Below are 41,814 nucleotides of genomic sequence, written 5' to 3' on the forward strand. Positions count from 1 at the left end.
ACCCACCGAGCTCGGACCGGATGACCGGGCCGGCGATCGTGGTGACCAGCGAGTCGAGCAGGTCCATCACCTCGACCGCGAGGATCACGAAGAGGGCGACCCACCGATAGCGGTAGGGCGCCACCTGTTGTTCTTGAACACTGTTCGTTGCCACGAACACTGTTTTATTAGCGAACAGCGTTCATGTCAACTAAATTAGAGCGCGATGAAGACCTCCCCCTGGCAACCGCTTCCGGACCGGCGACCCGGCCGGGTGCAGCTCGACCGCGAGCAGATCATCGACGCCGCCCTGCGGATCAGCGATGCGGAAGGCGTCGACGCGGTCAGCACGCGCCGGGTCGCCGCCGAGTTCGGCACCGGCCCGTCCAGCCTCTACGCCCACGTGTCCAACAAGGACGAACTGCTCCGGCTGATGTTCGACCGGGTCTGTGGCGAGATCGAGCTGCCGCCGCAGGAGCCGGCGCGGTGGGCGGCGCAGGTCAAGCACCTGATGCTGGCGACGCACGTGATCCTTCGGGAGCACAACGACCTGGCCCGGGTCGCGCTCGCCTCGATCCCGAACGGCCCGAACGCGCTGCGGACCTCGGAGTGGATGTTCAGCCTGCTGATCAAGAGTGGGATGCCGCCGCGGTACAGCGCCTGGGCGATCGAGCGGATCTTCCTGTACGTCACCGCGGACGCCTACGAGAACTCGATCTGGCGTGCCCAGATGCGTCACCTGAAGCTGACCGAGGCGCAGGCGGAGCAGCACGTCAAGACGGAGCTGAAGGAGCACTTCGCGGAGCTGCCGGACGACCGGTTCCCGTATCTCCGGGCCCATCCGGACGCGATGACCTCGGGGACCGTCCAGGAGCGCTTCGAGTGGGGTCTCGACCTGCTGATCGCGGGGTTGACCGGGTTTTTGAAACCGCAACCACCCGCGGACGTCGCCCTGTAGGGCCTCGCGTTCTGGGCGCCCCGCGCCCTTGCGGGGCCCGGAAGGGTCCCCGCGGGAGCGACGATCAGTTATTGGCCGCAGCGTAGGCAATGAAGAACTTGAATTTGATCTTCAGTCCAGGGTCGGCAGGCCGGCTTCCCGCCAGGCCTTGAAGCCGCCGGCCAGGTCGGTCGCCCGGTGCAGGCCGAGGTCCTGCAGCGCGGCCGCGGCCAGGCTGCTGGTGTAGCCCTCCTGGCAGGTGATGATCACCGCGAGGTCGTAGCTGTTCGCGAACGGCAGGCGGGCGTCGCTGCGCGGGTCGAGGCGCCACTCCAGCACGTTGCGCTCGATGATCAGCGCGCCCGGGATCTCGCCGTGCTCGGCGCGCTGGGCGGCCGGGCGGATGTCGATCAGGATCGCGCCGTCGCGGATCGCCGCGGCGGTCGCCAGGGGACCGAGCCGGTCGAGCCGGGCGCGGGCCTGGTCGAGGATCTCGCTGATGCTCCGGGCGCCGGGCGGAGCCGCGGTCACCACTGCGAGCCGGCCTTGTCGACGGTGACGACCTCGAGGCCGGCCGGGCTCAGCCGGTACTTGGTCATCACGGTCAGCGCGGGGCCGTAGACGTGCACGCTGATCGCCGGGTCGGTGCCACGGTTCACGATCCGGTGCACGTGGTGCTCGCCGAAGCGGCGGCCGGCGCCCTCGCCGAGATCGCGCGTGACGACGCGGGGCGACGCGGCCGGGCCGCCCACGGTGTCCTCGGTGAGCACGCCGCTGAAGACGTGGAACGCGCCCGCCGAGCCGCCGTGGTCGTGCAGCTCGGTCTGCTGCCCGGGGAGCCAGGTGAGCAGCCACACCTCGTAGTCGTCGGTGGCCGCCAGCCGGTGATACCACCGGTCCACCGGGTCGAACCGGGGCGGAACCACCCACCCTTCCGGCGCATCGGCGAATTGCCGGGCGATGGCGAGGTGGTCGAGTCGGAGGGCGGTGGCTGACATGCGTTCTCCTCGGCGAGGGCATATATAACCTATCGGCAAGATAGGTTTTACCACAGAAGTGGATCGCGCGTGAAGCTTTCCCGGATCCGGCTCGTCCCCCGAAAGAGGCTTTACCGAGTTTGCCTCTTTCGTGGCGGAGTGCGAAAATCGGCTGTCCGCAATGACGTGACCACGCTGGGTTGAACAAAGTGGTCGTTGCGTCACCGGAATGGCCGATGGCCTCATCCGTTCCGGCAGAGTTCCTGGTCAGCTCGTCCCTAGGCAATTGAGAAAGCTATATGGTGAGGCGCGCCGCCGAAGCCTGGTGTGCACTCCCCTCACTCCCCCCGATGAACGAGGACGGACACGTGTTGAAGTCACGCCGCGGTCTGCTCGCCGCCGGCCTCGCCGTCGCGGTGATCGGTGCGATCGGAGTCGTCTCCACCCTCAACGCGGGGGCCGAGCAGATTCCGGGCGCGACCGCCGAAGCCTCCGCCGCGGCCGAGCCGGCCCTGCAGCCGCCGGCCGAGCTTCCGTGGGGCGCCAGGCCGCAGCGGGTCAAGCGCGGCAAGACCGGCACCAGCAGCAAGTCGCTCAAGGCGGCCGGGCTCAGCGTGGCCGGCGACACGAACCAGGCCGACGACGAGTTCGCGCCGAAGGGCCGCAGCAACAAGTCGACCTTCCTGCGGACCGCGAAGACCAACGTGGTCCCGCCGGAGCCGTCGGGCGTGCCGTCCCCGTCGGCGAGCAGCGACTCCGGGACAGTCAACTTCCTCTACAACGTCGGTGCGCAGTCGGCCGTCTCGGACGGCGCCTACGTCAACCTGACGGTCAACAAGCCGAAGCTCGCGAAAGAGGACTACCACACCCTCGCCGAGCTGGCCGTGCAGTCCGCGGACGGCAACCAGATCGTCGAGGTCGGGTGGAACGTCGACCGGGTGGTCAACGGTGACGACGACCCGCACCTGTTCGTCTACCACTGGGTGAACCGGCAGACGTCCTGCTACAACGGCTGCGGCTACGTGCAGTACAGCAAGACCGTGTTCCCCGGCGACACCCTCGCGGTGGACCAGCAGCGGCGGTTCGGGATCCAGTACTTCAACGACGCCTGGTGGATCGCGTTCGACACCGAGTGGGTCGGCTACTTCCCGGCCAAGCTCTGGGGCGACGTGTCGTTCGCCAAGACCGGCCTGGTCCAGGTCTTCGGCGAGGTGGCCGCGTCCTCCGACAAGCCGTGCACGGAGATGGGCAACGGCAAGAAGTCCGACGACACCACGTCGGCCCGGATCGGCAGCGTGGCCTACCTGAACGGGCCGGACCCGAGCGTCACGGTGCGCAGCACCAGCGACTACTACTCGGTGAACCAGCTGAGTGCCCGGACCTTCCGGTACGGCGGGCCCGGCGCGTGCGGCACCACCACGCCGACGCCGACCCCGACGATCACCGCGAGCGCGACCACCGCGGCCAAGTAGTAGATCCACTTCACGCAAACGTCGATGCCCGGTCCCTCGTAAGGGGCCGGGCATCGACGTTTTCCGGTTTCTTGCCCCCACCGTGAACCGGATCGCATGCCACGATGTACATCCGGGTGGCCGGGCGGAACCCGAGGGGAGCTGGCGCCGATGAAGCGACGGGTGAGCCCCGACGAGCAACTGATGACCGCGCTCTACACGGAACACTATGCAGTTCTGATCAACTTCGTCTCGAGATACGTCTCCGATCGGCACAAGGCCGAGGACCTGGTCCAGGAGACGTTGTTACGGGCGTGGAAGCACATCGACCACCTCGACCCGGAACCCGGGCGAACCAGGTCGTACCTGCTCACCATCGCTCGTAACGTGGTGACCAACGCGTGGCGGGCGGAACAGCGCCGGCCCCGGCTGGTCTCCGACGAGACCGCGGTCAACTCCGTGCCGTCGGCGGACAATGTGGATCAAATGGTGGAGGGCTGGCTGGTCGCGGAAGCGCTGGAACGGCTGTCCCCGGAACATCGGGCGGTGATACAGGCGATGTACTACGAGGGGCAGAGCGTGGCTGACGCGGCGCGACGGCTCTCGGTGCCGGAGGGCACGGTGAAATCGCGCGCCTACTACGCGGTTCGCGCGCTCCGCGCCGTATTCGAGGAGATGGGCATGCTCCGGAGCGGGGGTGTGTCATGAGCGATCTCGACGAGCACGACAGCCTGCACCGTCTGTTGGGTGGCTATCTGCTGGGCGGGCTGGACGAGGCGGACACCGACAAGCTCGACGCGCACCTGCACGACTGCGCCGAGTGCCGGGCGGAACTGGACCGGCTCGCACCGGTACCGGAGATGCTGCAGCACCTGCCGGATGCCCGGCACATGGGCGGCGACTTACCACCGCTCACGGTCGCGCCGACCGCGCGGCCGAGTCCGCAGAACATCGAGAGTCTGCTCGGCCGGATGCGGGCGGAGAAGACCAGGGAGACCCGGGTCAGCCGGACGCGCTGGCTGGTCGCGGCGTCGGTGGCGGTGATCGCGGCCGGGGCGATCGGCTACGGCGTGATCATCAACAACAACACCGGCGGCGACGGTACGACGCAGACCCCGCCCGTCGCGGCGCAGAGCGTCGTCGCGAACTTCCGGGCCGAGGCCGGCAGTGCCATGGGCGGTCAGGCGACCCTGGTCAAGAAGGCGTGGGGCGCCCAGGTCTCCCTGAACATGACCGGCATGTCGGGCAAGGCGCCGTTCTACTGCATCGTCAAACGCGCCGACGGCAAACAGGAACAGGCGGCGGTCTGGGGCGAGACGCCCGAGCACACCGCCAAGGTCGACGGGTCCAGCTCGTTCCCGGCGGCCGACGTGAAGAGCATCGTGATCACCGACGCCGACGGAAAAGTGCTCGGCAGCGCGACGGTGACCTGAGCAGAATCGGGGGCATGTCACCGCACATGCCCCCGAAGCCGCGTCCCGGCGACCGGGTTGCCGTGCTCTCCCCGGCCTTCGCCGCGCCCGGCCTCTTCCCGGAGCGTCACGAGCAGGCGCTCCGCCGGATCCGCGACGAGTTGGGGCTGGACCCGGTGGAGTTCCCGACCACCCGGCAGCTCGGCGCTCCCGCGGCCGACCGGGCCGCCGACCTGATGGCGGCCTGGGCCGACCCGACGATCCGGGCGGTGTTCGCCACGATCGGCGGCGACGACCAGATCACCGTGCTGCCGCACCTCGACCCGGCGGTGTTCCGCGCCGACCCGAAGCCGTTCTTCGGGTTCTCGGACAACACCAACCTGCTGAACTGGCTGTGGGGGCACGGGCTCGGGGCCTACCACGGCGGGTCGACGATGATGCACCTCGCGCGCGGCGGCGGGATCCAGGCGGTGCACCTGGCCTCGCTGCGGGCCGCTCTCTTCGACGGCGGTGACCTGGTCATCGCGCCGGTCCCCGCGTTCAGCGAGGAGGAGACGGACTGGGCTTCCGCTTCTGCGATGACGCCGCCTTTGGTGCCCAGCCCCGGCCACTTCTGGCACCTCGGTTCCCGATCAGAATCGGTCGTTACCGGGCCGAGCTGGGGCGGCAATCTGGAGATTCTGCACTGGAATCTGGCGGCTGATCGCTGGATCCGGCCGGTCGAGGACTATGCCGGGTGCGTGCTCCTGCTGGAGACGTCCGAGGAGATGCCGCCGGGCGAGGAGGTCTTCCGGATGCTCCGGAACTTCGGCGAGCGGGGGTTGTTGCGGCAGTTCCCGGCGGTTCTGGTCGGCACCGCCAAGGCGACGGTCTTCACCAGCCCGCGCCCGGTGGCGGAGCGCCGGCAGTACCGCGACGAGCAGCGGGAGGCGATCCTGCGGGCCTTCGCGGTCTACCACCCGTCGGCGATGATCGTCTTCGGGGTCGATTTCGGTCACACCGATCCGCAGTATGTCCTCCCCTACGGCGGCCGGATCACGGTCGACGGGCCGGCCGAGAAGATCACCGCGCACTTCTAAGTTCAAGATCTTCTTTGCCTCGGCTGCGGCCAATAACTGATCGTCGCTCCCGCGGGGACCCTTCCGGGCCTCGCAAGGGCGCGGGGCGCCCAGAACGCGAGACCCTCCAGGGCGACGTCCGAGGGTGGTTGCGCTTTACCCCAAACCCCAACCCGGTGATCCCGACCTTCGTCGTGCACGCTGCGGTCAGCACCGTCGGACCGCAGCCGCTGACCGTGACCGGAACTGATCGCCTCCCGTGGGGGAGCGCCCCCCAGGGGAGGCTACGACGACAGTGTGAGGGCTGGTGGGTGGCTACGGCTGGGTCTGGACCTGGGTCTGGGGGTCGGGGTGCGGCTGGGGGTGGACCGGGGGTGAGGCCGGGTCGCAGAAGGAGCGGTTGGGGGTGGGCTTCGGCGGCAGGCGGGTGGGGATCACGGCGAAGGCGGTCAGAGCGCCGGCCCCCATCAGGGCGGCGCAGATCAGCATGGCGTGCTGGTAGACCGGGTGGAGCTGGGTGGACTCGGTGAGGGAGCCCGAGCCCAGGCCGGCGGCCAGCGGCAGGACCGCGACCGAGAGCAGGCCGGCCGCCCGGGCCACCGCGTTGTTGACCCCCGAGGCGATGCCGGCGTGCGCGTCGTCCAGAGCACCGAGCGCGGTGGCGGTGAGCGGGGCGACCAGCAGCGCCAGCCCGAGGCCGAAGAGGATGACCGCGGGCAGGACCCGGGTCAGGTAGGGCGCGTGCGGCCCGATCGTCGACATCAGCACCAGGGCGGCGCCGCAGAGCAGCGGGCCGACGGTCATCGGGATGCGTGGCCCGATCCGCTGGCCGAGGGCGCCGCCGCGGGCCGAGAGCAGCAGCATGATCACCGTCACCGGGAGCATGGCCAGGCCCGCGGTGATCGCCGAATAGCCCGCCACCACCTGCAGGTTGACCACGACCAGGAAGAACACGCCACCGTTCGCCGCGTAGACCAGGAAGGTCACCAGGTTGGCGCCGGTGAAGGAGCGGTGCCGGAAGATCTCCGGCGGCACCATCGGGTGCGGCGAGCGCATCTCGGCGAGGACGAACGCGGTCATCCCCAGCACGCCGATGAGCAGCGGGATCAGCACGACCGGCGAGCCCGCGCCGTGCGCCGGCCAGGCGGTGAACCCGTAGGTCAGGCCGCCCAGCCCGGCCGCCCCGAAGAGCAGCCCGGCCAGGTCGAAGCTGCGGGCGGCGCCCGGGTCGCGGGACTCCGGCACGTGGCGGGCGGCCACCCAGAGGACCAGCGCCGCGACCGGCACGTTGATCAGGAACAGGAACCGCCAGCTGCCGATCTCCAGCAGCCAGCCGCCGAGGAACGGCCCGAGCGCCCCACCGACGCCGCCGAGCCCGGACCAGGCGCCGATCGCCTTGGCCCGATCGTCCGGCACGAAGGAGGCCTCCAGGATGGCGAGCGCGCCCGGGGTGAGCAGCGCGCCGCCGATGCCCTGCAGCACCCGGGCGGCGATCAGCAGCTCGATGTTCGGGGCGAGGCCGCAGAGCAGCGAGGCCAGCGCGAACCAGGTGACGCCGGCCATGAAGACCCGCTTGCGGCCGAGCCGGTCGCCGAGCGAGCCGCCGACCAGGATCAGGGCGGCGAGGGAGAGCGCGTAGCCGTTGATCGTCCACTGCAGGCCCGCCGCGGAGGCGCCCAGGTTCCGCCCCAGCTCGGGGAGGGCCAGGTTGACCACCGTGGCGTCGACGAACGCCAGGCTGGAGCCGAGCACGGTGGCCAGCAACACCAGACGTCCGGCGTTGGTGCCGTACCGAACCGGATTCATGCGCCGACCCTACGCCGCGTCCGGTGTCAGCCAGGTGTCAAGCCGAGTGTCGTATCTGGATCTCTTCGTAACGAGTGGGCGGTGCCGTCGGGCGTACGTGCCGGGCGGCGGCCAGTGCGGCCCGGGCCGCGGCCGACGAGCGGATCATCCCGGTGCCCGGGCGGCGCAGCAGGTCGCCGAGTCGGGCCACCAACTCGTCGCGGGCGAACGGCTTGCAGAGGTAGTCGTCGGCCCCGGCGTGCAGGGCGTCGGTGACCCGTTCGTGGTGCACGTCCGCGCTGACCACCATGATCGGTAAGGACTCCAGGGCCGGATCGTCGCGTATTCGGCGACACAGCTCGATGCCGGACGGACCGGGCATCCGCACGTCGATCAGGGCCGCGTCGACGCCGCCGCGGGCCAGCACCTGGAGCGCGCTGTCGGCGTCGTCGGCGGTGACGACCTGGTAGCCGAAGCGGCGCAGGGCGAGCGAGAGCAGATCCCGGTGGTCGGCCTCGTCGTCGGCGATCAGAACGGTGAACACGCGGGCCTCCAGAGTGCGGGCAGCGACGGGCCTACTCCTGTTCGGCAACTGGGTGGAGCCGCTGAGCCGTTGCGGGTTTGAATCAGCGGACCGGATCGGCGTATCGAGCAGGAGGACAAATGATCAGAACGGCGCGTGCGGACGACATTCCCGAGATGCAGCGCATCGAGGTCGAAGCGGGCCGGATGTTCCTGACACTGGACATGGGGCTGGTCGCGGGGGACGAGCCGTTGAGCACCGCCGAGCTGCTCGACTATCAGCGGGACGGGCGGGCCTGGGTGGTCGCGGACGCGGCGGATCGGCCCATCGCGTACGCAATCGCGCTTTTTGCCGACCGCGTGGCGCACCTTGAGCAGGTTTCCGTGCACCCCGCCTGCGCCGGCCGAAGGCTCGGCGCGGATCTGGTCGAGCGCGTCGCCGGATGGGCCCGGGAGCAGGGCTCACCGGCGCTGACCCTGACCACGTTCGCCGACGTCCCGTGGAACGCGCCGTACTACGAGCGCCTCGGCTTCCGGCGGCTGGCCGACGACGAGATCACCCCGGAGCTGCGCGCGATCCGTGCCGAGGAGGCCGCCCACGGCCTGGACCGATGGCCCCGTCTCGCCATGCGTCGCGAGCTCTGACAGGCCATAGGGTGAGGGAATGCGCGCTGCCGTCTACACCGAGTCCGGTTCCGCCTCCGAGGTCCTCAAGATTGTCGACCATGAGTTGCCGCTGACCGCCGCGGACGAGGTGCGGGTCCGGATCGTGCTGTCGGCGGTGAACCCGACCGACACCGGCACCCGAGCCGGGCGCGGCGTGCCGGACGGGGTGGCGCCCCCGCGGGTGCCGAACCAGGACGGCGCCGGCGTGGTCGACTCGCTCGGCGAGGGCGTCGGCGACCTGGAGCCGGGGGACCGGGTCTGGGTCTGGGACGCCGGCTTCGGCCGGGCGAACGGCACCGCCCAGGAGTACGTGGTGCTGCCCCGCCGCCAGGTCGTCCGGATGAACGACGACGTCCCGTTCGAGGTCGGCGCGGCGCTGGGCATCCCGGCGCTGACCGCGCACCGCTGCCTGACCGTGGCCAGCGACGGCCCGGCCCGGTTGGGGCCGGGCGCCCTGGAGGGGCGGACGGTGCTGGTCGCGGGCGGCGCGGGCGCGGTCGGCAACGCCGCGATCCAGCTCGCCAAGTGGGCCGGCGCGACCGTGCTGACCACGGTGAGCGGCAAGGACAAGGGCGTGCTGGCGAGCGCGGCCGGCGCCGACCTGGTGATTGACTATCGCGAGGAGGACGTGGCCGCCCGGATCCGGGAGTTCAGCGAGACCGGGCCGAACGTGATCGTCGAGGTCAACACCGACAACCTGGAGCTCGACCTGGACGTGATCGCGCCGGGCGGCAACATCGCGATCTACGTCGGCGGCAAGTTCAGCGTGCCGAGCTTCCAGGCGATGCTGAAGAACGCCAGCCTGGACTTCGTGCTGACCTACACCACCACGCCGGCGGAGAAGGACGACGCGGTGGCCGCGGTCGCCGACGCGGCGAACTCGGGCGCGTTCCGGGTCGGCGCCGAGCACGGCCTGCCGATCCTCCGCTTCCCGCTGGACGGGGACGGGGTGGCGCGGGCACACGAAGCCGTCGAGAATCACGCGGTCGGCAAGGTCGTGATCGAGGTGACCAGCCCGGGTTGGTCGGGTTAACCCTACTGCCGGCCGGGCGGTCCGCAGGATCGGAACGGCGGGCTCCGATGCCTAGCGTGGAGGACATGACAATCTCGTACGCCGATGCTCCGGCCACCACCCCCGCCCCGGCCCGGCGATACCTGCGTCAGCTGGGCGTCGACACGCAGTATGTGCTGCTCGGCTTCCCGATCGGGCTGATCACGCTGGTGCTCTGCATCGCCGGGTTCGCGATCGGGGTCAGCACCGCGATCATCTGGATCGGCCTGCCGCTGCTGGCCGGCGCGCTCGCGATGTCCCGCGGGTTCGCGCATCTGGAACGGCTGCGGATCGGGCCGGTGCTGCGCCGGCGGATCCCACATCCGCACTATCGCTCGTCCCGGGCGAAGAGCTGGGTCGGCCGGATGTTCAGCCCACTCGCCGACGGTCAGTCCTGGTTGGACCTGGTGCACGGGATCTTCCGGTTCATCCCGAGCACGATCGCGTTCTGCTTCGTCTTCACCTGGTGGACCGGGGTGCTGAGCGGCCTCACGTACGCGCTGTGGGACTGGGCGCTCCCGCACACGCCGGACAACCAGGAGCTGCCCGAGCTGCTCGGCTTCCAGGACACCGCCCTCGTCCGGATCACCTTCTACCTGCTGATGGGCCTGTTCTTCGCGATCACGCTGATCCCGGTGGTGCGCGGCTCGGCGCTGCTCGAGGCGCAGTTCGCCCGAGGCCTGCTCAGCGGGGTCGACGAGCTGCGCCAGCAGGTGGCCGACGCGAACGCCGCCCGGGACACCGCGCTGGGCCAGAAGGCGGCCGCCGTCTCGGCCGAGGCCACCGCGCTGCGCAGGCTGGAGCGGGACATCCACGACGGCCCGCAGCAGCGGCTGGTCCGGCTCGCCATGGACCTGGGCCGTGCCGAGCAGCAGTTCGCCTCCGACCCGGAGGCGGCCCGGGCGACCGTCGCCGAGGCGCTCAGCCAGACCCGGGAGACGCTCGACGAGCTGCGCGCCCTGTCCCGCGGGATCGCCCCGCCGATCCTGGTGGACCGGGGCCTGCAGGCGGCGCTGACCGCGCTGGCCGGCCGCTGCACCGTCCCGGTCGACCTGGACGCCCCGTTCTTCGAGCGGATGGACCCGTCGGTCGAGTCGACGGCGTACTTCGTGGTCGCCGAGGCCCTGACCAACGTCGCCAAGCACAGCCACGCCAGCGAGGTGCAGGTCAGCGTCCAGCGGATCGCCACCGGCCTGCTGGTGACCGTCTCGGACGACGGGGTGGGCGGCGCGAGTCTGGCCAAGGGGCACGGCCTGGCCGGCCTGGACGACCGGGTCACGGCGGCCGGCGGGGTGCTGGCCGTGGACAGCGCCGAGGGAGAGGGAACCCGGCTGACGGCGGCGCTGCCACTCTGACAGAGTGGCCGCATGCGAGTGGTAATCGCCGATGACGCGGTCCTGTTGCGCGAGGGACTGATCCGGCTTGTCGAGGAGAACGGCCACACCGTGGTGGCGGCCGTCGGCGACGGGCCATCCCTGGTCGAGGCGGTCGTCGAGCATCGTCCGGACGTCTCGATCGTGGACGTCCGGATGCCGCCGTCGCACACCGACGAGGGCCTGCGGGCGGCGGTGGAGGCGCGCAGCCGGGTCCCGGGCACGCCGATCCTGGTGCTCTCGCAGTACGTCGAGGTCTCGTACGCCGATGACCTGCTGGCCGATCGCCGAGGGGCGGTCGGCTATCTGCTCAAGGACCGGGTGTCGCTGGTCGCCGACTTCCTGGACGGCCTGCGCCGGGTCGCCGACGGCGGGACCGTGCTCGACCCCGAGGTGGTCGGCCAGTTGCTGGTCCGGCGCCGGCGGGACGATCCGCTGCGCAGCCTGACCCCGCGCGAGCGCGAGGTGCTGGGCCTGATGGCGGAGGGCATGTCGAACACCGCGGTGGCCCGCAAGATGGTGGTCACCGAGGGCGCGGTGGAGAAGCACGTGCGCAACATCTTCACCAAGCTCGACCTCCACCAGGACGAGGAGCAGCACCGACGCGTCCTGGCGGTGCTGGCCTACCTACAGACGTAGGGTTATCCCCACCCCGGTTCGGGGGCTCGCCGGATTCATGATGATCTCCGTGATCCATAGCGTTCTCAGGCATGGAACACAGGGGGAAAGTCAAGGGAATCGCGCCTCGCGTCGCGATCTGGAGCGCCCGGCACCGGGTGCTCGCGATCCTGGGGTGGATCGCTTTCGTGGCCGCCGCCACCGTCCTCAGCGGCATGGTGGGCACCCTCGCGGCGTCCAACGCCGACCAGGGCAACGGTGACTCCGGCCGGGCCGAGAAGATCGTCGAGGGGGCGGGCTTCCCGAAGCAGCCGGCCGGCGAGATGGTGCTGATCCAGAACCGGGCCGGCACCGACCGGGTCGCCGCCGGCACCGAGATCACCCGGACGCTGTCGGCGCTGAGCGACGTCACCGACGTGCAGAAGCCGATCCAGTCACCGGACGGGCGCTCCACGCTGATCACGTTCAGCGTCAAGGGTGACGCGGAGACCGCGAAGGACCGGGTCGGCCCGGCGCTGGACGCGGTGGCGAAGGTGCAGGCCGCGCATCCGGACCTGCTCATCGCCGAGGGCGGCGACGCCAGTGGCGACAAGCTGATCGGCGACGAGCTGGACGCCGGCCTCGCCCGGCTGTCGATGCTCTCCATCCCGGTCACGCTCGGCATCCTGCTGGTGGCGTTCGGCGCGGTGGTGGCCGCGCTGCTCCCGGTCGGCCTGGCGGTGACCGCGGTGATCGCGGCGATCGGGCTGATGGCCGGGTTCAGCCGGCTGGCTCCGACGGTCGACGCGACCTCGCACGTGATGCTGCTGGTCGGGCTCGCGGTCGGGGTCGACTACTGCCTGTTCTACATCCGCCGGGAGCGGGACGAGCGCCGCAACGGGGCTGATCCGCACCGGGCCCTGATGATCGCCGCGCAGACCTCGGGCCGGTCGATCTGGGTCTCCGGCCTCACCGTGATCGTGGCGATGGCCGGCATGTTCCTGACCCACGACACCACGTTCGTCAGCTTCGGCCTGGGCACCATCCTGGTGGTCACCACCGCGGTGCTGGGCTCGCTGACCGTGCTGCCGGCCCTGCTGTCGGCGCTCGGCGACCGGGTCGACGCGATCAAGATCCCGGGGCTCTACCGGCGCCGCAGCGACGGCCGGTTCTGGCCCGCGCTGCTCAAGGTGGTCCTGGCCAAGCCGCTGATCTCGGCGCTGGTCGCGGTGGCGGCACTGGGCGCGCTGGCGGCGCCGGCGCTGGACCTGAAGACCAAGGCGGAGAGCATCCAGGACCTGCCGCCGGACGCCCCGATCGTGCAGGCGCTGAAGGCGATCAACGAGGCGTTCCCGAGCAAGACCACGCCGGCCCGGGTGGTCGTCGAGAGCTCCTCGGTCAAGGGTGACGGGTTCCAGCAGGCGCTCACCAAGTTCCGCGCCGAGGCGAAGGCGAGCGGCCAGCTCGTCGAGCCGATCGACATCGAGATCAACCCCGCCGGGACGGTCGCGGTGGTCTCCGTGGGCCTGGTGGGCAAGGGCGACGACAGTACGGCGACGGCCGCCCTGGACACCCTGCGCGGCCGGATCGTGCCGGCCACGTTCGGCGCGCTGCCCGGCGCGACCGCGCTGGTCTCCGGCGACACCGCGGCGAACGCCGACTTCAACAAACAGCTCGACGACAGCCTGCCCTGGGTGTTCGGCTTCGTGCTCGGGCTGGCGTTCCTGCTCCTGCTGGTGTCGTTCCGGTCGGTCGTGGTCGCGATCACCGGCGTGGTGCTCAACCTGCTCTCCGTCGCCGCCGCCTACGGCATGCTGGTCTACGTCTTCCAGTACGGGCACTTCGAGAAGCAGCTCGACTTCGTCTCCAGCGGTGGGATCACCAACTGGATGCCGCTGTTCCTCTTCGTGATCCTGTTCGGTCTCTCGATGGACTACCACGTCTTCGTGCTCAGCCGGATCCGCGAGGGTCACGACCGGGGCCTGAGCACGCGGGACGCGGTCCGCGAGGGCGTCGGCCGGACGGCCGGCGTGATCACCAGCGCGGCCGTGGTGATGGTGGCGGTGTTCGGCCTGTTCGCGACGCTCCCGCTGAACTCGACCAAGCAGCTCGGCGTCGGGCTGGCGGCGGCGGTGCTGCTGGACGCGACGATCGTCCGGGCGGTGCTGCTCCCGGCCGTGATGGCGATGCTCGGTAAGGCGAACTGGTGGCTGCCCCGGTGGCTGGGCTGGCTGCCGGAGATCGCCCACGACGTGGAGCCGGAGGTCGAGCCGGTGGTCATGCGGCGTCCGCTGACTCCGGTCGGCTGAGGTCCGCGGTTCGGTCCGGGCGCGCTTCGCGTCCGGGCCGCGGCATTTGGGGTACGGGATGGGTCGGTGGTTCGCGTGTGGGGTGCGGCTTTCGGGGTACGTGATGGGGCCGGTCTCGGGGCGGTTTGCGTGCCGGCGGTGGCCCCTGGAGTGCGTGGCGGGGGCGGTTCCGGGGTGGTTTGCGGTTGGGTTGCGGGGATTTCGGCGTACCGAAATCGGTCTTTGATCTTGGGGTTGTTCGCGCTGAGTCATGGGGTCCGGTTTCCGCCGCGCAAGATCGTCGCCTACAGTGGACTCTGAAAACGCCGAGGCACAGGTCAACGGGCATTTACATCGCCTGTTTCAGGTCGTTTCATGCGATCGGTGGATCTGTCCCGAGCGCCCGGAACCGGCCGGGGAGGACGCCGCCACGTCCCCCCGGCCGCCCGCGCGATAACGTCTCGGAAATGGATCTCGACGTCGACCGGCGGGCGCTGGCCGCGGTCGCGGGCGGTGGGGTGCTCGGCGCGCTCGCCCGCTACGCCATCGGAGTTGTCTGGCCGCACACACCGGCCGAGTTCCCGTGGGCCATCTGGTCGATCAACGTCTCCGGGTGTTTCATGATCGGCGTGCTGTACACGCTGCTCGCCCGGTTCCGGCCGGAGGGTCGGCTGACGCGGCTCTTCCTGGGTACCGGGGTGCTGGGCGGCTACACGACGTTCTCGACCGCGGAGGTCGACGTGTTGCGGGCGGTGCCCGGGATCGCGCTGGCCTATCTTTTCGCGACGGTGGTCGGGGCGCTGCTCGCGGTCTGGGCCGGCAGTTCGCTGGCGTCCCTCGGCGCGGCGGCCTCGCTCGACCCGGTGCGGCGATGACGAACACGCTGTTCGCGGCGGGTGGCGCCCGCCCGGGCGCGCCTTTTGCGGCGACGGATGGCGTGGCCTTGCCGGGCGCGCCTTTTGCGGCGGTAGGGGAGGGGCGGCGTTGATCACGGTGCTGCTGGTTGTGGTCGGGGCGGCGATCGGCGCACCGCTGCGGTATGTCACCGACCGTTACGTTCAGGCTCGCTACGGGAGCGGTTTTCCCTGGGGCACGCTTGCCGTCAACGTGGCGGGGTCGCTGGTGCTCGGCTTCGTGCTCGGGATGCCGCTCTCGCACGGCCTGACCGCGTTGATCGGGACCGGGTTCTGCGGGGCGCTGACCACGTATTCGACGTTCTCCTGGGAGGCGCTGACCTTCGCGCGCCGGGGCGAGCGGGCGAAGGCTTTCGCGTATGTGCTGGTCAGCCTGTTGGCCGGGCTCGGCGCCGCGAGTGTCGGCCTGATCCTGGCCGACGCCGTCTGACGCACCGCGCCTCGGCCCGCGGGGTTGTCGGTTACTCGTCGGCCGGGGACTCGACCGGGAACAGCAGGTCGTCCATCGCGTCCGTGGTCAGCGGCTCCGCGAAGTAGTACCCCTGCCCCAGCTCGCAGTTCCCGTCGGCGAGCTCGCTCAACTGCTCGACGTGCTCGATCCCCTCGGCGATCGTGGAGAGCTGCAGCGCCTGCCCGAGCTGGATGATCCCCAGGGTCAGCGCCGCCGCGGCCGGCATGTCGCCGATGTCGTCCACGAACGACTTGTCGATCTTGATGATGTCGACCGGGAAGTTCCGCAGGTACGCCAGCGACGAGTACCCGGTCCCGAAGTCGTCGATCGCCAGCCGCACCCCGAGCGCCTTCACCGCGTGCAACCGCCGCAGCGTCTCCGGCCGGTGATCGACCAGCAGCGACTCGGTCAGCTCGATGATCAGGCACTTGGCCGGCAGCCCGCTGTCCGCCAGCGCCGACGACACGAGTTGGGGCAGGTCGGCCCGTTCCAGCTGGACCGCGGAGAGGTTCACGCTGACGGTCAGCGGGGTGTCCGCGTCACGCTGCGAGTTCCATCGTGCGGCCTGACGGCAGGCCTCGCGCAGCACCCACTCGCCGATCGGCACGATCAGCCCGGTCTCCTCGGCGAGCGGGATGAACTCCATCGGCGGGATGATCCCGCGCTCCGGGTGCTGCCAGCGGACCAGCGCCTCCAGCCCGGAGATCTCCTGGGTGCGCAGCCGCACGATCGGCTGGAACCGCAGCTCGAACTCGTGCCGCAGCACCGCCCGCCGCAGGTCGGCCTCCATCTCCAGGTGTTTCTGGAAGGACGCGCGCATCGCCGGCTCGAAGACCGCGAGCTGGTCCTTGCCCTGTTTCTTCGCCTCGAAGACGGCCAGGTCGGCGCGGACCAGGAGGTCGTCCGCGTCGGTGCTGCCGGCTTCGGCGTACGCGACGCCGACGCTGCAACTGGCGTAGATCTCCCGCCCGTCCAGGTCGAACGGCTCCCGCAGCGCGGCCACGATCCGTCGCGCCACCGGCACCGCGAGCTCGATCCCGACGACGTCCGGCAGCAGCACGGCGAACTCGTCCCCGCCGAGCCGGGCCGCGGTGTCCCCGGTACGCAGGCAGGCGCGCAGCCGGTCGGCCACCGAGCTCAGCAGCCGGTCGCCGATCGCGTGTCCGAGCGAGTCGTTGACCACCTTGAACCGGTCCAGGTCGACCAGGAGCGCGGCCACCCCGTGCGAGCCGGCGGTGGCCAGCGCGTTCTCCATCCGGGTGGTGAACAGCGAGCGGTTCGCGAGTCCGGTCAGCGAGTCGTGGAACGCGTGGTTCATCTCGCGCAGCGTCCGCGCGTCGGTGATGGCCAGGCTGACGTGCTCGGCGAAGGCCTGCAGGATCTCCTGCGAGGCGCGGTCCCATTCCCGTACGGCGTGGAAGGAGCCGACGAACAGCGCCCCGACCACCACGTCGTCCTCGTGCACCGGCACCGCCATCACGCTCTTCAGCTGCGCGCGGACGATCTCCGGCACGGCGATCGGCGAGTTCGCGTAGTCGTCGACGGCGATCAGCTCGTTGCCCATCATGGCGAGCCCGGCGACGCCCAGCGCCGCGACCGGCATCCCCTGCATCCGCTCGACGCCCTCGTCGCTGACGCCGCGGCTGGCGATCAGGCTGGTCCGGCTCGGATCGTCGAGGTCCAGCACGGTCAGCCCGGACAGTTCGACGTCGAGCAGCTCGGCCGCGCTCGCGGTGATCTGGTCGAGGATCCGGCGCAGCGGCTCCCGCTTGGCGATGGCCCGCTGCACCGCGCTCAGCTCGTCGAACAGCCGCTGCCGGCGCTGCAACGAGTTGATCAGGGTCTTGTTCTCGGCGGACTGCCGGCGTTCCACCTCGATCAGGTGCAGCGCCTGGAGGCTCAGTTCGAGCACCCGGGCCATGCCGCGCAGGAGGCAGACCTCCTCGACGCTGAACATGGCCTGTCGGCCGAGCACCAGGACGCCCGGCGTCACGCCGCCGAGGTGGGCCAGGGTGACCGCGTAGAGGCGGCCGTCGGCCTCGAAGGTGGTGCGGTTGCCGGCGGCGATCTCGGTGAGGTCGTACGCCGGGATCCGTTCCACGGGGAGCCCGACCGCCGCGACCACGCCACCGTCGACCATCAGCACCGCGAGGTCGGCCTCGAGTGCGCGTACGGCGCATTCGACGGCGGCGTGCTGCGCGGCGGCCTCATCCGGGCGGTCGGCGACGACGGAGAGGAACTCCGTCAGTTGCTGGGTGGCGAGCACAATGTTGCAGTCGGCTGCGGCCCACCCCAGTTGAGGAATTGCAACCCGCGGGGCCGGGAGCCGGCCGGTCGATCAGGGTGTGCCAATCTGGTCACGAGCGGTCATTGTCCGGTGACGCATGGTTGTCAAAGTCCGCTTCGGTACGACTGAATAGAGTCCGTGGCCACCCCTGACGCACCTTCGCACGAGGAGCCCGCCGGGCTCGCTCTCGGACGTCTCGGCGCCGGATCCGTCGCGTTCTTCGGCATGGCCGCGGCCGCGCCGATCGCCACGGTGGTCATCGTGATCCCGCCGGTCCTGGCCGCCGGCGCCGGGCCGCTGGCGGCACTCTCCGTCGTCGCGGTCGCGGTCGTCCTGGTCCTTTTCGGTACGCCGTACGCCGCCATGATCCGCCGGGCGCCCAGCGCCGGCGGCGTCTACCCGCAGCTCGCCCGTGGCCTGGGCCGGCCCGCCGCGCTGACCGGCGCCTGGCTGGCCCTGGCCGGCTACCACGCGATCCAGTTCGGTCTCTACGCGCTCACCGCGCAGGCCGCGGCGCCCCTGTTGCTCGGCTGGTTCGGCGTGACCGCGCCCTGGTGGGCGGTGGCCGCCGGGTGCTGGGCGGTGGTCACGCTCGTCGGGACGGTCCGGATCGAGGTCGCCGCCGTGGTGATCACGATCCTCACCGTCGCCGAGGCCGCGGTGCTGGCCGGGCTCGCCGCCGCCAACGTGGTGCGCCCGTCCGGCGGCCGGATCGAGACCGGGACGTACTGGCTCGGCGATCTCGCCCGGATCGATCGGCCGCTGCTCGGACTCCTGCTTGCGGTCGCGGTGCTGTCCTTCGCCGGTTTCGAGACGATTTCGACGTACGCTGAGGAGTCCCGTGACCCGCGCCGCACCGCCGGTCGCGCCGCCCGCCTCGCGGTGCCGGCGATCGCGCTCCTGCTGGCCGGGGTGACCTGGAGCCTGATCGTGGCGGCCGGTCCGCGCGGGGTGGCCGGGCGCGCCGCGAACCGGGGGCCGGAGCTGTTGTTCGCCCTGGCCGACGAGCGCCTCGCCGGCTGGGCGGTCACGATCGGCCGGGTGATGCTGTTCACCGGCCTGCTGGCGGCGATCCTCGCGGTGCATCACGCGATCGCTCGCTACCTGTTCGCCCTCGGCCGCGAGCGCGTGCTCCCCGCCGTACTGGGAAATGTTTCTGAGCGCACCCGCGCGCCGCGCGCCGCCGCCCTGACCCAATCGCTGATCGCGGGTGCCGCGCTGCTCGGCGCGGCCGTGGCCGGCGCCGAGGCGTCGGCCCGGACCGCCCGCTGGCTCACCGTCGGCGGCAGCCTGGCCGTTCTCGTGTTGTTGCTGCTCACCGCGGTGGCCGCGCTGCTGCACCTGAACCGCGCGCCGGGCGGCGAAGGCGCCTGGACCAGGTTCTTCGCGCCCCTTCTGTCCACAGTGTCTCTTGGCGTGCTGGTCTATCTGGCCGGCCTGAACCTGCCCGCGCTGCTCGACGTCCGGTCCGGGTCGCCGTGGGTGACGGTGGTGGCCGCCGCACTCGCCGCCTGCCCGGTGATCGGGCTGGGGCACGCGCTGGTGCTCCGCGCGACGCACCCGGTCCGGTATGCGGCGATCGGCCTGGGCGGCGCGGTACTGGTGGTCACCCCGCAACGGATCACCCCGGAGAAGGCGCCGGCCGCGGCTCCGGCACCGGCTCGCGGCGAGAATCCGTGGTCCTGGGATACGCCGCCGGACGCGTCTAAGGATGATATAGACGACAAATCCGACAAGAAGACCGAGCCCGCCCCCGACGAAGCGCAGCCGGCCAAGATCCCGCAGCAGCGCGCCCCCGGCGCGCACCGCCCCGAGCGGGTCCAGCCGGAGGTCAACGCCGACAGCTAACCGAGCCGATCGCCCCGGTCCGACTCGGCGGCCAGTGGCACCGCGCTGCCCCGGACCAGCCCGAGCTGCACCGGCTGCCGGGACAGCACCCCGTCGAGAAGCCAGTCCGCCGCCACCCGCACCCGGTTCCCCGGCATCGACATCAGGTGGTATCCGCGGGTCACCGTCTTGGCCACCGCCCCGCTCAGCGGAATCCCGAGCGGATCCGCCGCCGCCGACCACCCGCCGAGATCCACGACGAAGCCGAGATCCCGATGCCGGTACGCCCGCCGCCGCCCGTGCCCGTAGGAGGCCGCGATGTTCCCCGCGACGAGTTGTCCCTGCCGGACCGCGTGCTGCGCCGTCATCCCGGTGATCGCCCCCGGATGCCGCAGATCCGGAACGGCGGCCGCGTCCCCGCAGGCGAAGACGTCCGGCCGGCCGGGCACGTTGAGGAACTCGTCGACCACGAGCCGCCCGTCCCGGGTGGCCAGCCCGAGACCGGCCACGAGCGGTTCCGGCCGCACGCCGACACACCAGACCAGGGTCCGGGTCGGCACGCTCTCCCCGTTCGAGAGCCGCACCCCGTCCGGCCCGGCCTCGGTCACGCCGGTGCCGGTCAGGACCCGGACGCCGCGGTGCCGCAGCACCTCCGCGGCGGTCCGCGACAGCCGCGGATCGAGCGCCGGAAGCACCCGCTCGGCGGTGTCCAGGATCAGCCAGCGGGGCGCGAGCGACTTCCCGTCCGCGAGCGCCGAGGTGAACAGCGCCCCCTGGGCGGCCACCTCGGTCCCGGTGTATCCCGCGCCGGCCACCACGAACGTGCACCTGGCCTGGCGTTCCACCGGATCGGCGCACTGCGCCGCCAGCTCCACCTGCCGGGTCAGGTGATCACGCAGGTAGAGGGCCTCCGCGAGCCCGCGGAACCCGTGGGCGTATTCGGTCACGCCGGGCACCGGCAGCAGCTTGTTCACGCTGCCCAGCGCGAGCACCAGCCGGTGATAGCCGAGGACGCCGCGAGCGCCCTCCGGGTCGGCCCACTCGACGGTACGGGCATCCAGGTCGAACGCCCCGGCATGCCCGAGCAGCATCCGCACCCCGGGCAGCGCCAGCGGCACCGAGACCCGGCGCGGTTCGAGCACCCCGGTCGCCACCTCGGGCAGCAGCGGCAGATACAGAAAGTAGTCGGTCGGGTTGAGCAGCACGATCTCGGCCCGGCCCCGGGCGATCCGCTGCAATCGCCGGGCCGCGGTGTACCCCGCGAAGCCGGCACCGACGATGACGATCCGCGGACGTGGCATGCGGAATAGCCTGCCACCAGCCGAAACCTTCGCGGCGAAGTTGCGAAAAGTTCTCCGGTCGGGTGGCACGATCGATGTGATGACCGCGACCGGCGCCCGTGCGGCGGCCACGTCGGTGACCCGTACGTCTCCCCGGAGGCGCCGGGGCGCATGGGTGGCCGCGCTGATGACGGTCGTGCTCGGCGCCGAGCTGATCGTCGGCTGGCCGGCCCTGACCGGAGCGTTCACGCAGCTCCGCGCCCCGCACTGGGGTTGGGTCGGTGCGGCCCTCGCGGCCGAGATCGTGTCGATGGGCACCTACGCCCGGATGCAGCGGGCCCTGTTGCGCGGCGCCGGCACCAAGGTCAGCGTGCGCCGGCACGTGGCGATGGCCTACGCCGCGCATTCACTGAGCGTGACCCTCCCGGGCGGTCCGGTCTTCTCCGCCAGCTTCAATTTCCGACAGATGCGACGGTACGGCGTAGCCTCCGCCGAAGCCTCGTGGTGCATCGCGCTCAGTGGCGTCCTCTCCACCGGCGCCCTGATCCTGGTCGGCTCGGTGGGTGGCCTGCTGGCCCGGAACACCGGCAGCTGGCGCACCCTGGCCGGATACGCGGCCGGCGCGATCGCGGTGACCGCCGCCGTCCGCCTGCTCGCCAAGCACCCGCTCTGGCTGGACCGGCCGGTCCGCGCCCTGCTCGGCGGGGTGAACCGGGTGCGCCGTCGCCCGCCCGAGCACGGCGCCGACCGGCTGTTCGGCTTCTTCACCCAGTTGCGGGCGATCCGGGTGCATCCGCTGCACTTCGCCGTCGCGGTGCTGCTGGCCTGCGCGAACTGGCTGTTCGACGCGCTCTGCCTGTGGGTGTGCTGCGTCGCGGTCGGGGCGGACCGGATCACGCCGGTGCACCTGTTGATCGCGTACTGCGCGGGGATGGCCGCCGCGAGCGTGCCGGTGATCCCCGGCGGCCTGGGTGTGGTCGACGCCGCCCTGGTCCTGGGCCTGGTCGCGGGCGGCCTGACCAGCGCCGGGGCGGTCGCGGCGGTGGTCCTCTACCGGGCGATCAGCTTCGGCTTCATCATCGGTGCCGGCTGGCTCGTCTGGCTGCTCCTACGCCACCGCGCCAAGACGACCGCTGTCTAGGTGCGCTCTTCCGGGCGTACCGGAGCCTCGTTTTTTCGCCCGAAAAGTTTCCATCCACGCTTCTTCTTCTCGACCACGGGCACCGCGTCCCCGTTCAGGATGTCCAGCCGCTGCCTGGCCACCGGATTGTTCGGCTCCAGCCGCAGCGACGTGGTCAGCGCCTGCCGAGCCTGATCCACATGCCCGAGCGCGGCCAGCGCCACCCCGTGCGTGAAGTAGTAGTGTGCCTCGTTCGGGTCCAGCGAGATCGCCGTCCGCGCGGCCTGTTCGGCGTCCGCGAGCTGCCGGTCGGCGGCGAGCAGCGCCCAGGCGACCCGGTCGTGCCAGAGCGGGTTCTTCGGCTCGACGATCACCGCGCGGTAGGCCATCGACATCGCCTCGTCGTGCTTGCCCTGCAGGGTCAGCGCCCGGCTGGCGATGGCCAGCGGCCGCGGGTCCTCGGGGGCCAGCTCGATCGCCTTGTGCGCGGCGGCGAGCGCCGGTTCCACCTGGTCGAGCGAGAGCCGGATGCGGGCCATCAGGATCCAGCCGGCCGGCGACTGCGGGTTGCCGGCCAGCATCGGTTCGAGCATCCCGGCGGCCTCGGCCGGCTGCATGTTCTCGAAGAGGGCGGCGGCCCGGGCGACGGCCATGTCGGCCGGGTCCGCGAACGCGCGTTCGGCCACGCCCGGGTAGGGGGCAGCGGCCGTGGGCGGGGGAAAAGCGGCGGTTGGGGCCAGGTCAGTCATCGGGCCGCTCCGGGTAGCCAGGGGACAGGGCGCTCAAGGCTCACTTCGGCACGCGACCGGGATTTATTAGCGCTTCAGAGCCGCGGAACCATCGAGGTCAGGATGCGGACCGCGAACCCGGCCAGGCTCGCGGCGCCGAGCAGCCCGGGCAACCACCCGGCCGGCGCCACGGTGGCGACCAGGAGCATGGCGAGGGTCAGGGCCGCGGCGATGCTCGCGGTCCGCTGCCGGGCCAAGACCTCCTTGAGGTACGACCGGAGCACCCGATCCAATCGTGCCAGGAAGTACCCCGCGTATCCGGCCGGAGCCAGGAACGCGGTCGCGGCCAGCACCCGCGCCCACGCCGTCGAGTCGTCCGACACCCGCCAGCCCAGGTAGGCGAAGACCACCATGATGATCGCGGTGTAGACCAGGAACTGCCGCAGCGCCGCGTCCAGCAGATGCCGGCTGGCCTCCTGCCGGGGGTCCGCCCGCAGCGCCGCGACCAGCCCGGTCACGCCCCGGGCCAGCCGGGTCAGCGCGAACGGGTTGCGGTGCGCCACGTCGAACGCGGCCAGCTCGTGCCGGGCGATCGCGTTGTCCGGCGCCAGCCGCAGCGCGTCCCGCAGCGCCTCCCGAGCGCGTTGCGGCAGGTTCAGCTGCTTCATCACCATCGCGTAGGTGATCCGGAAGTCGGCCTCCTCCGGGTCGAGCCGGACCGCCTCGCGGGCCGCGTGTTCCGCGTCCACCGGCCGGTTGCCCGCCTCCAGCAGCGCCCACGCGAGCCGATTGTGCCGGTACGGATTCTCCGCCTGCCGGGCCACCGCGGCCTGCGCCGTGGCGATCGCCTCGTCGTGCCGCCCGAGCGCGGTCAGCGCCCGGCTCAGCGCGGTGAGCGCCTCGGCCGACCCGGGCGCGTGCTGCACGGCCCGGGTCGCCACCTCGTACGCCAGCTCCGGTTTCTCCAGCGCGAGCTGCGCGTGGGTCATCAGCACCAGCGCGGTCACGTGGTCCGGCTCGGCGGCCAGCACCGGCCCGAGCAGCTCGGCGGCCGCGCCGGGATCGCCGCGCTGCAGTTGCACGCGGGCCATCGCGATCGGCTGGGTCGCTGACTGGGTCACGGGCGCGCCTCGACGGTCGCGTAGGCGCGGACCGGGAAGCTGCCGAAGCCGACGATCCGCGGCGGCACGGCGGTGAACCGCGCCCCGGTGTCCGGCACCGCCACCAGGTTGGTGAGGTGCTCGACGATCGGGATGCCGGCGGCCAGCAGCAGGCTGTGCGCCGGCCGCTCGCCGCGGGCCCGCGCCGAGATGTCGTCGATGTTCACCGCGTCGATGCCGACCAGCGTCGCGCCCCGGTCCACCAGGTCCTGCGCGCCCTCCCGGGTCAGGTAGGGCGCGTTCACCGGATAGTCCTTCGTGGCCCAGTGCTGGTCGCCGCCGGTGTGCAGCAGCACCGCGTGCCCGGTCACGTCCACACCGGCCAGTGTGTCAGCGGTGACCCCGCGCGGGCCGCCGATCGCCCGGACCACCACGGCCGGCAGCTCGGCGAGCCGGTCCAGCGGCAGGGCGGCCAGGTCGGCGCCGTCGGGGTAGCGGTGGAACGGGCTGTCGACGTACGTCCCGGTGTTGCCGATCATGGTGATCCGGTCGATGGCGAACTCGGTGCCCGGCGCGTAGCGGTCCCGGGATTCCGCCCGGGTCAGGTGCTGCCCGATCCGTGGGGCGGGCAGTCCCGGGTAGGTGATCAGCCCGTCCCGGATCACGTGACTCAGCTCGACGAACCGGTACCGCGGCACAGCGCCTCCCCGAAGGAGCCCGGATATCAGGACAGGCCGATCACGCCCTCGACGATCAGCCAGATGCCGAAGATAGCGAACAATGCGGCGGCGCCCCACTTGATGATGTGCTCGGGAAGGTGACGGCCGAGCAGCCGGCCGACCAGGATGGCGAGCGCGTCGGCGGCGACCATGCCCACCGTGGAGCCGACCCAGACGGCGAACCAGCCGTGCTGGGTGGCCAGCGTGATCGTCGCCAGCATGGTCTTGTCACCGAGCTCGGCCAGGAAGAACGCGCCGCCGACGGCGAAGATCGCGGAGCCGCTGGACCGCTCCGCCTTGCTCTTCTCGTCGTCGGTGAGCTTGTCGCCGCGCAGGGTCCAGGCGCCGAACGCGAGGAACGCCACCCCGGCGACCAGGGAGATCCAGTCGGTCGGGAGGGCGGCGCCGAGGCCGTACCCGATGCCGACCGAGACCAGGTGGACCAGCGCGGTGGCGGCGGTGATGCCGATCAGGGTCGGCACCAGCCGGAAGCGGGTGGCGAAGGTCATCGCCATCAGCTGGGACTTGTCGCCGAGCTCGGCGACGAAGATGACCGCGAAGCTGAGACCCAGCGCGGCGAGGAAAGTTGACACGGAATTCTCCCGGTGACAGACGACCGGGGCTTGGGCGCAGGGCGACCTCGACCCGGCCGCCATGAATGGACAGCCTGGTCGAAGGTCTCGCTCGCCTCAGATCGAGGCTGTCCGGCCGGAGGTCCCGAAGAACCTCAGTATGTCGACCGCGACATTGGGAGCTACTCCCCTTCGCGAGATCGAGCATAGCCGAACATCCGGAAGGCCCGGTGGAGAGCTGCGCCACCGGGCCTTTTGCTAAGGACGGACCTGGGGACGGATCAGTGCCCGATGATCAGCTGCTGGAGCCGGAGCCGGTCGAGCTGCTCGGCCGAGCGCTTCAGCGCCGGCTGGGCGGGCACCGGCTGGGCCAGCGGCTTGCACTGCTTGTCCGAGTGGTTGCCGGCCACCCGCGGCGGCAGCGCGCCGGTGGCCAGGTAATCGGCGATCACGTCGTCGACGCAGGCGTTGCCGAACAGCGATCCGGCGTGCGTGGTCCCGTTCACCCCTTCGATCAACACCGAGCGGGGGAAGAGCTTTCGAACCTCAAGACTTCCGGTGTACGGCGTGGCCGCGTCCAGCGTCTCGCTGAGCAGCAGGACCGGTGGCACCTTCGCCCCGTTCACCCGGACCGGAACACCGGCCGGCGCGGCCCAGTGCCGGCAGGGCGCGTTGTACCAGGCGTTGCCCCAGGTCTCGAACGGCGCCTGGTGGTAGACCTTCCAGTTCTGCTCGGACCAGGTCGACCACTTCGCCGGCCAGGCCGCGTCGGTGCACTGCACGGCCAGGTAGACGGCGTAGTTGTTGTCCGCGCCCGCGGTCTGCGGGTTGTTCTCGTCGTAGAGCCCCTTGAGGCCGGCCGGATCCTTCTTGGTGACCCAGCTGGAGAACGCCCGGGCGACCTTCTCCCAGCCGAAGATGTAGTAGCCCGGCTGCAGGAAGATGTCGGTCAGCTCGGCGGGGCCGATCACCCCGCCGGCCGGCTTCGCGGTCAGCTCGGCCAGTTGCCGGTAGTAGAGCCGCTCCACGGCCGGCCCGGTCGTGCCCAGGTGGTAGACGGCGTCGTGCTTGGCGATCCAGGCGAAGTAGATCTTGATGTTCCGGTCGAACGCGATGTCCTGGTCGATGTTCGAGCGGTACCAGACCCGGCTCGGGTTGACGTTGCCGTCCAGGACCATCCGCCGGACCCGGTCCGGGTACTGCGTGGCGTAGACCTGGCCGAGGTACGTCCCGTACGAGAAGCCGTAGAAGTTGATTTTTTCGGCGCCCAACGCCCGCCGGATGCTGTCGATGTCCCGGACCGAGTCCGCGGTGCGCATGTGATCGAGCAGCGGCCCGCCGGCCTTGGCGCAGTCCGCGGCGTACCGGGTGCTCCGGGCGTGCCAGGCCTTCTCCAGCGCGGGGGTGGACGGCACGTACGGCGGCCGGTTGTACCCGGCGTAGTCGGCGTCGCAGGTCAGCTTCGGCTTGCTGGCGCCGACCCCGCGCGGGTCGAACCCGATCCAGTCGTAGGCGTCCCCGGCGCCCTTGGGCACCTTCGCGCCGAGCGTCGCCATGCTCCGCCCGGCGCCACCCGGGCCACCCGGGTTGACCAGGACCACGCCCTGGTACTTGTCGGCCGGGACGGTGTGGGCGATCCGGGCGACGGCCAGCTCGATGCGGGCGCCGCCCGGGTTCGCGTAGTCCATCGGCACGCCGACCATGCCGCATTCGGCGCCCTGTGCCTTGAGTGACAGCTCGGTGCAGGAGTACCACGCGACCGGCGCCGGTACGTAGTCCGGCGCGCCCCGCGAGGGGGCGGCCTCCGCGGAGGTGATCACGGTGCCTGCTGCCGCGCCGAGCGCGACCACAACGGCGGCCGCCCAGATACTTTTCATTCCTCGCCCTTCGATGTCCGATTCGCCCCATATGGTGAGGGTTGCTCGGGCGGTTTCCACCCCTCCACGCCGGGGCGGCCACCAAAGGGGTGGAATCAGGCCGTGCGCCGGGCGCGCTGGGCGATCAGCGCGACCAGGCCCAGGGCGGAGACGATCCCGGCGTACCAGAGGGCGGTGGTGTGCAGGCCGAGGTGGTTGGCGGCCTGGCCGGCGATCACCGCGGGGATGCTGAAGGCGGCGTACGAGATGGTCAGCGCCACCGCCAGCAGCTCACCGCGCTCGTGCGGCTCGGCGATCCGGGCCAGGGTGCTGAACGACGCGAGCGCCGCCGCGCCGAAGCCGATCCCGGAGACGATCGAGCCGACCGTGGCCAGCGTCAGGCTCTCGACGAGCAGCCCGGTCACGCCGAGCACGCCACCGGCGAGCAGGCCGGACCCGGCGACGGTCAGCACCCGCGGCGTCGCGACCTTGCGCATCAGGAACGAGGTCACCGCGCCGGCGCCGCAGACCAGCGCCACCACCAGGCCGCCGACCAGGTGATCGGTGATGCCGAAAGTGGCCGCCGCGACCGACGGGCCGAGCGACAGGTAGAGGCCGCCCAGCGCCCAGCTGGCCACGATGATCGGGATCAGCGCGAACAGGTCACCGCGCAGCCGGGCCGGCACGCCGAGCCGCCACTTCAGCGAGGCGGCCGCGCCGGGGCGGCGCTCCGCGGTCTCCGGCATCCAGGCCACCGCCAGGCCGGCGACGACCATGCCGACCAGCAGCAGCGCGTAGACCAGGTGGGTGGGGAACGGCGCCCACTCGACGAGCACGCCGCAGCCGAAGGCGCCCAGGCCGAGCCCGGCCACCGGGGCGATGCCGCTGATCAGGCCGGCCCGGCCGGGGGCGTGCGCCGGGTTGAGGTCGATCAGCGCGGCGCCCAGCGTGCTCAGCGCGGCGCCGGTCGCGACGCCCTGCACGATCCGCGCCACCAGCAGCACGGTCACGTTGCCGGCGGACAGGAAGAGGGCGAGCGCGACGGCCTCCAGCAGGATCGCGCCGGCCAGCACCGGGCGCCGGCCGACGTAGTCGGAGAGCGCGCCCAGGGTGAGCAGGGTGGCGATCAGGGCGACCACGTAGACCGCGAAGACCACCGTCAGCATCGCCGGGGAGAAGCCCCAGAGGTGCTGGTAGACGACGTAGAGCGGGCTCGGGACGGCGGCGGCCGCCGCGAACGTCACCAGGATGGCGGCGATCGCGGTGAACGCCGCGTTCCGGCTCAGGCGGGCCGGTGCGGTGGTCCGCGCGCCCGCGGCTTCGGCGAGGACGGTCATGAGGGTTCCCCCAGTGATCGAACAGACAGGTCTGTCTAGTTGCTGGCTCTGACACTAGACAGACCTGTCTGTTAACGTCAAACGCATGTCCGTCACGTCACCCCGCCGATCGGCCCGCGAACGTCTCCTGGCCGCGGCGGACGAGCTCTTCTACGCCGAGGGCGTGCACACCATCGGGATCGACCGGGTCATCGAGCGGGCCGGGGTCGCCAAGGCGTCGCTGTACTCCAGCTTCGGCAGCAAGGACGGCCTGGTCCGGGCATATCTGCAGCACCGGCACGAGGAACGCCGGGCCCGGCTGATGGGTCACGTCGAGAAGCACGAGGGCCCGCGCGACCGGCTGCTCGCGATCTTCGACTCGCTCGCCGAGTCGGCGGCCAAGCCGGGGTTCCGGGGGTGCGCGTTCTACAACGCCGGCGCCGAGTCCGACCCGAACGGGGTGGTCCGGGAGGCGTCCGAGGCCAATCGGGCCTGGACCCGGGGGCTGCTGACCGACCTGGCGCGCGAGGCCGGGATTGCCGAGCCGGCTCCGCTGGTCGCGCAGTTGGTACTGCTCTACGACGGGGCGACCGTCGGCGCCCGCCAGGACAAGGGGCCGGCCGCGGCGCACACCGCCCGCGCCCTCGCCGCGGTTCTGGTGGACGCGGCGCTCGCGTCACGTTGACAGTCAACATTGACGTCAACATGCATTGACCGAATCAATACACAGTGTTGATCCAGTCAACTGCGTCAAGTCAACATGACCGCGCGCGGCGCACTGCGTGGCGGCGGCGGGCGTGGGCCATGGCCGTACGGCGAAATGGTTTTGGGAATGAAGATCGGCGCGACCCGGTGGGGCCGCGCCGATCTGGGTAGGGCCAGGTCAGTCCCGGGTCACGGGCTCGTCCAGCGGCTCGGGAATCCGGGCGGCGGGCAGCAGTGGCTGCGACTCGGCGAGCTCGGCGCTCAGCTCGGCCTCGTGCGCCACCAGATCGCCGCCAGAGCTTTCGGAGGCGACATCGTCCGACTCCGAAGGGGCGGGCTTGGCGCGGATCAGCGACGCCAGCGCACCGAGCACCGCCATCCCGATCGCCATCCAGAAGACGACGATCAGGCCGTCGTGGAACGGGTCGGCGATCAGCCGCGGGAAGAATTCGAGCCCGGTCAGGTTCGCCGCGTTGTCGGCCGGCAGCGCGCCGATCACCTGCGGCCCGAGCAGTTCGGCGACCGGGTTGTAGCCGAGGAACGCGGCGAACAGCGTCCCGACCGGCGGCAGCTCGGCGGCCCGCGCGGCGACGTCGGCCGGCACGCCCTGCGCGAGCAGCCCGGAGTTCAGGCTGGCCGGCAGCGAGTCGGCGAGCCCGGCCACCATCAGCGAGAAGAACACGCCGATGGAGAGCACCTGGCCGGCGTTCATGAACGTGGCCCGCATGCCGGAGGCCGCACCACGCATGTTGGCCGGGACCGTGGACATCAGCAGTGACGTGTTCGGCGCCGAGAACAGGCCACCGCCCAGGCCGTTGATGAAGATCAGCACGGCGAACGTGGGGTAGCTGAAGTCGCCGGGCACGAGCAGCAGCCCGGCGAACGACACCGCCATCACGAGCAGGCCGCCGGCCGCGAACGGGCGCGCCCCGAACCGGTCGGAGAGGAAGCCGGAGAGCGGCCCGGCCGCCAGGAAGCCGATCGTCAGCGGGACCAGGTAGATGCCGGCCCAGAGCGGCGTCCGCTCGTAGTCGTAGCCGTGCAACGGCAGCCAGATGCCCTGCAGCCAGATGATCAGCATGAACTGCAGGCCGCCGCGGGCCACGCTGGCCAGCAGGTTCGCGATGTTGCCGCCGGTGAAGGCGGCGTTGCGGAACAGTTTGAGCGGGAACATCGGCTCGGCCACCCGGGTCTCGATGATCCCGAAGATCACCAGAACCGCCGTGCCGCCGATCAGGCCGCCGAGCACCCACGGGTTGGTCCAGCCCTGGGTGTGCCCGCCGTACGGCTGGATCCCGTAGGTGATCCCGACCAGCACGGCGGTGAGCCCGACCGCGAACGTCAGGTTGCCCCACCAGTCGATCTTCGCGCGCCGCCGGACGCCGGTGTCGTGCAGCGACCGGTACGCCCAGATCGCGCCGACGATGCCGAGCGGGATGTTCACCCAGAACACCGAGCGCCAGTCCCATTCGGCCAGCACCCCGCCGGCGACCAGGCCGATGAACGAGCCGGCCAGCGCGGAGACGATGTTGACGCCGAGCGCCATGCCGCGCTGCTTGGGCGGGAACGCGTCGGTGATGATCGCGGCCGAGTTGGCCATCAGCATGGCGCCGCCGATGGCCTGCGCGACGCGCCAGCCGATCAGCCAGATCGCCCCGCCGCTGCCGGTGAACGGGTCCACCGAGAGCACGATCGAGACGAGCGCGAAGATCGCGAACCCGGCGTTGTAGATCTTGACCCGGCCGTACATGTCGCCGAGCCGGCCGAGCGTGACCACCAGCACCGCGGTGACCAGCATGTAGCCCATCAGCATCCAGAGCAGGTAGCTGACGTTGCCCGGGGCCAGCGGGTTGATCTTGATGCCCTTGAAGATGGCGGGCAGCGAGATCAGCACGATCGACGAGTTGATCGTCGCCAGGAGGTTGCCGAGGGTGGTGTTGGAGAGTGCGACCCACTTGTAGCGCGGATGGTCCACCGGAAGCATCTGATCAGTCCTTCGTGAGCAGGTCATTCAGCCGGTCGAGGGCCGGCAGGGCGGCGGTGAGGGCCGCCCGGTCGTCGGCCGCCAGTTGGCGCAGCACCGCCGAGAGCGCCTCCGCGCGCCCCGCTCGGCGCCGGGCGACGGCCTCGCGCCCGGCGTCGGTGATGCCGACCACCACCACCCGGCCGTCGGCCGGGTCGCTGCCCCGCGTGGCCAGCCCGTCCCGTTCCAGGCGGGTGACCAGCTGGGTCATCGCCGGCTGGCTGACCCCTTCCGGGGCGTGCAGCTCGCAGAGCCGGTGCGGGCCCGATCGCTCCAGGCGGGCCAGCGTGGAAGCGGCCGTGAGGCTGAGCTCCTCGCGCGGGGTGATCCGCCGGAGACCTGCGTAGAGATGTTCGAAAGCGGTCGCGATGACCGCGTCCTCGTCCGGGATCCGCACAGCCAATTTATATCAGCACCTTATGCATTTCCGGGAGGGAGGGTGACCGAACTCCACTCCGACGCGCGACCCCCGAATTCCCACGGGCCGGCCGCGAAGCCTGGGACCATGCGAACCATGGACGAGTTCTGGCTCCACCCACGGCTGGGGACGGCAACTCGGGACGGCCGGGCGCCACGGCACTACCTGATCGCGTTGCAGCACGCCGTGCACACGCTCGGCGCGGATCCGCGCTGGCGCCAGTGGTGGGACCGCAGCGGCATCAGGGGCTGTCAGCTCGGCATCGTCACCGAGGGCCGGGACCACCTGCGTCCCAGCGCCGACATCCGCCGGGTCGGCGACCAGCTGCGCGCCAACTTCACCTGTGAGCTGCCGCCGTCCTGCTCCGACCAGGAGCTGATGCGGTTCGCGGTGACCGAGGTGCGGACCATGTTCGAGGTGATCCGGGAGGCGATGGCCCTGCCCGACCTGCCCCCGGACCCGGAGCCGGCCCCGCCGCCGAGCCGCACGGACGACCTCCCGGTGATCGAGCGGGCGCTCACCTCGGTGCCCCGGGAGCTGGAGCAGCAGGGTTATCTGACGCTCACCCAGGTGCAGAACTTCTTCGGTTGAGCCGACCATGCTGCCGCCGCCCGTCCCGGCCGTGATGGCCCAGTACGACTTCAACCGCCCGGCCACCACCCTGGACCGCTCCGGCTTCGGGCACACCCTGCGGATCATCGCCGGACACGGCGGCCGGCTGCGCGCGGTCGTGCACGGCACCGGCGACGCGCTCGCCTTCCCGCCCCGCTGCGACCACGGCGTCTGCCCGCACGTGGCACTGCAGAGCCCGGGGACCGCCGACCTGAACCCCGGGGCTCGGAACCTCGCGTACGGCGCGGACGTCCTGCTCGCCCCCGGCCAGACCAGCAAGGGGCAGAACGTGGTGCAGAAGGGCTACTCCAAGACGAGCAGCCAGTACAAGCTCCAGGTCGACGGCCTGGCCGGGCAGCCCAGTTGCGTGCTGGTCGACGAGCGGCGCGCCGGGATCCGGATGGTCCGCAGCTCGGTCACCGCGGCGGACGGGCGCTGGCACGCGGTGCGCTGCGAGCGGGCCGGCGCACGCTTCGACATCTACGTCGACGGCGTGCTGCGCGGGCGGACCCGGGTGCCGGCGGACCTCTCGGTGGCCAACAACTGGCCGCTGAGCATCGGCGGCAAGGGCGCCTACCGCGACAACGACCAGTTCAACGGCGTCCTGGACAACGTCTGGGTCCGGATCGGCTGAGATTCAAAAGATTTCTTCGGTACGGCGGCAACCCTTCCGCCCGCACGAGCATGTACATGGATGAGCGCCGGTATCGACCGGCGCCGTTCTCATCGGGGAGCCCGCCATGTCCGCTCGCACCACGTCGTCGATCCTGCTGGCCGTCGCCGGCGCCGCGCTGTTCGCCCTGACCGCCTGCGCCACCGCCACGCCGGAGAACGTCTCGCCGGCCACCACCGCCGCGACCGGCGCCGCCGCCCCGACCGGCGCCGCCGCCGCGACCTCGCCCGCGCGCCCGGTGTCGCAGGCGAAACCGGTGAACGGCTGCCCGGTCACCGCCGAAGCCCTGGTCAAAGTGGCGAAGTTGCCGGCCGGCTACAAGATCGACCCGGCCAGCGTGAAGTGCAACCAGAACTGGGCGGTCGGCACGCCGATCGCTCCGAAGGCCAGTCAGCAGGGCGACGGCGACATCTTCTTCGCGTACGACCCGAAGACCGGCGCCTGGGTGACGAAGGGCGCGGGCAGCGCCGTCGAGTGCGGCACCGGCTCGCAGATGAACATCCCGAAGAGCACCGGCCTCTGCGGCGACGCCCTCTACGCGAACTGACGGATCAGCCGGCCAGGGCGGTGAGCAGCTTCCCGTCGGGAGTGTCCCCGGACAGCTCCCACGCGAACACCCCGCCCAGCGCCCGGCTCTTCGCGTAGGCCACCTTCCCGCGGATGGTGTCCGGGGTGTCGTACGACCACCACTGGGCACCACACCGCGCGTACGCCGTCCCGCCCACCGTCCCGGTTGGCGGGCAGCGCCCGGCGAGGACCTTGTAGTCCTCCATCCCCTTCTCGTACGTCCCCGGCGCCGGCCCGGTCGCCGCCGCACCCGGCGCCGGACTGCGCACCCCGGTCCACCCGCGCCCGTAGAACCCGACACCGAACAGCAGCTTCGCCGACGGCACACCCTGTTTCAGCAGCTGGTCGACGGTCGCCTCGACGGTCGCCCCGGCCCGCGGGATCCCCGGGTAGGTGGTCAGCGGCGAGTGCGGCGCGGTCCGGACGTCGGTGTTCCCGGCGCCGAAGTAGTCGTAGGTCATCGCGCTGAGCCAGTCCACCTGGGCCGCCGCCGCGGACAGGTCCACCGCCCCGAGCTTCTTCACGTCCCCCGGCACCGCCGCGGTGACCAGCGCGCCGGTTCCGAACGTGGCGCGCAGCGCGGCGAGCACCTTGGCCAGCGACTCCCGCCCGCTGCGGTCGCACTGCAGGCCGCAGGCGTTCGGGTACTCCCAGTCCACGTCGATCCCGTCGAACAGCCCGGACCAGCGCGGATCCTTGATCAGGTCGTAGCAGGACTTCGCGAACGCGGCCGGGTCCTTGGCCGCCTGGGTGAACCCGGCCGACCCGGTCCAGCCGCCGAACGACCAGAGGATCTTCAGGCCCGGGTGGGCGCCCTTCAGCTTCCAGAGCTGCCCGAAGTTGCCGCGCAGGGGAGTGGCCCCGGTGTCCGCGACGTTGTCGATGCTCTCCGCGGCGGTCACCGGCTTCTGGTACGCCGCCCACGGGTCCCCGACCGCGCACCTGCCCCCGTCGACCTTGCCGAAGGCGTACAGCAGATGGGTGAGCTTGCCCGCGGCGCCGCTGGCCGCCACGTTCTGCACCCGGTAGGCGCGGCCGTAGGAGCCCCACTCGGTGAAGTAGCCGGCCAGCACCCGCTCGTGCGGTGGAGCGGGCTCGGGCTCCGGTCGCGAAGGGGCCTGGCATGCGGACAAGATCAGGACGAGCAGGGCGAAAGCCGCCGTACGGACATGCACTGGCGCAAAACTAGCGGCCGAAACCGCTGATCGCCCGTCATTCCCCCGATCGAGTGCGGCTGCACCCGGCGCGACCGGCTGTGCCATTGTCGAGCCGTGGCCCTAAGCCCTGACATGCGTGCCCTCTTCACCCGGCGGCGGGTGCTGGGCCGGGCCAAGGCTGTGCTGCGCAGCGCGATCACCACGTTCGTGGTGGTGACCGTGACCCTGTGGCTGATGCCCGGCGTGGCCAGCGCGGACATCCTGGACACGCTGAACCTGGTGCTCCTGGTCGCGGTCACCGGCGCGGTGCTGCGCCCGCTGCTGCTGGCCGGCGTCACCGCGCTGGGCGGCTGGGGCGCCATGCTCTTCGGGGTGTCGGCCCAGGTCGCGGTCATGGTGCTCGCCCTGCGGCTGGACCCGGCGAACCGGATCCGCGGCCTGCCCACGCTGGTGATCGCGGCGATCCTCGCGGTGATCTTCGCGGCGCTGCTCGACTGGATGGCCGACGCCGGCAGCGACGACACGTTCGTCCGGGAGGCGCGGCGGCTGATGCGCGGCGTGCGCCGCCGGACCGCGCGCCGGGCCGGGGGCCCGTTCTTCACGCTGCGCCGCCCGCACCCCGGCACCGAGCCCGGCCTGCTCGTGATCCAGCTCGACGGGGTCGCCGAGCCGGTGCTGCGCTGGGCGATCCGGGCCGGCAACCTGCCGATCCTCGGGCACTGGCTGCGCTCCGGCAGCCACAGCCTGCGCCGCTGGCACACCGGGCTGCCGTCGACCACGCCGGCGTCCCAGGCCGGCATCCTGCACGGCGCGTCCCGCCAGGTCCCGGCGTTCCGCTGGTTCGAGAAGGAGACCGGCAAGGTGATGGTCTCCAACCGCCCGCGCGACGCCGCGGTGATCGAGCGGCGGCTCAGCGACGGTCAGGGCCTGCTCCGCGACGGCGGGGTGAGCATCGGCAACGCGTTCGGCGGGGACGCCGTGACCAACCTGCTGACGGTCAGCCACGCCGCGCTGCCCGGCCGGTCGGCGCGCGGCTGGGCGGCGTTCATGGCCTCGCCGTACGGCTTCACCCGCGCCCTGGTCCTCGGCGGCGCCGAAGTGATCACCGAGCTGCACCAGGCCCGCCTCCAGCGCCGGCGCAACCTCCAGCCGCGGGTCAGTCGCTCCGGGGCGTACCTGGCGCTGCGCCCGGCCGCGATGCTGCTGCGCGACGTGAACATCTCGCTGATCGCCGAGCAGATGGCCCGCGGCGTCCCGGTGGTCTACTGCGACCTGGTCGACTACGACGAGGTCGCGCACCACGCCGGCCCGGCCCGCCCGGAGTCGATGCGCCAGCTGGAGAGCCTGGACCGGATGCTCGGCGTGCTGGAGCGCCTGTCACCCGAGGCGGCCCGGCGGTACCACCTGGTGGTGCTCTCCGACCACGGGCAGAGCCAGGGCGCCACCTTCCGCCAGCGGTACGACGAGACCCTGGACGACGTGGTCGAGCGGCTCACCGCCGAGCCGACCGCCGGCTCCGAGGAGCCCGCCGAGGAGCAGGGCGAACGAGCGCCCGAACCGGCCCCCGAGGCGGCCCCGCTGCTGGTCATGTCGTCCGGGAACCTGTCGCTGGTCTACCTGACCCGGGTCACCCACCGGGTGCTGCGGGCCGAGATCGAGGAGACCTATCCCCGGCTGATCGCCGGGCTGGCCGCCCACCCGGGGGTCGGGCTGGTCGTGGTCGGGGACGAGGACGGGCCGGTCGCGTTCGGCCCGGGCGGCACCCACCGGCTGCGGGACGGCGTGGTCACCGGGCAGGACCCGTTGCTTCCGTACGGCCGGGAGGCGCGCGACGACCTGCTGCGTCACCAGGAGGCCGCGCACATCGGCGACCTCATCGTGATCAGCGCGGTCGACGGCGAGACCGCGGAGGTGGCCGCGTTCGAGGAGCTGGTCGGCTCGCACGGCGGCCTCGGCGGCTGGCAGACCGACGCGATGCTGGTCCACCCGGCCGCCTGGCCGGTCACCACCGAGCTGATCGGACCGGACGCGATCCACCGTCAGCTGATCGAGTGGCTGACCATGCTGGGCCTGCGCGAGGAGCCGGCCCGCCCGCCGATCAGCGCCGGCGAGCCGATCTACGCGTCATGTGAAGCGGCGGGCGATTCGCTCGCTGACCGTCCAGTAGCCGGCGGGTAGCACCCGGGCCAGCAGGTCCGCGGCCCGCGCCGCCTTGGTGATCACCAGGCGCGGCCGGCGGGACTGGACCGCCGCCAGGATCTGCCGCGCGGCCTCCTCGGGTGGCAGGGTCAGCGCGGTCTCGTGGAACTTCCGGTTCTCCGCGGCCTGCGCGCCGTCCGGGTCCGGGCCGCTGAGCCGGGCGTTCAACGCGATGCCGGTGCGCACCCCGCCGGGATGCACCACGGTCACGCCGACGCCGCGCGGCTCCAGCTCGTGCCGCAGCGCCTCGGTGAACCCGCGCACCGCGTACTTGCTTGTCGCGTACGCCACCTGGCCGGGCGGGGCGATCAGCCCGAACAGGCTGGACACGTTGACGATGTGCGAGCCGGGCCGGGCGAGCAGCTGCGGCAGGAACGCCTTCGTCATCCGGATCACCGCGTGCAGATTGATCTCCAGCAGCCAGTCGACGTCGGCCATCCGGTTCTGCTCGAACGTCCCGGACAGCGTCACGCCGGCATTGTTGATCAGAAGATCCGCGCCACCCAGCCGGGACGAGACTTCGGCCGCGAGATCACTCCGGTCCGCGCCATCAGCAAGATCGATTTGGTACGTCGTGACATCCGCCCCGCCGAGCCCCCGCGCCAGCTCCGCGACCCGGGACAACCCGTCCGCGTCCCGGTCGACCAGGACCAGCGTCGCCCGTCGCCGGGCCAGCTCGAGGGTCAGCGCGGCGCCGATACCGCCCGCTGCCCCGGTGATCACGCAGGTACGCCCCGCGAAGGTGAACCGTCGCACCCGCCAAGTATCTGATAACCGCCGCTTATCGGCCGCACAGGATCCGCATAGGCGCGGTGGCCAGTCTCTTCGCAGCGAAGCAACCGACCGAGGAGCAAACGATGACCGCGTACGACCCCTCCGATCGCTCCGCCCAACCCCACCCGTCGCACGCCCAGGCCCCGCCGGCGGACTGGCCCCCGTCCGCTCACCCCCGCACCGGCCACGCCGACCCCCGCGACTCGTTCGCCGACCTCCGCGGCCCGGGCCCCGACCCCCTCGACCCGTTCGCCGACCTCCGCGGCACCGCCCCCGATCCGCGCGCCCCCTTCACCGACCCGCGCGACTCCTTTGCCGGCGCTCGTGCCGCCGGCCCTGACCCGCGGGACTACTACGCCGACCCGCGTGGGGCCGGTGCCGACCCGCGTGGCTCCTACGCCGGCTCGCACGACTCCCCCGGGGACCGGCGTGGACCCGGCGCGGACCCTCGTGCCCTGGCCACCGACCCGCGCGAGGCCCACGTCGACCTCCCGGGCGGGCACCGGGTCCCGGAGCAGGACATCCCGACCGCACAGTGGCAGTCCCCGGCCGGCCTGCCAGGTGGCGCGCCCGCCGCCTGGCTCAACTCCCCCGTGGAGCCAGGCGGCGCGCCCGCTTCCTGGGACCGAGGCCCGGACGACAGCTGGGGCGGCGACCCGGGCCGAGCCGGCGACTGGGGCACCGGCCACATCCCGGACTCGGTCCCCGCCTCCTGGAACGAGTCCGTCACCACTCCCGGCAACCCCGTACCCGGCCGATCCGCCCCCGGAAATGCCGCGCCCACCTGGAACGACGCCACCGCCGCACCCGCCCGCGCCAGCGCCGCGCCGGCCGGCTACGGCACGGATACGCCCGCCGCTTATGGCGTGGACGGGCCGACCGAGCGGAATTACGGCGGGCCCGGCGCCGCGCCGACCGGTTGGAGCCAGCACACCGGCGCCACCAACGGAAACGCATGGCCGGCCACCGAGGCCCCGCAGCAGGCCAGGGCCGCCGCGGCAGTCCCGCCGCCCCCGGCCGCCGCCCCGCCGATGTCGCCGACCCAACCGCCCGCCGACCCGCAAGGCACCCCCACCCCGTGGTCTCCACCCGGCGCCGGAAGCACCGGGACCGGAAGCACCGGCCCGGGCGACACCGGCCCGGGAGCCAAGCCGGCCCGCAAGAGCCCGAAGATGGCCCTGATCGCCGCCCTGGTAGCCGCCGCCCTGGCCGGCGCCGGGGTAGGCGCCGGCGTCACCGCGGCCGTCTCCGGCGGCAGTAGCAGCAGCGTCTCCACACCCGCCGGAGCTCCGGGTCAGAACGGCGCTCCCGGCCAGAACGGCGCCCCCGGCGGTCAGGCCCCGAACGGCCAGGCCGCACAACCCTCCGCCGCCGCGAGCACCGGCTCCTGATCCTTACTGGGGGAAATAAGCAGAGATGGTCCCTGCCGTGGGCGGCAGGGACCATCTCTGTGTACAAACAGGCGTTCGCCCACGCGCGGCGGGGCTACCGCCGTACCGCGGAAAAACGGGACGGACCCGGCGGCGAACCGCGGACCGGAAGTCAGACCGGGTTTTCCTCGATCGGCGCGGCAGCGGTGGCCCGCGCCCGGCGCCGCCGGATGTGCCGCACGTGCAGCGCGATGTACGCCCCGACCACCACCACCCCGAGCCCGATCGCCGGCCACATGTACCGGTGCGCGTGCTCGATGATCGTCACCAGGTTCGCGCCGAGCAGGTACGACACGGTCGTCCACCAGCCCACCCAGAGCGCCGCCCCGATCGCGTTGTAGATCGTGAACGTCTTCCACGGCATCTTGGTGATGCCCGCGATCACGCCGTTGAGCTGCCGCAACCCGTCGATGAACCGGGCCACCACGATGATCCGGTTGCCGCGCCGCGCGAAGAACTGCTCGGCCTTCTCCAGGCGTTCCGGGGTGACGAAGATGTACTTCCCCCACCGGTGCACCACCCGGCGACCGCCGCGCAGGCCGATCCAGTAGCCGATGTTGTCACCGATCACCGCGGCGATGAAGCTGATCAGCGCGACCACATAGATGTTCATCCGCCCGGCGCCGGCGTAGATCGACGCCGCCACCATGATCGTCTGACCGGGGGCGGGCACTCCGAAGCTCTCCACGCCGATCACCGCGGCGAGGGCCAGGTATCCCCAGCGGTCCAAGATCGGGGCGACGCTGTGCAGGAACCCGGGGAGCTCGGCTGAAGGTGGCATCGGCTAACACGGTAGCCGTCGAAGGTGATTACGGCCGCACGGACCTGTGCGTCGGGTCCGGTCCGACCTTTGTCCGGACACGGAAAGGTCCCGGCCCATCACGGACCGGGACCAGTACGCGGAAATCGAGGATCAGAGGGTCGTGGCGGCCAGCTGGTTGCGCAGCTTGGCCAGCGCCTTGGTGAGCAGGCGGGAGACGTGCATCTGGGAGATCCCGATCTGGTCGGCGATCTGCGCCTGGGTCAGGTTGCCGTAGAACCGCAGCGTGAGGATCCGCTGCTCACGCTCGTCGAGGGTGGCCAGCGCCGGCGCGAGCGCCACGCGGGTCTCGGCGAGCTCGAACTCGTAGTCCTCGCCGCCGAGCGTGTCGCCGAGCTCGGTCGAGCCGTCGGCGCTGATCGGCGTGGAGAGCGACGTCGCGTTGTAGGCGCGGGCGCCTTCCAGGCCCTCCAGCACCTCTTCCTCGCTGATGCCGAGGTGCACCGCGATGTCCGGGACGGTCGGGGACCGGCCGAGGCTGTGGGTCAGTGTGCTGTTCGCCTCGGTGATCGCGAGGCGGAGTTCCTGCAGGCGGCGCGGCACCCGGACGGACCAGGTCCGGTCCCGGAAGTGGCGCTTGATCTCGCCGATGATGGTCGGGATCGCGTAGCCGGCGAAGTCGACGCCGCGCTCGGGGTCGAACTTGTCGACCGCCTTGATCAGGCCGACCGTCGCGGTCTGGACCAGGTCGTCGGTCGGCTCGCCGCGGCCGGAGTAACGGTTGGCGAGGTGGCGGGCGAGCGGCAGCCACGCCTCGATCGCCTGGTCGCGGAGCGACGCCCGGGACGGGTGCCCGGCCGGCATCGCAGCCATCGCGTTGAGCAGTTCCGCGGCGCTGTCGACGGGCTTATTGGCGCTGGCGGCCGTCGCCGGGGCGACGGTCGTCGAAGTCTCCATGACGGTCATGCGTAGTCCTCCCTGGCACCTTCCCGGAGAGCCGGTCCACTGTGCAGCGGACCCAGTTCGGTCGGGCGTCTCTACTCACGGGCGGGGCGGTCGAATCACCAGCCGCCGTCCGAGCATGTTTTGTCCGTTCGGTAGCGACCACACTAGCCGGTCGTATGGCGAAAGACTAGCCGAAAGTATGAGTGACACTCAGCCGAGTGGTGTGGTGCTCGTCTATCTGCCCGACCCGGTCGGGCCACTGTGCTTTGCGCCGGGCTCAGCAAGATGGACCCATGACCCCGGTCCTGGTACGGCAATGGACCCTCGACCATGTCCACGAGCTGCGGGTTCTCCGCGCCGGGCTGCGCGACGAGATCACCGGCGCCGATCTCACCGACCGGATGACCGTGGTCGCCACCGAGTTGGCCACCAACGCGCTGCGGCACGGCGAGCCGCCGGCGATCGTGAGCCTGTTCACCCAACCGGGTCGTCTGGTCCTGGACGTGTCCGATCAGGACGTGACCGGCGAGCCCCGGTTCGACCTGCGCCGCCGCCCGGCCGGCGAGGGTGGCGGGCTGGGCCTGCTGCTGGTCCGCACGTTCGCCGACGAGAGCGGCTGGTACCGGGACGGCGACACCAAGCACATCTGGGCTGCCTTCCAGCTCCTGTGACGGCCGGCCGCCCGACTCAGCTCCCGTAGTGGTGAGCCGCCTGGCGCAGGTCGATCTCGGCGATCAGCTCCCGAGCCGTCTCCTCGTCCAGTTGCCGGTCCCGCAGGGCCGTGCCGACCGCGCCGCGCTGCTGGTCGAACGACTCCCCGGCGGTCTCGACCACCGCCCGCCCCCGATCCCGCATCGCCTCCGCCGCGGCCCGCTCCCCGGCCAGGTCGAACCGCAGCCGCCGGGCCAGCCACCGCAGCGTCGTCCCCTGGATCAGCAACGTCCCGAGCGTGACCAGCAACGCGATCGCCTGAATCGCGTCCCGCCCGGGGAACGGCGCCCCGGACGACGTGGTCTCCGGCACCGCGGCCGCCGCGGCCAGGGTCAGGATCCCGCGCATCCCGGTCCAGCCGACCAGCAGCGTCTCCTTGTTGTCCGGCGCGCTCAGCGGCTCACCGCCGCGCCGGGTGCGCCGGCGTTCCAGGGCCGCGCGGTACCGCGGATCCCGTTCGGCCCGCCGCGCCGACATGCGCTCGCGCAGCCGCCAGCGCCCGAACAGCCCGTAGACCAGCACCAGCCGGATCACGATCGCGGCGACCAGCAGCACTCCGGCCGCGATCAGCGTG

At 71.6% G+C, this 41,814-nt stretch carries 41 protein-coding genes (2 of these 41 only partly in view); 21 read left to right on the plus strand and 20 right to left on the minus strand.

Annotated elements, in window-relative coordinates; genetic code table 11:
- Window positions 1–154 carry the beginning of an MFS transporter gene (locus L3i22_RS01825; protein ID WP_221325268.1) on the minus strand. It extends 1,481 nt beyond the left edge of the window, so 154 of the gene's 1,635 nt are visible here — the first part of the coding sequence; it begins with the start codon at window positions 152–154; its stop codon lies off the left edge, out of view.
- Window positions 155–205: 51 nt separating this feature from the next.
- Here L3i22_RS01825 and L3i22_RS01830 point away from each other — a divergent pair, with 51 nt between their 5' ends.
- Window positions 206–937, plus strand: coding sequence for a TetR/AcrR family transcriptional regulator (locus L3i22_RS01830; RefSeq protein ID WP_221325269.1), 732 nt, complete (start codon window positions 206–208; stop codon window positions 935–937).
- A gap of 111 nt (window positions 938–1,048) precedes the next feature.
- Here the strand turns inward: L3i22_RS01830 and L3i22_RS01835 are convergent, their stop codons facing one another.
- Together L3i22_RS01835 and L3i22_RS01840 are read right to left on the minus strand one after the other, a co-directional pair.
- Entirely contained in the window at window positions 1,049–1,447 is a 399-nt protein-coding gene (locus L3i22_RS01835; protein ID WP_221325270.1) for a rhodanese-like domain-containing protein, read from the minus strand.
- Window positions 1,444–1,914, minus strand: a complete 471-nt coding sequence (locus L3i22_RS01840; protein ID WP_221325271.1) for a cysteine dioxygenase family protein — start codon at window positions 1,912–1,914, stop codon at window positions 1,444–1,446. The genes L3i22_RS01835 and L3i22_RS01840 overlap by 4 nt, the downstream gene beginning before the upstream one ends.
- Before the next feature lie 347 nt (window positions 1,915–2,261).
- Between L3i22_RS01840 and L3i22_RS01845 the strand changes: the two genes are divergently transcribed.
- The 4 genes from L3i22_RS01845 to L3i22_RS01860 all read left to right on the plus strand — a co-directional run bounded on the left by L3i22_RS01845 (window position 2,262) and on the right by L3i22_RS01860 (window position 5,835).
- A complete protein-coding gene (locus tag L3i22_RS01845) occupies window positions 2,262–3,365 on the plus strand; it encodes a neprosin family prolyl endopeptidase (RefSeq protein WP_255657880.1) in 1,104 nt (367 codons plus the stop codon).
- A gap of 150 nt (window positions 3,366–3,515) precedes the next feature.
- Window positions 3,516–4,052, plus strand: a complete 537-nt coding sequence (locus tag L3i22_RS01850) for a sigma-70 family RNA polymerase sigma factor (RefSeq protein ID WP_221325273.1) — start codon at window positions 3,516–3,518, stop codon at window positions 4,050–4,052.
- The gene (locus tag L3i22_RS01855) at window positions 4,049–4,777 is read left to right on the plus strand and encodes a zf-HC2 domain-containing protein (RefSeq protein WP_221325274.1); all 729 of its coding nucleotides are present in this window, start codon (window positions 4,049–4,051) and stop codon (window positions 4,775–4,777) included. The genes L3i22_RS01850 and L3i22_RS01855 overlap by 4 nt, the downstream gene beginning before the upstream one ends.
- A 14-nt stretch (window positions 4,778–4,791) precedes the next feature.
- On the plus strand, window positions 4,792–5,835 hold the full coding sequence (locus tag L3i22_RS01860) for an LD-carboxypeptidase (RefSeq protein ID WP_221325275.1): 1,044 nt from the start codon (window positions 4,792–4,794) through the stop codon (window positions 5,833–5,835).
- Between the two features lie 294 nt (window positions 5,836–6,129).
- On the opposite strand, the gene L3i22_RS01865 is transcribed toward L3i22_RS01860, so the two are convergent.
- A complete protein-coding gene (locus tag L3i22_RS01865) occupies window positions 6,130–7,620 on the minus strand; it encodes a DHA2 family efflux MFS transporter permease subunit (protein ID WP_221325276.1) in 1,491 nt (496 codons plus the stop codon).
- A 37-nt stretch (window positions 7,621–7,657) separates the two neighbouring features.
- A complete protein-coding gene (locus L3i22_RS01870) occupies window positions 7,658–8,143 on the minus strand; it encodes a response regulator transcription factor (RefSeq protein ID WP_221325277.1) in 486 nt (161 codons plus the stop codon).
- Window positions 8,144–8,262: 119 nt separating this feature from the next.
- Here L3i22_RS01870 and L3i22_RS01875 point away from each other — a divergent pair, with 119 nt between their 5' ends.
- The 7 genes from L3i22_RS01875 to crcB all read left to right on the plus strand — a co-directional run bounded on the left by L3i22_RS01875 (window position 8,263) and on the right by crcB (window position 15,440).
- On the plus strand, window positions 8,263–8,766 hold the full coding sequence (locus L3i22_RS01875) for a GNAT family N-acetyltransferase (protein WP_221325278.1): 504 nt from the start codon (window positions 8,263–8,265) through the stop codon (window positions 8,764–8,766).
- 19 nt (window positions 8,767–8,785) lie between these two features.
- Window positions 8,786–9,820, plus strand: coding sequence for an NADPH:quinone reductase (locus L3i22_RS01880; protein WP_221325279.1), 1,035 nt, complete (start codon window positions 8,786–8,788; stop codon window positions 9,818–9,820).
- Between the two features lie 65 nt (window positions 9,821–9,885).
- Complete coding sequence (locus L3i22_RS01885) at window positions 9,886–11,193, plus strand: sensor histidine kinase (RefSeq protein WP_221325280.1); 1,308 nt, start codon at window positions 9,886–9,888, stop codon at window positions 11,191–11,193.
- A gap of 12 nt (window positions 11,194–11,205) precedes the next feature.
- Window positions 11,206–11,850, plus strand: coding sequence for a response regulator transcription factor (locus L3i22_RS01890; RefSeq protein WP_221325281.1), 645 nt, complete (start codon window positions 11,206–11,208; stop codon window positions 11,848–11,850).
- A 71-nt stretch (window positions 11,851–11,921) separates the two neighbouring features.
- Complete coding sequence (locus L3i22_RS01895) at window positions 11,922–14,117, plus strand: MMPL family transporter (protein WP_221325282.1); 2,196 nt, start codon at window positions 11,922–11,924, stop codon at window positions 14,115–14,117.
- Window positions 14,118–14,563: 446 nt separating this feature from the next.
- The gene (locus tag L3i22_RS01900; protein ID WP_221325283.1) at window positions 14,564–14,971 is read left to right on the plus strand and encodes a CrcB family protein; all 408 of its coding nucleotides are present in this window, start codon (window positions 14,564–14,566) and stop codon (window positions 14,969–14,971) included.
- A gap of 112 nt (window positions 14,972–15,083) precedes the next feature.
- Complete coding sequence (gene crcB, locus L3i22_RS01905; RefSeq protein ID WP_221329748.1) at window positions 15,084–15,440, plus strand: fluoride efflux transporter CrcB; 357 nt, start codon at window positions 15,084–15,086, stop codon at window positions 15,438–15,440.
- A gap of 31 nt (window positions 15,441–15,471) precedes the next feature.
- On the opposite strand, the gene L3i22_RS01910 is transcribed toward crcB, so the two are convergent.
- On the minus strand, window positions 15,472–17,727 hold the full coding sequence (locus L3i22_RS01910; RefSeq protein WP_255657885.1) for a bifunctional diguanylate cyclase/phosphodiesterase: 2,256 nt from the start codon (window positions 17,725–17,727) through the stop codon (window positions 15,472–15,474).
- Between the two features lie 159 nt (window positions 17,728–17,886).
- On the opposite strand from L3i22_RS01910, the gene L3i22_RS01915 reads away from it, so the two are divergent.
- Window positions 17,887–19,596: an APC family permease gene (locus L3i22_RS01915; RefSeq protein ID WP_221325284.1), complete on the plus strand. Its 1,710-nt coding sequence runs from the start codon at window positions 17,887–17,889 to the stop codon at window positions 19,594–19,596.
- Here L3i22_RS01915 and L3i22_RS01920 read toward each other — a convergent pair.
- Window positions 19,593–20,876 carry an NAD(P)/FAD-dependent oxidoreductase gene (locus L3i22_RS01920; protein ID WP_221325285.1) on the minus strand — a complete coding sequence of 428 codons (1,284 nt, stop codon included), beginning with the start codon at window positions 20,874–20,876 and terminating at the stop codon, window positions 19,593–19,595. The two genes, L3i22_RS01915 and L3i22_RS01920, sit on opposite strands and share 4 nt — an antisense overlap.
- A gap of 79 nt (window positions 20,877–20,955) precedes the next feature.
- On the opposite strand from L3i22_RS01920, the gene L3i22_RS01925 reads away from it, so the two are divergent.
- Window positions 20,956–21,996: a YbhN family protein gene (locus L3i22_RS01925; RefSeq protein WP_221325286.1), complete on the plus strand. Its 1,041-nt coding sequence runs from the start codon at window positions 20,956–20,958 to the stop codon at window positions 21,994–21,996.
- Here the strand turns inward: L3i22_RS01925 and L3i22_RS01930 are convergent.
- The 6 genes from L3i22_RS01930 to L3i22_RS01955 form a co-directional block, all read right to left on the minus strand.
- Window positions 21,993–22,724 carry a tetratricopeptide repeat protein gene (locus L3i22_RS01930; protein WP_221325287.1) on the minus strand — a complete coding sequence of 244 codons (732 nt, stop codon included), beginning with the start codon at window positions 22,722–22,724 and terminating at the stop codon, window positions 21,993–21,995. The two genes, L3i22_RS01925 and L3i22_RS01930, sit on opposite strands and share 4 nt — an antisense overlap.
- A gap of 74 nt (window positions 22,725–22,798) precedes the next feature.
- Window positions 22,799–23,824 (minus strand): tetratricopeptide repeat protein, encoded by a 1,026-nt coding sequence (locus tag L3i22_RS01935; protein ID WP_255657886.1) that lies wholly within the window; start codon window positions 23,822–23,824, stop codon window positions 22,799–22,801.
- Window positions 23,821–24,501, minus strand: coding sequence for a cyclase family protein (locus L3i22_RS01940; protein WP_221325288.1), 681 nt, complete (start codon window positions 24,499–24,501; stop codon window positions 23,821–23,823). Before L3i22_RS01940 ends, L3i22_RS01935 begins: the two co-directional genes overlap by 4 nt.
- A gap of 26 nt (window positions 24,502–24,527) precedes the next feature.
- Window positions 24,528–25,115, minus strand: coding sequence for a TMEM165/GDT1 family protein (locus L3i22_RS01945; RefSeq protein WP_221325289.1), 588 nt, complete (start codon window positions 25,113–25,115; stop codon window positions 24,528–24,530).
- A gap of 260 nt (window positions 25,116–25,375) precedes the next feature.
- On the minus strand, window positions 25,376–26,971 hold the full coding sequence (locus tag L3i22_RS01950) for an alpha/beta hydrolase (RefSeq protein WP_221325290.1): 1,596 nt from the start codon (window positions 26,969–26,971) through the stop codon (window positions 25,376–25,378).
- Window positions 26,972–27,066: 95 nt separating this feature from the next.
- On the minus strand, window positions 27,067–28,287 hold the full coding sequence (locus L3i22_RS01955) for an MFS transporter (RefSeq protein WP_221325291.1): 1,221 nt from the start codon (window positions 28,285–28,287) through the stop codon (window positions 27,067–27,069).
- 85 nt (window positions 28,288–28,372) lie between these two features.
- On the opposite strand from L3i22_RS01955, the gene L3i22_RS01960 reads away from it, so the two are divergent.
- Entirely contained in the window at window positions 28,373–28,951 is a 579-nt protein-coding gene (locus L3i22_RS01960; RefSeq protein WP_221325292.1) for a TetR/AcrR family transcriptional regulator, read from the plus strand.
- A gap of 198 nt (window positions 28,952–29,149) precedes the next feature.
- Here L3i22_RS01960 and L3i22_RS01965 read toward each other — a convergent pair whose 3' ends face one another.
- A complete protein-coding gene (locus L3i22_RS01965; protein WP_221325293.1) occupies window positions 29,150–30,955 on the minus strand; it encodes an MFS transporter in 1,806 nt (601 codons plus the stop codon).
- A gap of 4 nt (window positions 30,956–30,959) precedes the next feature.
- Entirely contained in the window at window positions 30,960–31,391 is a 432-nt protein-coding gene (locus L3i22_RS01970) for a MarR family winged helix-turn-helix transcriptional regulator (protein ID WP_255657887.1), read from the minus strand.
- A 117-nt stretch (window positions 31,392–31,508) separates the two neighbouring features.
- On the opposite strand from L3i22_RS01970, the gene L3i22_RS01975 reads away from it, so the two are divergent.
- The 3 genes from L3i22_RS01975 to L3i22_RS01985 all read left to right on the plus strand — a co-directional run bounded on the left by L3i22_RS01975 (window position 31,509) and on the right by L3i22_RS01985 (window position 33,244).
- Window positions 31,509–32,003, plus strand: a complete 495-nt coding sequence (locus L3i22_RS01975) for a hypothetical protein (protein ID WP_221325295.1) — start codon at window positions 31,509–31,511, stop codon at window positions 32,001–32,003.
- A 7-nt stretch (window positions 32,004–32,010) separates the two neighbouring features.
- Window positions 32,011–32,658, plus strand: coding sequence for a LamG-like jellyroll fold domain-containing protein (locus L3i22_RS01980; protein ID WP_255657889.1), 648 nt, complete (start codon window positions 32,011–32,013; stop codon window positions 32,656–32,658).
- A 106-nt stretch (window positions 32,659–32,764) separates the two neighbouring features.
- Entirely contained in the window at window positions 32,765–33,244 is a 480-nt protein-coding gene (locus L3i22_RS01985; RefSeq protein WP_221325296.1) for a hypothetical protein, read from the plus strand.
- Window positions 33,245–33,248: 4 nt separating this feature from the next.
- On the opposite strand, the gene L3i22_RS01990 is transcribed toward L3i22_RS01985, so the two are convergent.
- Window positions 33,249–34,439 (minus strand): glycoside hydrolase family 18 protein, encoded by a 1,191-nt coding sequence (locus tag L3i22_RS01990; protein ID WP_255657890.1) that lies wholly within the window; start codon window positions 34,437–34,439, stop codon window positions 33,249–33,251.
- 96 nt (window positions 34,440–34,535) lie between these two features.
- Here L3i22_RS01990 and L3i22_RS01995 point away from each other — a divergent pair, with 96 nt between their 5' ends.
- Window positions 34,536–36,599, plus strand: a complete 2,064-nt coding sequence (locus L3i22_RS01995) for an alkaline phosphatase family protein (protein WP_255657891.1) — start codon at window positions 34,536–34,538, stop codon at window positions 36,597–36,599.
- On the opposite strand, the gene L3i22_RS02000 is transcribed toward L3i22_RS01995, so the two are convergent.
- Window positions 36,546–37,376: an SDR family oxidoreductase gene (locus L3i22_RS02000; protein ID WP_221325298.1), complete on the minus strand. Its 831-nt coding sequence runs from the start codon at window positions 37,374–37,376 to the stop codon at window positions 36,546–36,548. The genes L3i22_RS01995 and L3i22_RS02000 overlap by 54 nt on opposite strands.
- A gap of 101 nt (window positions 37,377–37,477) precedes the next feature.
- Here L3i22_RS02000 and L3i22_RS02005 point away from each other — a divergent pair, with 101 nt between their 5' ends.
- Window positions 37,478–38,785: a hypothetical protein gene (locus L3i22_RS02005; RefSeq protein WP_221325299.1), complete on the plus strand. Its 1,308-nt coding sequence runs from the start codon at window positions 37,478–37,480 to the stop codon at window positions 38,783–38,785.
- Window positions 38,786–38,936: 151 nt separating this feature from the next.
- Here L3i22_RS02005 and L3i22_RS02010 read toward each other — a convergent pair whose 3' ends face one another.
- Both L3i22_RS02010 and L3i22_RS02015 read right to left on the minus strand, forming a co-directional pair.
- A complete protein-coding gene (locus tag L3i22_RS02010; protein WP_221325300.1) occupies window positions 38,937–39,605 on the minus strand; it encodes a DedA family protein in 669 nt (222 codons plus the stop codon).
- A gap of 132 nt (window positions 39,606–39,737) precedes the next feature.
- Window positions 39,738–40,541 (minus strand): RNA polymerase sigma factor SigF, encoded by an 804-nt coding sequence (locus L3i22_RS02015; RefSeq protein WP_255658638.1) that lies wholly within the window; start codon window positions 40,539–40,541, stop codon window positions 39,738–39,740.
- 281 nt (window positions 40,542–40,822) lie between these two features.
- Here L3i22_RS02015 and L3i22_RS02020 point away from each other — a divergent pair, with 281 nt between their 5' ends.
- On the plus strand, window positions 40,823–41,200 hold the full coding sequence (locus L3i22_RS02020) for an ATP-binding protein (protein WP_221325302.1): 378 nt from the start codon (window positions 40,823–40,825) through the stop codon (window positions 41,198–41,200).
- A 16-nt stretch (window positions 41,201–41,216) separates the two neighbouring features.
- Here the strand turns inward: L3i22_RS02020 and L3i22_RS02025 are convergent, their stop codons facing one another.
- Window positions 41,217–41,814, minus strand: partial view of a sodium:proton antiporter gene (locus L3i22_RS02025; RefSeq protein WP_221325303.1) — the 3' end only. It continues 920 nt past the right edge of the window; 598 of the gene's 1,518 nt are visible here — the last part of the coding sequence; the start codon falls outside the window, past its right edge — the gene reads right to left on this strand; it ends in the stop codon at window positions 41,217–41,219.

Source organism: Actinoplanes sp. L3-i22 (assembly GCF_019704555.1).
Lineage (GTDB): Bacteria > Actinomycetota > Actinomycetes > Mycobacteriales > Micromonosporaceae > Actinoplanes.

Bases quoted from the DNA above. Each gene is read 5' to 3' on its own strand.
- L3i22_RS01830 (WP_221325269.1), top strand. From the start codon at position 206: ATGAAGACCTCCCCCTGGCAACCGCTTCCGGACCGGCGACCCGGCCGG.
- L3i22_RS01840 (WP_221325271.1), bottom strand. From the start codon at position 1,914: ATGTCAGCCACCGCCCTCCGACTCGACCACCTCGCCATCGCCCGGCAA.
- L3i22_RS01850 (WP_221325273.1), top strand. From the start codon at position 3,516: ATGAAGCGACGGGTGAGCCCCGACGAGCAACTGATGACCGCGCTCTAC.
- L3i22_RS01855 (WP_221325274.1), top strand. From the start codon at position 4,049: ATGAGCGATCTCGACGAGCACGACAGCCTGCACCGTCTGTTGGGTGGC.
- L3i22_RS01860 (WP_221325275.1), top strand. From the start codon at position 4,792: ATGTCACCGCACATGCCCCCGAAGCCGCGTCCCGGCGACCGGGTTGCC.
- L3i22_RS01865 (WP_221325276.1), bottom strand. From the start codon at position 7,620: ATGAATCCGGTTCGGTACGGCACCAACGCCGGACGTCTGGTGTTGCTG.
- L3i22_RS01875 (WP_221325278.1), top strand. From the start codon at position 8,263: ATGATCAGAACGGCGCGTGCGGACGACATTCCCGAGATGCAGCGCATC.
- L3i22_RS01880 (WP_221325279.1), top strand. From the start codon at position 8,786: ATGCGCGCTGCCGTCTACACCGAGTCCGGTTCCGCCTCCGAGGTCCTC.
- L3i22_RS01885 (WP_221325280.1), top strand. From the start codon at position 9,886: ATGACAATCTCGTACGCCGATGCTCCGGCCACCACCCCCGCCCCGGCC.
- L3i22_RS01890 (WP_221325281.1), top strand. From the start codon at position 11,206: ATGCGAGTGGTAATCGCCGATGACGCGGTCCTGTTGCGCGAGGGACTG.
- L3i22_RS01895 (WP_221325282.1), top strand. From the start codon at position 11,922: ATGGAACACAGGGGGAAAGTCAAGGGAATCGCGCCTCGCGTCGCGATC.
- L3i22_RS01900 (WP_221325283.1), top strand. From the start codon at position 14,564: ATGGATCTCGACGTCGACCGGCGGGCGCTGGCCGCGGTCGCGGGCGGT.
- L3i22_RS01920 (WP_221325285.1), bottom strand. From the start codon at position 20,876: ATGCCACGTCCGCGGATCGTCATCGTCGGTGCCGGCTTCGCGGGGTAC.
- L3i22_RS01925 (WP_221325286.1), top strand. From the start codon at position 20,956: ATGACCGCGACCGGCGCCCGTGCGGCGGCCACGTCGGTGACCCGTACG.
- L3i22_RS01930 (WP_221325287.1), bottom strand. From the start codon at position 22,724: ATGACTGACCTGGCCCCAACCGCCGCTTTTCCCCCGCCCACGGCCGCT.
- L3i22_RS01950 (WP_221325290.1), bottom strand. From the start codon at position 26,971: ATGAAAAGTATCTGGGCGGCCGCCGTTGTGGTCGCGCTCGGCGCGGCA.
- L3i22_RS01955 (WP_221325291.1), bottom strand. From the start codon at position 28,287: ATGACCGTCCTCGCCGAAGCCGCGGGCGCGCGGACCACCGCACCGGCC.
- L3i22_RS01960 (WP_221325292.1), top strand. From the start codon at position 28,373: ATGTCCGTCACGTCACCCCGCCGATCGGCCCGCGAACGTCTCCTGGCC.
- L3i22_RS01965 (WP_221325293.1), bottom strand. From the start codon at position 30,955: ATGCTTCCGGTGGACCATCCGCGCTACAAGTGGGTCGCACTCTCCAAC.
- L3i22_RS01975 (WP_221325295.1), top strand. From the start codon at position 31,509: ATGGACGAGTTCTGGCTCCACCCACGGCTGGGGACGGCAACTCGGGAC.
- L3i22_RS01980 (WP_255657889.1), top strand. From the start codon at position 32,011: ATGCTGCCGCCGCCCGTCCCGGCCGTGATGGCCCAGTACGACTTCAAC.
- L3i22_RS01985 (WP_221325296.1), top strand. From the start codon at position 32,765: ATGTCCGCTCGCACCACGTCGTCGATCCTGCTGGCCGTCGCCGGCGCC.
- L3i22_RS02005 (WP_221325299.1), top strand. From the start codon at position 37,478: ATGACCGCGTACGACCCCTCCGATCGCTCCGCCCAACCCCACCCGTCG.
- L3i22_RS02010 (WP_221325300.1), bottom strand. From the start codon at position 39,605: ATGCCACCTTCAGCCGAGCTCCCCGGGTTCCTGCACAGCGTCGCCCCG.
- L3i22_RS02015 (WP_255658638.1), bottom strand. From the start codon at position 40,541: ATGGAGACTTCGACGACCGTCGCCCCGGCGACGGCCGCCAGCGCCAAT.
- L3i22_RS02020 (WP_221325302.1), top strand. From the start codon at position 40,823: ATGACCCCGGTCCTGGTACGGCAATGGACCCTCGACCATGTCCACGAG.